The 57,671-nt window shown below is 59.7% G+C and carries 45 protein-coding genes and 3 tRNA genes (2 of these 48 only partly in view); 35 read left to right on the forward strand and 13 right to left on the reverse strand.

Going from position 1 to position 57,671, the window contains the following annotated elements:
* Positions 1 to 641 carry the 3' portion of an N-acetylmuramoyl-L-alanine amidase AmiC gene (amiC, locus tag ACUTSC_RS17305; RefSeq protein WP_197768407.1) on the forward strand. 613 nt of this gene lie to the left of the window's left edge, so 641 of the gene's 1,254 nt are visible here — the last part of the coding sequence; its start codon lies off the left edge, out of view; its stop codon occupies positions 639 to 641.
* Positions 642 to 731: 90 nt separating this feature from the next.
* On the opposite strand, the gene ACUTSC_RS17310 is transcribed toward amiC, so the two are convergent.
* The 3 genes from ACUTSC_RS17310 to ACUTSC_RS17320 all read right to left on the reverse strand — a co-directional run bounded on the left by ACUTSC_RS17310 (position 732) and on the right by ACUTSC_RS17320 (position 1,084).
* Positions 732 to 808: transfer RNA gene (locus ACUTSC_RS17310), tRNA-Met, on the reverse strand.
* A gap of 65 nt (positions 809 to 873) precedes the next feature.
* Positions 874 to 950: transfer RNA gene (locus ACUTSC_RS17315), tRNA-Met, on the reverse strand.
* A 57-nt stretch (positions 951 to 1,007) separates the two neighbouring features.
* Positions 1,008 to 1,084 (reverse strand) — tRNA-Met (locus ACUTSC_RS17320).
* Positions 1,085 to 1,300: 216 nt separating this feature from the next.
* On the opposite strand from ACUTSC_RS17320, the gene mltA reads away from it, so the two are divergent.
* Positions 1,301 to 2,437 carry a murein transglycosylase A gene (mltA, locus tag ACUTSC_RS17325; protein WP_197768406.1) on the forward strand — a complete coding sequence of 379 codons (1,137 nt, stop codon included), beginning with the start codon at positions 1,301 to 1,303 and terminating at the stop codon, positions 2,435 to 2,437.
* 84 nt (positions 2,438 to 2,521) lie between these two features.
* Positions 2,522 to 3,328, forward strand: coding sequence for a tRNA cyclic N6-threonylcarbamoyladenosine(37) synthase TcdA (gene tcdA / locus ACUTSC_RS17330; RefSeq protein ID WP_004931886.1), 807 nt, complete (start codon positions 2,522 to 2,524; stop codon positions 3,326 to 3,328).
* On the opposite strand, the gene csdE is transcribed toward tcdA, so the two are convergent.
* Positions 3,319 to 3,753 (reverse strand): cysteine desulfurase sulfur acceptor subunit CsdE, encoded by a 435-nt coding sequence (gene csdE, locus ACUTSC_RS17335; protein WP_197768405.1) that lies wholly within the window; start codon positions 3,751 to 3,753, stop codon positions 3,319 to 3,321. The genes tcdA and csdE overlap by 10 nt on opposite strands.
* A 19-nt stretch (positions 3,754 to 3,772) precedes the next feature.
* A complete protein-coding gene (csdA, locus tag ACUTSC_RS17340) occupies positions 3,773 to 4,978 on the reverse strand; it encodes a cysteine desulfurase CsdA (RefSeq protein WP_197768404.1) in 1,206 nt (401 codons plus the stop codon).
* Positions 4,979 to 5,173: 195 nt separating this feature from the next.
* On the opposite strand from csdA, the gene ACUTSC_RS17345 reads away from it, so the two are divergent.
* The 4 genes from ACUTSC_RS17345 to rlmM all read left to right on the forward strand — a co-directional run bounded on the left by ACUTSC_RS17345 (position 5,174) and on the right by rlmM (position 8,244).
* The gene (locus ACUTSC_RS17345) at positions 5,174 to 5,398 is read left to right on the forward strand and encodes a YgdI/YgdR family lipoprotein (protein WP_025304050.1); all 225 of its coding nucleotides are present in this window, start codon (positions 5,174 to 5,176) and stop codon (positions 5,396 to 5,398) included.
* Between the two features lie 385 nt (positions 5,399 to 5,783).
* Positions 5,784 to 6,701 (forward strand): transcriptional regulator GcvA, encoded by a 918-nt coding sequence (locus ACUTSC_RS17350; RefSeq protein WP_025304049.1) that lies wholly within the window; start codon positions 5,784 to 5,786, stop codon positions 6,699 to 6,701.
* Positions 6,702 to 6,752: 51 nt separating this feature from the next.
* A complete protein-coding gene (locus ACUTSC_RS17355) occupies positions 6,753 to 7,148 on the forward strand; it encodes a DUF423 domain-containing protein (protein ID WP_004931896.1) in 396 nt (131 codons plus the stop codon).
* Positions 7,141 to 8,244: a 23S rRNA (cytidine(2498)-2'-O)-methyltransferase RlmM gene (rlmM, locus tag ACUTSC_RS17360; protein ID WP_197768403.1), complete on the forward strand. Its 1,104-nt coding sequence runs from the start codon at positions 7,141 to 7,143 to the stop codon at positions 8,242 to 8,244. The genes ACUTSC_RS17355 and rlmM overlap by 8 nt, the downstream gene beginning before the upstream one ends.
* A 39-nt stretch (positions 8,245 to 8,283) precedes the next feature.
* On the opposite strand, the gene xni is transcribed toward rlmM, so the two are convergent.
* The 3 genes from xni to queF all read right to left on the reverse strand — a co-directional run bounded on the left by xni (position 8,284) and on the right by queF (position 11,499).
* Positions 8,284 to 9,042: a flap endonuclease Xni gene (gene xni, locus ACUTSC_RS17365; RefSeq protein WP_197768402.1), complete on the reverse strand. Its 759-nt coding sequence runs from the start codon at positions 9,040 to 9,042 to the stop codon at positions 8,284 to 8,286.
* Positions 9,043 to 9,096: 54 nt separating this feature from the next.
* A complete protein-coding gene (gene ppnN / locus ACUTSC_RS17370; RefSeq protein ID WP_197768401.1) occupies positions 9,097 to 10,461 on the reverse strand; it encodes a nucleotide 5'-monophosphate nucleosidase PpnN in 1,365 nt (454 codons plus the stop codon).
* Between the two features lie 192 nt (positions 10,462 to 10,653).
* Positions 10,654 to 11,499 carry an NADPH-dependent 7-cyano-7-deazaguanine reductase QueF gene (gene queF, locus ACUTSC_RS17375; protein WP_197768400.1) on the reverse strand — a complete coding sequence of 282 codons (846 nt, stop codon included), beginning with the start codon at positions 11,497 to 11,499 and terminating at the stop codon, positions 10,654 to 10,656.
* Positions 11,500 to 11,562: 63 nt separating this feature from the next.
* Here queF and syd point away from each other — a divergent pair, with 63 nt between their 5' ends.
* Complete coding sequence (syd, locus tag ACUTSC_RS17380; RefSeq protein WP_164105745.1) at positions 11,563 to 12,111, forward strand: SecY-interacting protein; 549 nt, start codon at positions 11,563 to 11,565, stop codon at positions 12,109 to 12,111.
* A 609-nt stretch (positions 12,112 to 12,720) separates the two neighbouring features.
* Here the strand turns inward: syd and ACUTSC_RS17385 are convergent.
* Complete coding sequence (locus ACUTSC_RS17385) at positions 12,721 to 13,959, reverse strand: MFS transporter (RefSeq protein WP_072627069.1); 1,239 nt, start codon at positions 13,957 to 13,959, stop codon at positions 12,721 to 12,723.
* A gap of 178 nt (positions 13,960 to 14,137) precedes the next feature.
* Between ACUTSC_RS17385 and ACUTSC_RS17390 the strand changes: the two genes are divergently transcribed.
* The 5 genes from ACUTSC_RS17390 (at position 14,138) to ACUTSC_RS17410 (ending at position 24,301) form a co-directional block, all read left to right on the forward strand.
* A complete protein-coding gene (locus ACUTSC_RS17390; protein ID WP_033638567.1) occupies positions 14,138 to 14,464 on the forward strand; it encodes a YqcC family protein in 327 nt (108 codons plus the stop codon).
* A 146-nt stretch (positions 14,465 to 14,610) separates the two neighbouring features.
* The gene (locus ACUTSC_RS17395; protein ID WP_445653477.1) at positions 14,611 to 20,586 is read left to right on the forward strand and encodes an alpha-2-macroglobulin; all 5,976 of its coding nucleotides are present in this window, start codon (positions 14,611 to 14,613) and stop codon (positions 20,584 to 20,586) included.
* Positions 20,587 to 20,635: 49 nt separating this feature from the next.
* Positions 20,636 to 22,984, forward strand: coding sequence for a penicillin-binding protein 1C (gene pbpC / locus ACUTSC_RS17400; RefSeq protein WP_197768398.1), 2,349 nt, complete (start codon positions 20,636 to 20,638; stop codon positions 22,982 to 22,984).
* A 60-nt stretch (positions 22,985 to 23,044) separates the two neighbouring features.
* Entirely contained in the window at positions 23,045 to 23,815 is a 771-nt protein-coding gene (truC, locus tag ACUTSC_RS17405; protein WP_103830292.1) for a tRNA pseudouridine(65) synthase TruC, read from the forward strand.
* A gap of 33 nt (positions 23,816 to 23,848) precedes the next feature.
* Entirely contained in the window at positions 23,849 to 24,301 is a 453-nt protein-coding gene (locus ACUTSC_RS17410; RefSeq protein WP_033654121.1) for a flavodoxin, read from the forward strand.
* A 57-nt stretch (positions 24,302 to 24,358) separates the two neighbouring features.
* Here the strand turns inward: ACUTSC_RS17410 and ACUTSC_RS17415 are convergent, their stop codons facing one another.
* The 4 genes from ACUTSC_RS17415 to map all read right to left on the reverse strand — a co-directional run bounded on the left by ACUTSC_RS17415 (position 24,359) and on the right by map (position 29,276).
* Positions 24,359 to 24,748 (reverse strand): DUF3461 family protein, encoded by a 390-nt coding sequence (locus tag ACUTSC_RS17415; RefSeq protein WP_006318690.1) that lies wholly within the window; start codon positions 24,746 to 24,748, stop codon positions 24,359 to 24,361.
* 129 nt (positions 24,749 to 24,877) lie between these two features.
* Positions 24,878 to 25,702, reverse strand: coding sequence for a 2,3,4,5-tetrahydropyridine-2,6-dicarboxylate N-succinyltransferase (gene dapD / locus ACUTSC_RS17420; RefSeq protein WP_004931932.1), 825 nt, complete (start codon positions 25,700 to 25,702; stop codon positions 24,878 to 24,880).
* Positions 25,703 to 25,744: 42 nt separating this feature from the next.
* Positions 25,745 to 28,408, reverse strand: coding sequence for a bifunctional uridylyltransferase/uridylyl-removing protein GlnD (gene glnD / locus ACUTSC_RS17425; RefSeq protein ID WP_197768397.1), 2,664 nt, complete (start codon positions 28,406 to 28,408; stop codon positions 25,745 to 25,747).
* A 73-nt stretch (positions 28,409 to 28,481) separates the two neighbouring features.
* Positions 28,482 to 29,276: a type I methionyl aminopeptidase gene (map, locus tag ACUTSC_RS17430; RefSeq protein WP_004931936.1), complete on the reverse strand. Its 795-nt coding sequence runs from the start codon at positions 29,274 to 29,276 to the stop codon at positions 28,482 to 28,484.
* 345 nt (positions 29,277 to 29,621) lie between these two features.
* Between map and rpsB the strand changes: the two genes are divergently transcribed.
* From rpsB to cadA, 22 genes are all read left to right on the forward strand, one after another.
* Positions 29,622 to 30,347 (forward strand): 30S ribosomal protein S2, encoded by a 726-nt coding sequence (gene rpsB / locus ACUTSC_RS17435; RefSeq protein ID WP_016929891.1) that lies wholly within the window; start codon positions 29,622 to 29,624, stop codon positions 30,345 to 30,347.
* A gap of 129 nt (positions 30,348 to 30,476) precedes the next feature.
* Positions 30,477 to 31,328 carry a translation elongation factor Ts gene (tsf, locus tag ACUTSC_RS17440; RefSeq protein WP_197768396.1) on the forward strand — a complete coding sequence of 284 codons (852 nt, stop codon included), beginning with the start codon at positions 30,477 to 30,479 and terminating at the stop codon, positions 31,326 to 31,328.
* Positions 31,329 to 31,476: 148 nt separating this feature from the next.
* Positions 31,477 to 32,202: a UMP kinase gene (gene pyrH / locus ACUTSC_RS17445; protein ID WP_004931940.1), complete on the forward strand. Its 726-nt coding sequence runs from the start codon at positions 31,477 to 31,479 to the stop codon at positions 32,200 to 32,202.
* 119 nt (positions 32,203 to 32,321) lie between these two features.
* Entirely contained in the window at positions 32,322 to 32,879 is a 558-nt protein-coding gene (gene frr, locus ACUTSC_RS17450; protein WP_004931943.1) for a ribosome recycling factor, read from the forward strand.
* Positions 32,880 to 33,036: 157 nt separating this feature from the next.
* Entirely contained in the window at positions 33,037 to 34,233 is a 1,197-nt protein-coding gene (ispC, locus tag ACUTSC_RS17455) for a 1-deoxy-D-xylulose-5-phosphate reductoisomerase (protein ID WP_197773465.1), read from the forward strand.
* Between the two features lie 276 nt (positions 34,234 to 34,509).
* Positions 34,510 to 35,268, forward strand: a complete 759-nt coding sequence (ispU, locus tag ACUTSC_RS17460) for a (2E,6E)-farnesyl-diphosphate-specific ditrans,polycis-undecaprenyl-diphosphate synthase (protein ID WP_063990764.1) — start codon at positions 34,510 to 34,512, stop codon at positions 35,266 to 35,268.
* Positions 35,269 to 35,277: 9 nt separating this feature from the next.
* Positions 35,278 to 36,120, forward strand: a complete 843-nt coding sequence (gene cdsA, locus ACUTSC_RS17465; protein ID WP_063990765.1) for a phosphatidate cytidylyltransferase — start codon at positions 35,278 to 35,280, stop codon at positions 36,118 to 36,120.
* 27 nt (positions 36,121 to 36,147) lie between these two features.
* Positions 36,148 to 37,503: a sigma E protease regulator RseP gene (gene rseP, locus ACUTSC_RS17470; protein WP_004931952.1), complete on the forward strand. Its 1,356-nt coding sequence runs from the start codon at positions 36,148 to 36,150 to the stop codon at positions 37,501 to 37,503.
* Positions 37,504 to 37,538: 35 nt separating this feature from the next.
* Entirely contained in the window at positions 37,539 to 39,965 is a 2,427-nt protein-coding gene (gene bamA / locus ACUTSC_RS17475) for an outer membrane protein assembly factor BamA (protein ID WP_063990766.1), read from the forward strand.
* A 156-nt stretch (positions 39,966 to 40,121) separates the two neighbouring features.
* Positions 40,122 to 40,619 (forward strand): molecular chaperone Skp, encoded by a 498-nt coding sequence (skp, locus tag ACUTSC_RS17480; protein ID WP_025304031.1) that lies wholly within the window; start codon positions 40,122 to 40,124, stop codon positions 40,617 to 40,619.
* A 3-nt stretch (positions 40,620 to 40,622) separates the two neighbouring features.
* Positions 40,623 to 41,645 (forward strand): UDP-3-O-(3-hydroxymyristoyl)glucosamine N-acyltransferase, encoded by a 1,023-nt coding sequence (lpxD, locus tag ACUTSC_RS17485; protein ID WP_445653478.1) that lies wholly within the window; start codon positions 40,623 to 40,625, stop codon positions 41,643 to 41,645.
* 160 nt (positions 41,646 to 41,805) lie between these two features.
* Positions 41,806 to 42,261: a 3-hydroxyacyl-ACP dehydratase FabZ gene (fabZ, locus tag ACUTSC_RS17490; protein ID WP_004931962.1), complete on the forward strand. Its 456-nt coding sequence runs from the start codon at positions 41,806 to 41,808 to the stop codon at positions 42,259 to 42,261.
* 3 nt (positions 42,262 to 42,264) lie between these two features.
* On the forward strand, positions 42,265 to 43,053 hold the full coding sequence (gene lpxA, locus ACUTSC_RS17495) for an acyl-ACP--UDP-N-acetylglucosamine O-acyltransferase (RefSeq protein ID WP_004931964.1): 789 nt from the start codon (positions 42,265 to 42,267) through the stop codon (positions 43,051 to 43,053).
* 3 nt (positions 43,054 to 43,056) lie between these two features.
* Entirely contained in the window at positions 43,057 to 44,205 is a 1,149-nt protein-coding gene (gene lpxB / locus ACUTSC_RS17500) for a lipid-A-disaccharide synthase (RefSeq protein ID WP_060441360.1), read from the forward strand.
* A complete protein-coding gene (rnhB, locus tag ACUTSC_RS17505) occupies positions 44,202 to 44,795 on the forward strand; it encodes a ribonuclease HII (protein ID WP_033654126.1) in 594 nt (197 codons plus the stop codon). Before lpxB ends, rnhB begins: the two co-directional genes overlap by 4 nt.
* Positions 44,796 to 44,877: 82 nt before the next feature.
* The gene (gene dnaE, locus ACUTSC_RS17510) at positions 44,878 to 48,366 is read left to right on the forward strand and encodes a DNA polymerase III subunit alpha (protein ID WP_019455764.1); all 3,489 of its coding nucleotides are present in this window, start codon (positions 44,878 to 44,880) and stop codon (positions 48,364 to 48,366) included.
* A gap of 12 nt (positions 48,367 to 48,378) precedes the next feature.
* A complete protein-coding gene (gene accA, locus ACUTSC_RS17515) occupies positions 48,379 to 49,338 on the forward strand; it encodes an acetyl-CoA carboxylase carboxyl transferase subunit alpha (protein ID WP_019455765.1) in 960 nt (319 codons plus the stop codon).
* A 110-nt stretch (positions 49,339 to 49,448) separates the two neighbouring features.
* Entirely contained in the window at positions 49,449 to 51,593 is a 2,145-nt protein-coding gene (locus tag ACUTSC_RS17520; RefSeq protein WP_197768392.1) for a lysine decarboxylase LdcC, read from the forward strand.
* A 105-nt stretch (positions 51,594 to 51,698) separates the two neighbouring features.
* Complete coding sequence (locus ACUTSC_RS17525) at positions 51,699 to 52,088, forward strand: VOC family protein (protein ID WP_197768391.1); 390 nt, start codon at positions 51,699 to 51,701, stop codon at positions 52,086 to 52,088.
* An 89-nt stretch (positions 52,089 to 52,177) separates the two neighbouring features.
* The gene (gene cadC, locus ACUTSC_RS17530; protein WP_197768390.1) at positions 52,178 to 53,731 is read left to right on the forward strand and encodes a lysine decarboxylation/transport transcriptional activator CadC; all 1,554 of its coding nucleotides are present in this window, start codon (positions 52,178 to 52,180) and stop codon (positions 53,729 to 53,731) included.
* A 369-nt stretch (positions 53,732 to 54,100) separates the two neighbouring features.
* The gene (gene cadB, locus ACUTSC_RS17535) at positions 54,101 to 55,444 is read left to right on the forward strand and encodes a cadaverine/lysine antiporter (protein WP_033649814.1); all 1,344 of its coding nucleotides are present in this window, start codon (positions 54,101 to 54,103) and stop codon (positions 55,442 to 55,444) included.
* A gap of 95 nt (positions 55,445 to 55,539) precedes the next feature.
* Positions 55,540 to 57,671 carry the 5' portion of a lysine decarboxylase CadA gene (gene cadA / locus ACUTSC_RS17540; RefSeq protein WP_033635725.1) on the forward strand. The gene runs 7 nt beyond the window's last position, so 2,132 of the gene's 2,139 nt are visible here — the first part of the coding sequence; the start codon lies at positions 55,540 to 55,542; the stop codon falls past the right edge of the window.

Here is a 57,671-nt window from a genome sequence, read left to right on the forward strand (position 1 = left end):
TCGGCAAATACAAGACGCGTGAAAAAGACATCGTATTGCAGATTGCCCGCAAGCTGAGCGCTATGATCAAGCGCGAGCCGAACATGAAAGTGTTCATGACGCGCAACGAAGACGTGTTTATCCCGCTCAAAGTGCGTGTCGCCAAGGCGCGCAAGCAGCGCGCGGATTTGTTCGTTTCGATTCACGCCGACGCCTTCACCAGCCGTGCCGCGCGCGGTTCATCGGTGTTCGCGTTGTCCACCAAGGGCGCCACCAGCTCGGCGGCCAAGTTCCTGGCGCAGACGCAAAACGCGTCGGACCAAATCGGCGGCGTCAGCAAGAGCGGCGACCGTTATCTAGACCATACCATGTTCGATCTGATCCAGACCGCGACCATCAACGACAGCCTGAAATTCGGCAAGGAAGTGTTGAATCGGATGGGGAAAATCAACCGGTTGCACAAGAATCGCGTCGATCAGGCCGGTTTTGCGGTGTTGAAGGCGCCGGATATCCCGTCGATCCTGGTGGAGACGGCGTTTATCAGCAATATCGAAGAGGAGCGCAAGCTGCGCACCAGCCATTTCCAGCAGCAGGTGGCGGAGTCGATTCTGGCGGGTATCAAGGCTTATTTCGCCAACGGCGGCGCGCTGGCGAGCCGATAAAAGCAGGGCCGGGCGCGAGTCCGGCTATTTTTGCGGATTGCAGATACAAAAAAACACCCGTCAGGGTGCTTGTCTGTTGTCATCAAGAGTTGGTTGCGGAGGCCGGATTTGAACCGACGACCTTCGGGTTATGAGCCCGACGAGCTACCAGGCTGCTCCACCCCGCGTCCGTCTTGATGCTGTATTACTACGAAACCACCGTTCATGTTATGCCGCTGGTACGACATTCGGTTGGTTGCGGGGGCCGGATTTGAACCGACGACCTTCGGGTTATGAGCCCGACGAGCTACCAGGCTGCTCCACCCCGCGTCCGTATAATACTTTGTTATCGAAGCCAAACGCAAATACCGCCAATGCGGCATCGGTTGGTTGCGGGGGCCGGATTTGAACCGACGACCTTCGGGTTATGAGCCCGACGAGCTACCAGGCTGCTCCACCCCGCGTCCGATGGATGCGCACTATACTCTCCGTGCGTTTTGTTGCAAACCCTTTTTGCACTTTATTGGCCTAAACCCGTTTTTCTGCTGGATTTGCCCGCAATTTGTCTTCTTTTTCATCACCATCCTCCGTGCGGCTTTTTTTATTTGCAGCGATTCCTTTATCAATGAGCGTTTGTTATCGTTCAGCCGGTAGATCATATCAGTTTGAGAGTGTGCGCGATGAAAGGACGTTGGGGCAAATACCTGCTGGGCGGGTTGATGGTGGCGGTGTTGGCGGGCTGTTCGTCCAAGCCGACCGATCGGGGTCAGCAATATAAAGACGGCCGTCTGGATCAATCGCTGGAGCTGGTCAATCAGCCCAACGCCAAAGGTTCGCCGGTCAACGCCAAGGATTACTCGGATCAGCTGATGGAGATCAAGTACGCGTCGCCTTCGCTGTTTAACCGCAACAACGGCACTTATCAGGCGGTGCAAAGCTGGATGGCGTCCGGCGCCGACACGCGCATGCTGAGCCAGTACGGCCTCAGCGCTTACCAGATGGAAGGCGTCGACAATTTCGGCAACGTGCAGTTTACCGGCTACTACACGCCGGTGGTGCAGGCGCGCTATACCCAACAGGGCGAGTTCCGCTATCCGCTGTACCGCATGCCGCCGAAGGGCAGAGGCCGCTTGCCGGATCGCGCGGGCATCTATTCCGGCGCGCTCGACGATCGCTATATCATCGCTTACACCAATTCGCTGATGGACAACTTCATGATGGAAGTCCAGGGCAGTGGCTATATCGACTACGGCAACGGCCAGCCGCTGGTGTTCTTCGGCTACGGCGGCAAGAACGGCCACGCCTATCGCAGCATCGGCAAGGTGCTGATCGATCGTGGCGAAGTGGCCAAGGCGGACATGTCGATGCAGGCGATCCGTCAGTGGGCGGATACCCACAGCGCCGCAGAGGTGCGTGAGCTGCTGGAACAGAATCCGTCGTTCGTGTTCTTCCGTCCGGAAGCTTTTGCGCCGGTGAAGGGCGCCAGCGCGGTGCCGCTGATCGCCAAAGCCTCGGTGGCTTCCGACCGCTCACTGATCCCGGCGGGCACCACGCTGCTGGCCGAAGTGCCGCTGCTGGACAACAAGGGCAAATTCACGGGAAAATACGAGATGCGCCTGATGGTCGCGCTCGACGTGGGCGGCGCCATCAAGGGCCAGCATTTTGACATGTATCAGGGCATCGGGCCGGAAGCCGGCCACTCGGCGGGGTACTACAACCACTATGGCCGCGTTTGGGTGCTGAAGAACAACGGCGGTGGCCAGCTGTTCAGCGCCAATCAGTCAAACGGCGGCGGTTCGTTGCTGGCCACCCGCTAAACGCATACGGCGTGAAAAGAGTGACCCGCAAGGGCCGGATTTTCCGGCCCTTATCATTTGCATTACGAAGGTAATTAAAGCGTTATGAGCACAGCTTATTCGGAAGCCTATCTGCAGCGTTTCGGCGGCACGGCGCGGTTGTACGGCCAGCAGGCGCTGGCGGTGTTCGCGCAGGCGCACGTCTGCGTGATCGGCATCGGCGGCGTGGGTTCCTGGGCGGCTGAGGCACTGGCGCGCACTGGCATCGGCGCCATCACCCTGATCGACATGGATGATGTTTGCGTCACCAATACCAACCGCCAGATCCACGCGTTGCGCCAACACGTCGGGCAATCGAAAACCGAGGTGATGGCGGAGCGTATCCTGGCGATCAACCCGGAATGCCGGGTGACCTGCATCGACGATTTCATCACCCCGGACAACGTCGCCGAGCTGCTGGACCATAACTTCAGCTACGTCATCGACGCGATCGACAGCGTGCGGCCGAAGGCGGCGCTGTTGTCATACTGCCGCCGCTTTAAGATCCCGGTGGTGACCACCGGCGGCGCCGGCGGGCAGATTGATCCGACCAAGATCGAAGTGGCCGATCTGGCGAAAACCATCCAGGATCCGCTGGCCGCCAAGCTGCGCGAGCGGCTGAAGCACGATTTCAACGTGGTGAAAAACGGCAAGGGCAAGCTGGGCATCGACTGCGTCTTCTCCAGCGAGCCGCTGGTTTACCCGCAGCCGGACGGTTCGGTGTGCGCTTCGCGCAGCACGGCGGAAGGGCCGAAAAGAATGGATTGCAGCGCGGGATTCGGCGCGGCGACCATGGTCACCGCGACCTTCGGCTTCGTCGCCGTGTCGCACGCGCTGAAAAAGATGGTGGCGAAGGCGGCGCGTCAGGCGTAACGGGCGGCGATCGCCTTTACGGCGGCGGCCAACGCCGCCAGGCCGCCGGCGCGGGTGGCGCTCAGCTGCGCGCGCAGCGCTAACCGATCGAACAGCGCCAGCGGATCCAATGCGGCGATCTGCTGCGGCGTTTTCCCTTCCACTTCGGTCAACAGCACCGCCAGCAGGCCGCGCACGATGCGGCCTTCGCTGTCGCCATAGAAGTGCAGCGTGCCGTCTTCCAGCAACTGGTGCCCCAACCAGACGCGGTTTTCACACCCGCTCAACGCCATTTCTTCACTGCGCAAGGCCTCCGGCAGCGGCGGCAGCCGCTTCGCGAGCATAATCAGCTGGCGGTAGCGGTCTTCCCACTGCTTCAGTGCGCTGAAGGTGGCAATCAACGCTTCGGCGGTGATCTCTCGGCCAAAAGGATGGGGGGCGAGCATAGCGTCTCCGGGAGTCAAGTCAGTCGGCCAGCAGATCGAGGGCGTGAGTCAACGCGCTGACCAGCGTATCGACGTCCTGTTGCGTATTGTAGGGGGCGAACGATGCGCGCAGCGTGCCGCTGACGCCTAACGCCGCCATCAGCGGCTGCGCGCAGTGCTGGCCGGCGCGCAGCGCAATGCCTTGCTCCGCCAGCAGCGTGACGATGTCGCTGTGGTGTACGCCGGCGATATCGAATGCCAGCAGGCTGGAACCGGAGCTGCGGAAGCTGCGAAAGCCCGGCAGCTGCGCCAACCGTTGTTCCGCCTGGTCAGCCAGTTCGCGGCTGTAGCGCTCCGCCGCCGCCATGTCCTGTTCGCTCAGCCAGGTGAGCGCCGCGGCCAACCCCAGCACGCCGGCGATGTTTGGCGTGCCGGCTTCGAAGCAGTGCGGCGGTTTTTGCGGGGTAAAGCCGTCGAACGACGCCTGGGTCAGCATCTTGCCGCCGCCTTGCCACGGCGCCATTTGCGCCAGCAGCTCGGTTTTGCCGTACAGCGCGCCGATGCCGGTCGGGCCATACAGCTTGTGGCCGGAGAAGGCGTAGAAATCGATGTTGAGCCGCTGTACGTTGGCCGGGCCGTGAACCACGCCCTGCGCGCCGTCGATCATCACGCGTGCGCCGGCGGCATGGGCCAGCGCGATCGCCGGCGCCAGATCCGGGCAGCCGCCGGTGACGTTGGACATTTGCCCCAGCGCCAACAGGCGGGTTTTGTCGTTGAGCAGGGCGGGCAGCTGCGTCAAATCCGGCAACCGATCGGCGCCGATGGGCAGTTTCACCACCCGCGCGCCGGTTTGCTCCGCCACCATCAGCCAGGGGATCAGGTTGGCGTGGTGTTCCGCTTCGCTCACCAGAATTTCATCGCCCGGCTGCAGGCGCGGACGCAGGTAGCTCTGCGCCACCAGGTTGATCGCCTCGGTGGTGCCGCGCGTCCAGACGATGTCGTCGGCCGATGGCGCATTGATCAACTGCGCCATCTGGCCGCGCGCCCGTTCAAAACGGGCGGTCAGATCCTGCGCCGCCCGGTGCTGGCTGCGATGCACGGTGGCGGCGTCATCGCGATAAAATTGTTGCGTGGCGTCGATCACCGCCTGCGGTTTCAGCGCGGTGGCGGCGCTGTCCAGATAGATACCGTCCTGCGCGAGCGCGGGAAACTGTTGGCGAAAAAGGCTGGGGTTAAAAGGCGTCATACCCTGATTGTCACTGGCTGAGTCGATGGGTGATCCTGTCCTATTTTGCCGCCGGAGACAAGCGATCCCGCCTATTAGGACTTATCGCCTGGCAAAATTGGGAAAGTTTGTTATGCTATCAAATGTGCGCTTATTAATCGCATCTATACACATAAAAGGTATTTATCAGCATTTAAAACTAAAAAGGAGTCCTCAATGAAGAAAACAGCCGCAGTTCTCTCTGCCCTGATGCTTACGTTCACCCTGGCCGCCTGTTCCAGCAACTACGTGATGCATACCAATGACGGACGCACCATTGTCGCTGACGGCAAGCCTAAAGTGGACAACGATACCGGCATGATCAGCTATAAAGACGCCAACGGCGTCGAGCAGCAGATCAACCGCGCCGATGTGAAAGAGATGGTTGAAAGCAACCAGTAATCGTCAGGCAAAAAAAAGCACCGCAAGTTTTGCGGTGCTGCATAAAATCACTATGGACAGACAGGGTAAATGTACAGGAAGTGAAAAAACAGTAGCCTAGCTACCATGTCCGGAATCGCCGGACAATTTGCAAACACAACATCACAACCACAAGCCAAAAGTTCATCGGCGTCCTCGACACCCACTCCCTTTTCGTTCCGGCCCGGGAAGTGCCGCCACTATAGGTATTTGCTGGCGCATCCTCAACGGACAAATTATAATGGCTCGGATTAAAAAAACTAATGGCAATACGCCATTAGCGTTTACCGATGGCTTGCCACACAAAGCCGCCCGATTTTCGGCGCCGAATCATTCGGATTAATGTTACACAAAAGTAGCTAATTTAATGTCTAAACGCTTACCTCCCCTCAATGCGCTGCGCGTGTTCGATGCGGCCGCTCGTCACCTGAGTTTCACCAAGGCGGCGGAAGAGCTGTTCGTGACCCAGGCCGCGGTGAGCCACCAGATCAAGTCGCTGGAGGACTTCCTCGGGCTGAAGCTGTTTCGCCGGCGCAATCGCTCGCTGCTGCTGACCGAAGAGGGCCAAAGTTATTACCTCGATATCAAGGAGATCTTCTCTTCGATCAACGAGGCGACGCGCAAGCTGCAGGCGCGCAGCGCTAAAGGGGCATTGACCGTCAGCCTGCCGCCGAGCTTTGCCATTCAGTGGCTGGTGCCGCGGCTGTCCGGCTTTAACTCAGCTTATCCGGGCATCGACGTGCGCATCCAGGCGGTGGACCGCGAAGAAGACAAGCTGGCGGACGACGTCGACGTGGCGATTTTCTACGGCCGCGGCAACTGGCCGGGGCTGCGCGCCGAGCGTCTGTATGCGGAATATCTGCTGCCGGTGTGTTCGCCGAGCCTGCTGACCGGCGATCATCCGCTGAAAACCGCCGAGGATCTGGCTTATCATACGCTGCTGCATGACGTTTCACGCCGCGACTGGCTGGCCTATACGCGTCAGCTGGGGTTGCAGCACATCAACGTGCAACAGGGGCCGATCTTCAGCCACAGCGCCATGGTGGTGCAGGCGGCGGTACACGGCCAGGGCGTGGCGCTGGTGAACAACGTGATGGCGCAAACCGAGATTGAAGCCGGTCGCCTGGTGTGCCCGTTCAACGATGTGCTGGTCAGTAAAAACGCTTTTTATCTGGTATGTCATGACAGCCAGGCAGAACTGGGTAAAATAGCCGCCTTCCGGCAGTGGATCCTGGCGCGTGCCGCCAGTGAACAAGAGAAGTTCCGCTTCCGCTACGAACAATAAGGCCGGCCGCCGCCTTGCCGCGGCCGGTGATTTTTAATGGGATAGATCACGATGAGCAGCCGTTCCATGCTGGTTTTCGCCGCTATCAGCGGCTTTGTGTTTGTCGCGTTGGGCGCATTCGGCGCGCATGTGTTAAGCGGTACGCTCGGCGCCAACGAAATGGCCTGGATCCGCACCGGGCTGGAGTATCAGGGGTTCCACACCCTGGCCATCCTGGCGCTGGCGGTCGCGATGCAGCGCCGCGTGAGCCTGTGGTTTTACTGGAGCGGAGCGCTGTTGGCGTTCGGCACCGTGTTGTTCAGCGGCAGCCTCTATTGCCTGGCGCTGTCGCACCTGAAGGTCTGGGTATACATCACGCCGGTTGGCGGCGTGTGCTTCCTGATCGGCTGGATATTGATGTTGATTGGCGCTTTGCGTCTGAGGAAAAAGGCCGAGCGCCATGAATAAGATTGCGTTGTACTGCCGTCCCGGCTTCGAAAAAGAGTGCGCGGCGGAGATCACCGACAAAGCCGCCCAGCGGGAGATTTTCGGCTTTGCGCGGGTAAAAGAGCACAGCGGTTACGTGCTGTTCGAATGCTATCAGCCGGATGATGCCGACCGCCTGGCGCGGGAAATTCCGTTCCGCGAACTGATTTTCGCCCGCCAGATGATCGTGGTGGGCGAGCTGCTGCGCGATCTGCCGCCGGAAGATCGGGTATCGCCGATCGTCGGCATGTTGATCGGCGTGGTTGATCGCGGCGGTGAGCTGCGGGTGGAAGTGCCGGACACCAACGAAAGCAAAGAGCTGATGAAGTTCTGCCGCAAGCTGACGGTGCCGCTGCGCGCCGCGATGCGCGAGCAGAAGGTGCTGATGGCGCGCGAGAACCCGACTCGCCCGGTGGTGCACGTGTTCTTCATCGCGCCGGGCTGCTGCTATGTCGGTTACTCCTACAGCAACAACAACTCGCCGTTCTACATGGGCATTCCGCGTCTGCGCTTCCCGGCCGATGCGCCGAGCCGTTCGACGCTGAAGCTGGAAGAAGCGTTCCACGTGTTCATCCCCGCCGACGAGTGGGACGAACGTCTGGCCAGCGGCATGCACGCGGTCGATCTGGGCGCTTGCCCCGGCGGCTGGACCTATCAGCTGGTGAAACGCAGCATGATGGTGCATTCGGTGGATAACGGCCCGATGGCGCCGAGCCTGATGGAAACCGGCCAGGTGACGCACCACCGCGCCGACGGCTTCAAGTTCGAGCCGAACAGCAGCAAGATCTACTGGCTGGTGTGCGACATGGTGGAGAAACCGGCGAAGGTGACCAGCCTGATGATTCAGTGGCTGGTGAAAGGCTGGTGCCGCGAAGCGATCTTTAACCTCAAGCTGCCGATGAAAAAGCGCTATGAGGAAGTGTCGCAAAACCTGACGAGCATCCGCGAAGCGCTGAGCGCCGCCGGCATCAGCGTCGAAGTGCACGCCAAGCAGTTGTATCACGACCGCGAAGAGATCACCGTACACGTGCGCCGCATGTGGTCGGCGGTGCCGGGCCGGCGCGACGAGCGCGATTAATCGCGTTAAGCCTGATGAAGGGCGCTGCTTGCAGCGCCCTTATTGTATCGGCAGGCGCAGCTGCTGCAGGTTGCCGTCCAGCGACAGATCGGTGCGCAGCGTGGCGACTTGTTTGCTGACGTAGGCCAGCTCGCGGTGTTGCTCCAGCTTGCCGCGCCATTTCTCCGGCACCTGCTCCAGGTGCTGATAGAGCCCGTCCAGGCTGCCCGACTGCTGCAACAGCAGCACAGCGGTTTTCGGCCCGATACCGGCCACGCCGGGGATCTTGCTGCTGCCGATCCCCGCCAACCCCCAATAGTCGGGCAGCTGCTGCGGCTGTACGCCGAATTCCTGTTGCACGAAAGGCATATCCAGCCAGCGTTTCTGGAAGTAATCGCGGATCTGTACGTTCGGCGCCAAAAGCTGGCAGTAGCCTTTGTCGGTGGAGACGATGGTCACCTGATGGCCGCCGCCGGCGACCTTGGCCGCCAGCGTGGCCGCCAGATCGTCCGCTTCGTTGCCGGGAGAATGCCAGCTGGCGACGCCCAATTCGGTGAAGGCCTCGCGCAGCTGCGGCATCTCCTGCTGCAGGTTTTCCGGCATCGGCGAACGCCCGGCCTTGTAGTCAGGCAGAATTTGGTGGCGCCAGCTGTCGCTGCGATCGTCCTCGTCGAAGACCGCCACCGCGTGGGTCGGGCGGCTGTGTTGGATCAGCTGCTGCAGCGCGTGGCGGCAGGCGTTGACGCAAGGGGAGCCCTGCACGGCGTGAATGCGGCGGATGAGGTTCAGGGCGTCGACAATCAGTAGGTGTATCATCATGGGCGGTAAGGTCAGAAAAAACAGGGCGGCTGTTACGCCGCCCGGGATTGAGGGTCAGGCTACGATTTCGTAGCAGGGCACATAGGCGCTGCCCGGTAGCTTCATGCGGTGCTGGGCAACAAAGCCCTGCAGCAGGCTGTCCATCTGCTTCATCACCTGCGGTTCGCCGTGCAGCTTGTACGGGCCGAACTGCTCGATGGCGTGGATGCCGTTTTCCTTCACGTTGCCAGCCACAATGCCGGAGAACGCGCGGCGCAGCGCGGCGGCCAATTGCTCCGGCGGCTGGTTCGGATACAGGTTGAGGTTCGCCATGTTCTCATGGGTCGGCTCGAACGGCAGCTGCAGATCCGGCGCGATGCGGATCGACCAGTTGAAGCTGTAGGCGTCGCCGGTGTTGCGGCGGTTTTCCTTCACCAGCGGCATGGCTTGCTTCATCTGCCGCGCCACTTCCGCCGGATCGTCGATGATGATGGTGTAATGGCGGCGCGCTTCGTCGCCCAGCGTGTTCATGATGAACTCGTCCAGCACGCGGAAGTAGTCGGCGCTCTCTTTCGGCCCGGTCAGGATCAGCGGCAGCACCTGTTCGCTGTTCTCCGGGTTCATCAGGATACCCAGCAGGTACAGCAGCTCTTCGGCGGTGCCGACGCCGCCCGGGAAGATGATGATGCCGTGTGCGATGCGCACGAAGGCTTCCAGGCGTTTTTCGATGTCCGGCATGATCACCAGCTCGTTGACCAGCGGGTTAGGCGGCTCGGCGGCGATGATCGACGGCTCGGTCATGCCGATGAAGCGGCTGTTGCGGTAACGCTGCTGCGCGTGACCGACCGCCGCGCCTTTCATCGGCGCTTCCATGGCGCCCGGCCCGCAGCCGGTGCAGATGTTCAGCTCGCGCAGGCCCAGCTGGCTGCCGACCTTGCGTGCGTACAGGTACTCGTTCTCGTTGATCGAGTGCCCGCCCCAGCACACCACCATGTTGGGATCTTCATCCAGATGCAGCGTGCGTGCATTGCGCAGGATCGAGAATACCAGGTTGGTGATGTGGGCCGAGTTTTCCAGGTTAAGGTGCTGGAAACGGCCGGCGCTGGCGATTTGGCCGTGCACGAACAGAATGTCGCGCAGCACGGCGAACAGGTTGGCCTGCAGAGAACGGATGATGCGGCCGTCGACGAACGCCTCTTCCGGCGGGTTGACCAGCTCCAGCTTCACCCCGCGCTCGCGGCGCAGCACGTTGATGTCGAAGGTTTCATAGCGCGACAGCAGCTGCTTGCTGTTGTCGGTCTGGCTGCCGGAGTTCAACACGGCCAGCGAACAGTTGCGGAACAGGCGGTACAGGTCGCTGCTGGCGGTGCGCTTCAGCATGTCTACTTCCAGTTGCGACAATAAATCCATAGAGCCAAGCGGGCTGATGTGTGTAATCAAGGTAACTCCTTTGCCCCCGGTGCGGGGCGGTAGTAATCCATACGCAGCAAAACAGCATCTCGTTATGGTTGGCGTGCTGCGGCACAGCGGTCGCTCTGCCCGGCCGCAGCCTCATTTTAACCTTACCGCCGTCCCTGCGCTTTTACCAACACAAACCGCTCGTTAGCTCAGTTGTTGAGCAATGTTTCGCACTTATTGGCGCGCCAGGCGGCCGTGCCCGGGGGCGAATTCGACGTTGCTGCGCCACGGGTTGATGTCCAGCCCGCCGCGGCGGGTGTAGCGAGCGTAAACGGTCAGGCTTTGCGGCCGGCAATAGCGCATCAGATCGCTGAAGATGCGCTCGACGCACTGCTCGTGGAATTCGTTGTGGTGGCGGAAGGAGACCAGGTAGCGCAGCAGCGCTTCGCGATCGATCTTGCCGCCGCGATAGCTTATCTGCACCGAGCCCCAGTCCGGTTGATGGGTGATCAGACAGTTGGACTTCAGCAGGTGGCTGACCAAGCGCTCTTCCACCACCTCTTCACCGGCGGCGTTCAGCAGGTAGCCGGCGTTGAACTCATAATCGTCGATGCGGATATCCTGCTGATCGATGCAGTCGCCGGCCAGGCGGGCGACCGGCGTGCCTTCCAACTGCTCGACGCTGAACAGGGTGATGCTGACCTCGCCCTGGGCGCAGGCGGACAGATCGCGCTGCAGGGTGCTGCGCACCGTTTCCCAATCGGCGAACGGGGTTTGGTTGAAGCTGTTGAGGTACAGCTTGAAGCTTTTCGATTCGATCAGGTTCTGGCTGTCGGCGTTGAGGCTGATTTCACCGACCGCCACCTGCGGCAAGCCGTTGGCGTTCAGCCAGGAGAGCTCGTACAGCGTCCAGATGTCCGCACCGTGGAAGGGCAGGCTATCGGGATACAGGCCCAGCGGCTCGCGGTTCATGCTGCGCGGCACCGCCTGCAGCAGCGTGGCGTCGTAGCGATCGCGGTAGGCGGTGGGTTTGCCCAGCGTCAGCCCCGACAGGGCCTGGTGGTCTTGATATGAGGACATCTGCTGTCACCTCGGTCAGAGATAGGTACAATGGCCGTCAGTTTAACGTATGCGAGAAAGAATATGGACCATGATGTATCGCACGCTCTGCGTGAATTCACTCAACGTTATGTCGAGTTGTGGCAGCAAGAGCGCGGCCACGCGCCGGCCAGCCAGGCGCTGTACGGCGTGCCGTCGCCCTGCATCGTGGAGAACCGCGAGGACGAAGTGCTGTGGTTGCCGCAGCCTTTCGAGCCGGCGGCGACGCTGGAGAAGGTAGAAGCCGCGCTGGAGCTGCGTTTGCAGCCGGACGCGCACCGTTTCTACACGCAGCAATATGCCGGCGACATGAGCGCGCAGTTCGGCGAGCATCGCCTGAGCCTGCTGCAGGTCTGGAGCGAAGAGGATTTTATCCGCCTGCAGGAAAACCTGATCGGTCATCTGGTGACGCAAAAACGCCTCAAGCTGTCGCCGACCCTCTTCCTGGCGACCACGGAATCTGAAATGACGATGGTGTCGTTGTGTAACGTCAGCGGCAACGTGGTGCTGGAACAGTTCGGCAGCGATAAGCGCACCCTGCTGGCGGCGACGCTGGGGAATTTCCTCGATGCGCTGCGCCCGGTGTTGGACTGAATCGCGACGGATTCGCCGTCGCCCGTGTGAGAGATCTCTCACACGGCCTGTGAGAGATCGCTCTTAATTTTTCCCACCTTTCCCCAGGCTATGAGATTATTGTTATCCAGATCAATTGGTTAGAATTTCTTTAGGATAACTCTTAGTCTTAATTTAGTGTGAGACACCTCCCAAACCCTTGTGATTCCGGGGAATTTAAGCGATCTTATCGTTACCGGAACGGAACCGGCGGAGCAGGAAAGCATCAGGATGATGCAGCTTCAGGAAGAAGAAAGGGATGCGCTCAGGCAAGAGCGAAGGATGGCGTCAGGAGATGCCCAGGATGTTTCAGGATAGAAACCAGGGACACCTCCAGGACGGAGATTGAGAGCCGGCACGGGACTGTCGGCGGGTCAGGAAGGCTGAGGAACCGCGTCAGGACGATGCTGCAGGATGATGCAAGGATCACTTGGTCAGGATGGCCGCAGGAAAAGTTTTCAAGGATTGAGCAGGGAGCACACTGTGTAGCGGGATAGCTATAAAACGAACCGGGGGCACTGTTAACGCAGTGCCCCCAACTTTTTGTTTTATCCCGCCGCGCGGGCGCCCCGCCTTAATCCCTCTTCAGTATTAACCAATCGCGCCCAGCGTATCGCCTGCGCCCTGTTTTTTCGGCAGCAGGAACAGCGTGGCGTAGATATCCAGCAGGTAAATTGCCGCCAGCAGGCTGATGGCCGCGGTAAACGACACCTGCGTCACCAGCGCACCGATCACCAATGGCCCCAGGCCGCCGACGCCGCGCCCGAGATTGAACAGGATGTTCTGCGCGGTGGCGCGCGCCTGCACCGGATAGGTATCGGAAATCAACGCGCCGTAGCCGCCGATCATGCCGTTGACGAACATGCCCATCACGGCGCCGGCGAACAGCATCAGCATCGGATCGCTCAACTGGGCGTAGCCGATCACCATCACCACGGCGCCGATCTGATAAAGCACGAAGATCTTCCAGCGGGCGAAGCGATCGGCCAGCACGCCAAACAGCCAGATGCCGAACGTCATGCCGACCACCGTCACCGCCGTCCACAGGCCGGATTTGGTGAGCGAGAAGCCGAAGTTTTTCGCCAGGTAAGTCGGCATCCAGATCATCAGCCCGTAGTAGCCGAAGTTCTGCACCGAACAGAGAATGAAGATGCCGATGCTGGCCTTGCTGGTGGCGCGATCCTTAAACAGCAGGCGCAAACGCTGCAGGAAGGAGAGCGGTTGCCCGGCGTCTTTCTGCCGTACGAATTCCTCCGGTTCGCCCAGAGTGCGGCGGATCAGGAATGACGCCAGCGCCGGCAGCAGGCCGACCAAAAACATGCCGCGCCAGCCGATGTGTTCCAGCAGCAGCGGCGTCAGGAAGGCGGCTGCCAGTACACCCAACTGCCAGCCCATGCCGACGTAAGCCGAAGCGCGGTTGCGCTTCTCTGCCGGCCAGGCTTCGGCGATCAGCGCCATGCCGATGCCGAATTCGCCGCCCAGCCCGATGCCCGCCAGGGTGCGATAGGCCAGCAGATCCCAATACCCTTGCGCCACGGCGCACAGGCCGGTGAACAGTGAAAACATCAGGATGGTGATCGTGAGTACCCGGATACGGCCGAAGCGATCGCTGAGGTGGCCGAAGATCACGCCGCCCAGCACCGCGCCGATCAGCGTCCAGGTGACCAGTGAACCGGCGGCCGATGAGGTTAATCCCAATTCGATGCTGATGGCCGGCAGCATAAAGCCGAGGATCAGCAGGTCAAACCCGTCCATGGCATAACCGGTGACCGAAGCCAGCATGGCCTTACCGGGCGTCGCGTGGTTTTTTTTCTCTGTTATTACGGACATGAATCTTTATCTGTGTGGTGAACTCGGTGGCCCTATTGTGCCGCGCAGCGGCGAACGCCACCAGATAAAAACGGCGGGCTGTCTCAGGCGCGCCGAATTTGGGCTATAAAAATGCTATGCTTTGCCGCCTTTCAGCCAGCGCGCTGGATACCATGATGAAAAGAGATCGGGAATGCAGATGAGTATACATAACCAGGTGCGCCGCAGTTTGCAGGCGATTGAACAATCCATGCGCGATCTGGCGCTGTGGCAGGCCGCGCCGCCTGATCATGAGGCTTTCTCCAGCACCGAGCCGTTCTGCATCGACAGCATGTCGGCCGAAGCCTGGCTGCAGTGGGTGTTCTTGCCGCGCATGTATGCGTTGCTGGACGCCGAAGCGCCGCTGCCGACGCGCTTCGCCATCACGCCTTATTTCGAAGAGGCGTTGAAAGATCGTGAACCGAGCAGCCTGCCGCTGCTGGTGCTGCTGCAACAGCTGGATTTGATGTTGAATAAAGAGCCGTAATTCGCCGGCGGCGCGCAGATTTTTGCCGCCCGGCAGTGTAGAGTACTCGCGCGGATGCCGGGCAGGAGAGCCAATGGCGTCTTTCGGCTCGGTTGAACCGCGGCGGTTGACCGGGGGCTGCATTAGGATGATGAGGTGCTGCAATAATGGATTTATTAAGGTTTATCCTGCGTTTGCCTTTTACCCTGGTTAAGGGCGTTTGTCGCCTGCTGGGTGGGGCGTTGTCGCTGTTGGGGCGGTTGTTGAGACCGCTGGTCGGCAACTTCAGCTGGCGTGCGCCGGCCTGGTGGGCTGCGCTGCCGCGCGGTTTCTTGCGGCTCGAAAGCGGCGTGGATAAACACCCGAAAGCGATCGGTTTAGGCCTGTTGCTGTTGGCTGGTGCCGCAGGCGGCGCGTTTTACGGCTGGCACTGGTGGCAAAACCGGCCTCAGCCTATCGAACCTGCGCCGAGGGTAGTCCAAGAGGTCAGCGCCGCGCTGGCCAACCCCGAGCCGATAGATTACGCCGCCGCCCGGCAGGTGCCGCAAACGGTGAGCCTGATCTTCAGCGGGTCGGTCGCGCCGATAACAGCAGTGGGTAAAACCGTGAGCGCCGGCATTACTCTGAAGCCGACGGTGGAAGGGCAGTGGGCGTGGAGCAATGAGTCGACGCTGCTGTTCACGCCGAAAAAGCCGCTGCCGATGGGCGCGAAGTATGACGTGACCCTTGAGCCCGCCACCTTGCTGGCACCGCAGATCAAACTGGCCAAAACCCGCTATGCCTTCACCGTGCCCGCGTTCGATTACCGCCTGGGGCAGGCTGAGTATTACCGCGATCCGCAAGATGCGCAGAAACGCAGCGCGATTTTCAATCTGCAGTTCAACGCGCCGGTCGACGTCGCCAGCTTTGAAAAACAGATTTCGCTGGGGTTGAAAGAAGGCAGCACTTCCTCCGAGAAAAAGCTGAACTTCTCTCTGGTCTATGACGAGAAAAAACTGAACGCCTGGGTGCATTCCGAGCCGCTGAAGGCGCTGGATCAGGGCGGCGCAGTGCATCTGACCGTCGGCAAGGGTGTTAAATCGACGGCGGCCGGCAATGCGGTCGAAGAGGCGAAAAGCAACTGGGTCAAAGTCCCGACGCTGTACAGCCTGGCGTTGAGCGACGCCAGCGCTCAGGTGGTGGACACCGACGGCGGCCAAGGGCAGCGTGCGCTGGTGGTCGGTTTCAGCGATGCGGTGAAGGATAAAGAGCTGGCGCGGGCCACCAAGGCCTGGCTGCTGCCGCAGCACGATCCGAGCGATGCCGAAGCCGCCAAAGATGCTGAAGATTTCTATCAATGGACGGTCGACAGCGTCGGTAAAAACGTGTTGGCGCAGGCGACGGCATTGCCATTGACGCTTAACGAGGCTGAAGAGGCCTACCAGCCGCAGTTCAGCTTCCGCTTTGAAGCCCCGGCGCATCGCTTCGTGCTGATCGAGATAGACAACCAGCTGGTTTCCGTCGGCGGTTACAAAATGCCGAAGAAGGTTTATCGGGTGGTCGAAGTGCCGGAGTTCCCGAAATCGCTGCAGTTCATGTCCGCAGGCTCGCTGCTGTCGGTCAACGGTGACAAACAGATCAGCGTGGCGGCGCGCAACGTGGCGGGCCTGCGGCTGGACATCAAGCGGGTGATCCCGAGCCAGCTGCAGCACATTGTCTCCTTCAAAAGCCGGGAATATTCGTCCACGGAATTCAACCGGCTCAACGACGAATATTTCACCGAGCATTTCAAATACCAGACGGCGCTCAACAACGAACGGCCGGGGGAAGTGAACTATCAGGGCATCGATCTCTCCCGTTATCTCTCCACCAACGCCAGTTCCCATCGCGGGGTGTTCCTGCTGACCCTGTCTGAATGGCAGCCGAACCGAAAACCGGCGGCGGAAGAGGCGGGCGCCGAGCCAGAACAGGAACCGGACGAGAGCACCGGGGATGATCAGCCCGACGTCGGCGATTCGCGTTTTGTGGTGGTGACCGATCTGGGCATCGTCGCCAAGAGCTCGCAGGATAAGACACGTGACGTCTTCGTGCAGTCGATTCAAAGCGGCGCGCCGGTCAGCGGCGCCAACGTGTCGGTGGTGGCCAAAAATGGCGTGACGCTGCTCAGCCAAACCACCGGGGCCGACGGCCACGTGCGCTTCCCGGCGCTCGACGTGTACACCAACGAGCGCCAGCCGGTGATGTTCCTGGTGGAAAAGGAAGGGGATGTCTCCTTCCTGCCGACCGGCAGCTATAACGATCGCGGGCTGGACTTCTCGCGCTTCGACGTCGCCGGTGAACAAACGCCGACCGATCCGCGCACGCTCGGCAGCTACCTGTTCTCCGATCGCGGCGTTTATCGACCGGGGGATACTTTCAATATTGGCCTGATCACCCGCGCCGCCGACTGGCGCGTTGGCCTGGCCGGCGTGCCGGTGCGCGCCGAAGTCCGCGATCCGCGCGACAAGCTGATGACCACCGTGCCGCTGACGCTGGGCGCCAGCGGTTTCAACGAGCTGAGCTATACCACCGATGAAAACTCGCCCACCGGCGAGTGGAACGTCTATCTGTATCTGATCGGCAAAAACAACGATACCTCCACGCTGCTCGGCCATACCGCGGTCAATGTGAAGGAGTTCGAGCCGGATCAGCTGAAAGTGAAGCTGGCGCTGACGCCGAATCGTCAGCAAGGCTGGGTCAAACCGTCCGAGCTGAAGGCCAGCATCGATGTGCAGAACCTGTTCGGTACCCCGGCGCAGGATCGCCGCGTGACCACCAGGCTGACGCTGCGGCCGATGTATCCGAGCTTCGATCGCTTCCCGGATTATGCGTTCTATGAAAACCGGCAAAACAGCGACGGGTTCGAAACCGAGCTGGAAGATCGCACCACCGATGAGCACGGCGCGGCCGAAATCCCGCTCGATCTGAAATCCTACGCCGACGCGACCTATCAGCTGCAGCTGCTGTCGGAGGCGTTCGTCGCCGGCGGCGGGCGCTCGGTGGCGGCTACCGCCCGTACGTTGGTTTCCCCTTACGATTACCTGATTGGGGTGAAGGCGGACGGCGATCTGGGCTACATCAACCGCGACGCGGAGCGGCATCTGAACGTGATCGCCATCGATCCGGACCTGAAACAGATCGCCATGCCGAACCTGAAGCAGGTGTTGATCGAGCAGAAATACATTTCGGTGCTGACCAAACAGGATTCGGGCGTTTACAAATACCAGTCGAAGATGAAGGAAGTGCAGCTGTCGGAACAGCCGCTGGCGCTGAGCGAGCAGGGCGCGGATCTGCGGCTGGCGACCGATAAGCCGGGCGACTTCGTGCTGGTGATTGAAGATGCGCAGGGCAAGACGCTCAACCGCGTCGCCTACAGCGTGGCCGGCAACGCCAACCTGAGCCGTTCGCTGGATCGCAACGCCGAACTGAAGCTGAAACTGAACCAGGCGGAATATCAGCCGGGTGAGGAGATCGAGGTGGCGATCAACGCGCCTTATACCGGCAGCGGCTTGATCACCATCGAGAAGGACAAGGTTTACGCCTGGCAGTGGTTCCACAGCGACACCACCAGCTCGGTGCAGAAGATCCGCGTGCCGGCCGGCATGGAGGGCAACGGCTACATCAACGTGCAGTTCGTGCGCGACATCAACTCCAGCGAGATCTTTATGAGCCCGCTGAGCTATGGCGTGATGCCGTTCAAGATCAGCACCCAGGCGCGGCAAAACAGCCTCGAGGTGACGGCGCCGGAGGTCATCAAGCCGGGCCAAAATCTGACGATGACGGTCAAGACCGACGCGCCGCAGCAGGTGGCGCTGTTTGCCGTCGATGAGGGCATTCTGCAGGTGGCGCGCTACCGCCTGAAGGATCCGCTGGAGTTCTTCTTCAGCAAGCGCGAACTGAACGTGAGCAGCTCCCAGATCCTCGACCTGATCCTGCCGGAGTTCAGCAAGCTGATGGCGCTGACCGCGGCGCCGGGCGGCGACGCGGGCGAAGGGCTGGATCTCAACCTCAATCCGTTCAAGCGCAAGCGCGACAAGCCGGTGGCCTATTGGTCCGGCATTACCGAGGTCAGCGGCGAGAAGCAGTTCGTCTACCCCGTGCCGGACTACTTTAACGGCAAGATCCGCGTGATGGCGATTTCGGTGACGCCGGAGAAAATCGGCAAGGCGCAAACCGCCGCCACGGTGCGCGACAACTTCATCATGACGCCGAACGTGCCGGCGATGGTGGCACCGGGCGACGAGTTCGACGTCAGCGTGGGCGTCAGCAACAACCTCGAAGGGCTGAACGGCCAGTCGGTGGCCATCAACGTTCTGTTGACGCCGCCGCCGCAGTTGGAGGTGGTGGGCAGCGCGACGCAAAGCCTGACGCTGGCGGAAAAACGCGAAGGCGTGATCGCTTTCCGTCTGCGCGCCAAATCCGCGTTGGGCGATGCGCCGCTGGTGTTCGACGCCCGTTACGGCGATCAGGCCAGCCGCCGCACCGTCAGCACCTCGGTGCGGCCGGCGGCGCCGTACCGCACCCAGTCGGTGATGGGGCGTATGAGCGGCAGCAGCCAGAACGTCGATGGCCTGCGCCAGATGTTCGACGCTTTCGCGCAGCGCCGGGCGGCGGTGTCGAATTCGCCGCTGGTGCTGACCAGCGGGCTGGCGCAATACCTGGCGGATTACCCGTATTACTGTTCCGAGCAGATCGTCAGCCGCTCCATTCCGCTGATGCTGCAGAGCCGCCACCCAGAGATGAAAAGCAGCCTGAGCCAGGCGGAAGTCAGCAAGCAGCTGCGCAACCTGCTTGGCGTGCTGCGCGCGCGCCAGAACGACAGCGGGGCGATCGGCGCCTGGCGTTCGTCGCCGGATGCCGATCCTTTCGTCACGCCTTACGTAGTGCAGTATCTGCTCGAAGCCAAAGCGGCGGGCTACGCCCTGCCGGAAGGCATGCTGGACGAGGCCAACGGCGCGTTGCGCGAGCTGGCGGCCAGCGGATTCGACGATCTGTATCTGCTGCGCCTGCGCAGCTGGGCGGTTTACCTGCTGACGCTGCAGGGCGAAGTGACCACCAACTCGCTGGCGGCGGTGCAGGATACGCTGCAAAAACGCTATGGCGAAGGGTGGAAAACCGATCTGAGCGCGCTGTATCTGGCTTCTTCCTACCGCCTGTTGAAGATGGACGACGAAGCCGCCGCGTTGCTGCAACCGAGCTGGCAGCAACTGAGCAAGGCGTATGACAGCGCCTGGTGGACGCAGAATTATTTCGATCCGCTGGTGCAGGATGCGACGCGGCTGTATCTGATTACCCGTCACTTCCCGGAGAAGGTGGCGTCGATCCCGCCGCAGGTGCTGGAGAATATGGTCAAGGCGCTGAAAGAAGAGCGTTACACCACCTACTCTTCCGCGATGAGCATTCTGGCACTGGAAAGCTATTCCGCCCAGGTGGCGGCGCAATCCGCCAACGCGGATGCCTTGGGCATTGTGCAGGTAGGCAAAAGCGGCGGTGAGCCGCAGCGTATCAGTGAGCTGCAGGGGTTGTTCGTGCAGGGGCAGTTCAACGCCGATGCTACCGCGGTGCGCTTCACCAACGGCGGCAATGCGCCGGCCTGGTATGTGGTGACGCAGGCCGGTTACGATCTGAATGCGCCGCAAAAAGCGCTGTCGCGTGGGATTGAGATCGTTCGCGATTACACCGACGAACAGGGCAAACCGGTGACGCAGGTGACGTTGGGGCAGAAGATCAACGTCCATCTGAAGGTGCGCGCCAACTCGAAAGAGGGGCAAAGCAACCTGGCGATCGTCGATCTGCTCCCGGGCGGGTTCGAAGTGGTGCAGCAGACGCCGCCGGAACCGGCCGAAGCCGGTGAGGAGAGCGAAGACCGCGGCGGTTGGCAGTCGCCGCTGGCCGCTACCGGCTCCACCTGGGCGCCGGATTACAGCGATATCCGTGAAGATCGGGTGATTATCTACGGCAGCGCCGGCACCGAGGTGCAGGAGTTCGTCTATCAGATCAAGGCCACCAATACCGGCAGCTTTATTGTCCCACCGGCCTACGGCGAAGCCATGTATGACCGAGAAGTACAGGCCATGTCGGCCGGCGGCGGCAAGCTGGTGGTAGTGCCGGCGGGCAACGACTAGGCCGGATCCGGCACCAGACCAGCGTCTGGCGCCGGGGCGGTGATAACGTATGAAGATCCTGACCGGGCGCGTGCTGCAAAACGGCTTGATGGCGGCGTTTTTACTGGCGCTGCTGCTGGCCGCGATTCGGCTGTGGCCGCATCCGCCCCTGTGGCAGGGGCTGCCGCAGTCTTCCGTCTATTACGACAGGCATGGCGCGCTGCTGCGCATCACGTTGGCCAACGACGATCGCTACCGGCTGTGGACCCCGCTGGAGCAGATGTCACCGCTGGCGGTACGCGGGCTGCTGCTGCACGAAGACCGCTGGTTCTACTACAACCCCGGCTTTAACCCCGTCAGCCTGATGCGCGGCTTCTGGCGCAGCTATGTCGCCGGCGGCAAAATGCAGGGCGGGTCGACCATCAGCATGCAGTTGGCGCGCATGCGCTGGCATCTCAACACCCGCACACCGGGCGGCAAGCTGCTGCAGGTGCTGCGCGCGGTGCAGCTGGAGCTCAGCTACTCCAAGCACGATATCCTGGAAGCCTACCTGAATTACGCCCCTTACGGCCGCAACATCGAAAGCATCGGCGCCGCCAGCCTGATCTATTTCGCCAAGTCGCCGAAGGATTTGACCCTGCCGGAGGCGCTGACGCTGGCGGTGCTGCCGCAGTCGCCCAGCTACCGTCTGGAGCCGAAAACCGGCGTGCTCGGCGCTGCATTGACGCAGGCGCGCAACCGTCTGTTCCAGCGCTGGCAGCGGGTTTACCCCACCGACGCCAGCCAGCAAACGCTGTTCCGCCTGCCGCTGGCGCTGCGGCAGCCTGAGCAAGTGCCCTATATCGCGCCGCACTTTATCGAACAGCTGCGCCAGCAGACGCAGCAACTGGTACAGCACGATACGCGCGTCGACACCACGCTGGACGCCGGGTTGCAGCGGCTGGTCGAGCGGCAGGTCAACGCGTTTATCGCCCGCAACCGCAGCCGCGGCATTCAAAACGCCGCGGTGCTGCTGGTGGACAGCCGCGATATGGGGGTGCGTGCGCTGGTGGGATCGGCGGACTATTACAATCGGCCGATCCAGGGGCAGGTAAACGGTACCAACGCCAAGCGCTCGCCGGGTTCGACGCTGAAGCCGTTTATCTACGCGCTGGGCATGGAGCAGGGCGTGCTGCATCCGATGACCATCCTGAAAGACGTGCCTTCGTCGTTCGGCGCCTATGCGCCGGAAAACTTCGACCGGCGCTTTCTCGGCCCGGTGACCGCCACCGATGCGCTGAATTTCAGCCGTAACATCCCGGCGGTGTATGTCGCCTCGCAGCTACGCCAGCCGACCTTTTATCAGTTTTTGCGTCTGACCGGCGTGGCCAATATGGCCAGCGAGAGCCACTACGGGCTGTCGTTGGTGCTGGGCGGTGGCGAGGTGACGGCGCAGGAATTGGCGAAGCTGTATGCGCTGCTGGCGAACCGCGGCGAGCTGCGGCCGCTTCGCATGCAGCTGAACGAGGCCGAATCGACGCCGGTGCGGCTGCTGAGCGAGGAGGCCAGTTTCATCACGCTGGATATGCTGCGCCAGCACCGGCGGCCGGGTGATACGCTGGCACAGCGTTCTTCATCGCTGCCGGTCTACTGGAAGACCGGGACCTCCTGGGGCTTTCGCGACGCCTGGAGCGTCGGGATTTTCGGCCCTTACGTGCTGGTGGTGTGGGAGGGCAATTTCGACGGGCGCGGCAACAATGCGTTGGTCGGCGCCGAGGCGGCCGCACCGCTGTTCTTCAACATCATCGACAGCGTCAACGCCAGCTACCCCGGCCTGCGGGAACCGAAGCACCCGTTCCCCCAACGACTGCGGCGGGTGGAGATTTGTCTCGCCAGCGGCGATCTTCCAACGCCGTGGTGCCAGCAGAAGGGCAAGACCTGGTTCATTCCCGGCAAGTCGCCGATCAAGGTCGACAGCGTCTATCGGCCGGTGGTGCTGGATATTCACAGCGGCGAGGTCGTCTGCCCGCCGTATGACGCGGCGCAGACCCGCACCGAAATTTTTGAATTCTGGCCTTCCGATTTGGCCAACGTGTTCGCCCAGGCCGGGCTGCCGAAGCGGGCGCCGCCGGTCAACCGCTGCAAGGACCACGGCATCGCCGTCGGCGGCAACGCGCCGCGCATCACCTCGCCGTTGAAAAATACTACCTACACCCTGCGCCAGTCGCAGCAGGGGCGGGACAAAATCGCCTTCAATGCGGTAACGGACGCCGACAGCAAGACGGTGTACTGGTTCGTTGACGATATCTATCTCGGCAGCAGCGCCAGCAAAAAGCCGATCGACTGGCGGCCGATCGACAACGGGCGCTACCGCATTCGGGCGGTGGACGATCGCGGCCGCGCCGATACGCGCCTGGTGACCATCGAATGGGTGAACTAGCGCTGAGCCGTACGCCTGTTATACTCGCGCCCGAAACGGCTATTTACCTGGGAAAGCGATGTGATTGAGATTTTGTATCAGGATGAACACCTGGTGGCGGTGAACAAGCCGTCGGGCTGGTTGGTACACCGCAGTTGGCTGGATCGTCATGAAACACGCTTTATGATGCAAACGGTGCGCGATCAGCTCGGGCAGCACGTCTTTACCGTGCACCGTCTCGATCGCCCGACCTCCGGCGTGCTGCTGATGGCGCTCTCCAGCGAGGTGGCGCGCCTGCTGTCGCAGCAGTTCGAGCAGCATCAGGTGCAGAAAACCTACCATGCGGTGGTGCGCGGTTACGTGCAGGAGGGGGCGACCCTCGATTACCCGCTGACGGCGGAGCTGGACAAAATCGCCGATAAACATGCCGATGCTGATAAGGGGCCGCAGCCGGCGGTGACGCACTACCGGCCGCTGGCGCAGGTAGAGATGCCGGTAGCCGTCGGCCGCTACGACAGCGCGCGGTACAGCCTAGTGGAGCTGCAGCCGGAAACCGGCCGCAAGCACCAGCTGCGGCGCCACATGGCGCATCTTCGCCATCCGATCATCGGCGACAGCAAGCACGGCGATCTGCGGCAGAACCGCGGTATGGCGCAGCATTTCGGCTGCCCGCGCCTGATGCTGCACGCCAGCCATCTGCAACTGACGCACCCGGTGACCGGCGAGCCGCTGCAGGTGACGGCGCGCTGGGACGAAGACTGGCAAGGGGTGATGGCGCAGTTCGGCTGGGCAGGGGTATTCCCTGAACTTGCCGGGGTTGAGTTTAGCGCGGCTAACGGTCAGGATAGCTGACAATTTTTAAAGGTAATGAAGGGAGTAGGAGCCATGGCTCAGGTTGGTATCTTCGTGGGAACGGTCTACGGCAATTCGCTGCTGGTGGCGGAAGAGGCGCAAAACATCCTCAGCGAGCAGGGCCATGAGGTCAAACTGTTCGAAGAGGGCACGCTGGAGGCCTGGCAGTTTTATCGTCAGCACTACGCGCTGGTGATCACCTCCACCACCGGGCAGGGCGATCTGCCGGACAGCATCGCGCCGCTGTTCCACGCCATTCGCGATCAGGTCGGCTACCAGCCGGAGCTGCGCTATGGGCTGATCGCCCTCGGCGACAGCAGCTATGACAACTTCTGCGGCGCCGGGCGCGCGTTCGACGCGCTGCTGCAAGAGCAGGGCGCCACCCGCGTGAGCGAAGTGCTGGAGATCGATGCGATGGAACAGCCGGAGCCGGAAGTGGCCGCCTGCCCGTGGGTCGAGCAGTGGGGCACGCTGCTGCAATCGTAAAGTAAAAAGGCGCCGCGAAAGGGCGCCTTGGCGATGATGCGGGTCAACCGATCCGCATTACTTGCCGCGGGTGAGTTTTTCCAGATCGGATTCGATCTCGGCAATCTTGTGCGACACCACGCCTTCGAGATGGCGCAGGTCGTCGAGGATTTTACGCTTCAGATCCACTTCCACCTGATCGCGCTGGCAAAGCTGATCCAGTTCGTCGATCACGTAACGCAGGTTCGGGTTGATCTCGTGAATTTCCTTGTAGCCCTGGCCGGCGTTGTCCGCCACCACGGTTTTACGCTGACGCGGGTACTTGAACTTCACGCTCTTGGCGAAGAACTCGCCCTTGTCCTTACGGAAATAGATCTTGAGGATGTCGTTGTTGGCCTCTTGACGCAGGCTATAGCGATCGACGTCTTCCGGTTGATTGATGCCCAAACTCTTCAAGTTATCGTACATACTGCGCCCTCTTTAGATGTGATCGTTATATTCCACGACTGCAATTATGGCGGAAAGCGAGATTTGCGACTGTGACTGCCAGCGAAACGCAGACAAAAAAATAGCGGGTGAATCACCCGCTATTTCAATTTAGTCGATAGTACGCAATAACTCATTAATGCCGACTTTACCGCGCGTTTTGGCGTCGACTTTCTTGACGATCACCGCGCAGTACAGGCTGTAAGAACCGTCTTTCGAAGGCAGGTTGCCGGAAACCACCACCGAACCCGCCGGCACGCGGCCGTAATGGATTTCGCCGGTCTCGCGGTCATAGATGCGGGTGCTCTGGCCGAGGTATACGCCCATCGAAATCACCGAGCCTTCTTCCACGATCACGCCTTCCACCACTTCGGAGCGCGCGCCGATGAAACAGTTGTCTTCGATGATGGTCGGGTTGGCCTGCAGCGGCTCCAGCACGCCGCCGATGCCGACGCCGCCGGACAGGTGAACGTTTTTGCCGATCTGCGCGCAAGAACCGACGGTGGCCCAGGTGTCTACCATAGTGCCTTCGTCGACGTAGGCGCCAATGTTAACGTAAGACGGCATCAGCACGGTGTTGCGAGCGATGAACGCGCCCTGGCGCACGGTGGCCGGCGGCACGACGCGGAAACCTTCCTTCTGGAAGCGCGCTTCGTCGTAGTCGGCGAACTTCATCGGCACCTTGTCGTAATAGCGGGTTTCCGCGCCGTCCATCACCTTGTTGTCGTTGATGCGGAAAGAGAGCAGCACGGCTTTCTTCAGCCACTGATGGGTGACCCATTGACCGTCGATCTTCTCGGCGACGCGCAGGGCGCCGCTGTCCAGCAGGCCGATCACCTGGTTTACCGCTTCGCGCGTTACGGTGTCTACGTTCGCCGGGGTGATGTCCGCACGGCGCTCGAAGGCGCTTTCAATAACGTTCTGTAATTGCTGCATGCTGTTCTCTTTCCTGATGTTGTCGGTAAAAAGTTACTTGTATCACATTTTATCGTTTGGGGTGAGGGCCTCTGTCAACCGTTGCTCCAACTTTCTGCGCGTTTCCTGGTCGAGTGCGCGCCGCTCGCCGTCGGCCAGGATAAACAAATCCTCGACCCGCTCGCCGATGGTGGAAATGCGCGCGCCGTGCAGCGACAGCCCCAGGTCGGCGAACACTTCGCCCACCCGCGCCAGCAGGCCGGGCTGGTCGAGCGCGGTCAGCTCCAGGTAGCTGCGGCGATCGGTATGGGTCGGCAGGAAAGTGACCTCGGTCGGCACGCTGAAGTGGCGCAGCTTGGAAGAGGGCCGGCGCACGCGCGGCGGCTGATACTCCCGCTGGGTGATGGCCTGCAGCAGCGCCTGGCGGATCGCCGCGTGGCGATCCTGCGCCAGCGGGCTGCCGTCCGGCTCCAGCACGATAAAGGTGTCCATCGCCATACCGTCGCGGTTGGTGAAAATCTGGGCGTCGTGCACGCTCAGATTGCGGCGATCCATCTCCCCGGCGACGGCGGCGAACAGATAAGGACGGTCCGGGCTCCAGATGAAGATCTCGGTGCCGCCGCGCGTCGCCTGGCGGCTGACCAGCACCAGCGGCTGGGTGGAATCGTGGGCCAGCAGGTGGCGGGCGTGCCACGCCAGCTGATTCGGTGAGTGGCGCAGGAAATAGTCGGCGCGGCAGCGGCTCCAGATGCGGTGCAGCGCCTCTTCGTCGATGTTGTCCATGCGCAGCAGCGCCAGCGCCTGCAGGCGATGGTGGCGCACGCGTTCGCGCAGATCGGGGCTGTTCTGCATGCCGCGGCGCAGCTGTTTCTCGGTGGCGAAATACAGCTCGCGCAACAGGCTCTGCTTCCAGCTGTTCCACAGGGTTTCGTTGGTGGCGCAGATATCCGCCACCGTCAGGCACACCAGATAGCGCAGGCGGGTTTCGCTCTGCACTTCGCTGCTGAACTGCTGGATCACCGTCGGATCCTGGATATCGCGGCGCTGCGCGGTGACCGACATCAGCAGGTGGCAGCGCACCAGCCAGGCCACCAGTTGGGTTTCTCGCGAGTTGAGGCCGTGCAGTTCGGCGAACTCCACCACGTCTTCCGCGCCGAGGATCGAGTGATCGCCGCCGCGCCCTTTGGCGATATCGTGGAACAGTGCTGCCAACAGTAATAATTCCGGGTGCGGCAGGCGTGGGTACAGCTCCACGCACAGCGGATGGCGCGGCCGGGTTTGCGCATCGGCGAAGCTCTCCAGCTTCTGCAGCACGCGGATGGTGTGTTCATCGACGGTATAGGCGTGGAACAGGTCGAACTGCATCTGCCCGACGATCTTGCCCCACTGCGGCATATAGGCCCACAGCACGCTGTGACGGTGCATCGGCACCAGTGCGCGCGACACCGCGCCGGGGTGGCGCAGGATGGCCATAAACAGATCGCGCGCTTCCGGAATGGTGCACAGCGGCTGTTTCAGATGGCGGCGCGCGTGGCGCAGCTGGCGCACCGTGGTGGAGTAAATGCCCTTGATCTCGCGGTTGCGCACCATCAGGTAGAACATGCGCATGATGGCTTGCGGCTCGCGGATAAACAGCGTTTCGTCGCGCAGATCGATCAGATCGCCACGCAGCTGGAAATCGTCGTTCAGCGGGCGCGGCTTCTCGGTAGCGTCCAGCGCCAGGATGGCCTCGTCGAACAGCTGCAGCAGCATGTGGTTCAGCTCGCTGACGCGCCGCGTCATGCGGTAGAAGTCTTTCATCATGCGCTCGACCGGCTCGTTGCCTTCGCCTTCATAGCGCAGCAGCTGCGCGACGCTGAGCTGGCGATCGAACAGCAGGCGGTTGTCGTAACGCGGCAGCACCAGGTGCAGCGCGAAGCGGATGCGCCACAGGAAGCTCTGGCACTCGTTCAGCTCGTTGCGCTCGGCCTGGGTGAGGAAACCGAAGCCGACCATTTCGTCCAGCGAGGTGGCGCCGAAGTGGCGGCGCGCCACCCACAGCAGCGTGTGGATGTCACGCAGGCCGCCGGGGCTGCTTTTGATATCCGGCTCCAGGTTATAGCTGGTGCCGTGGTAGCGCTGGTGGCGCTCCTGCTGCTCGTTGATCTTGGCGTGGAAAAACTGCGGTGAAGGCCAGAAGCCGTCGCTGAAGATATGTTTTTGCATCTGCAGAAACAGCGCGACGTCGCCGCAGATCATGCGCGATTCGATCAGGTTGGTGGCTACGGTCAGATCCGCCAGCCCTTCCAACAGGCATTCTTCCAGGGTGCGCACGCTGTGGCCTACCTCCAGCTTGAGATCCCACAGCAGGGTGATGAATTCGCCTACCCGCTGCGACTGCTGCTCCGTCAGCCGGCGCTGGCTGAGCACCAGCACGTCGATGTCCGACAGCGGGTGCAGTTCGCCGCGGCCATAGCCGCCGACCGCCACCAGCGCAGTTTCCGGGATATCTTCGAAGCCGTAGAAGGTCCACAGCCGGCGCAATAGGCGATCGATGAAGTCGCTGCGCGCCGCCACCAGGCTTTCAGCGCTGGCGCCGGCGTCGAACGCTGCCGCCAGCCACAGCTGGAACTGTTCCAGCCGCTGTTTCAGCACCGGGCAGGTGAGCTCGTCATTGCCGTAGGTGCTGGGGGAGGCGGGCGGCATCGGCACGGCCGGGGCCGCCTGTTGAAGGAGATTGTCAGACATAGTGCGCAGCCCATAAAAAAGGCCGGCAAAAGCCGGCCTGGTGATATTCTGCACGCGGCGTTCGCCGCGGTGCTTACATCTCGTGCGTAATGATGTTGGGGATGGTGTCATCCTTGCGCAACGTCATTATCTCGCAGCCGTTATCAGTGACCACAATAGTATGCTCATACTGCGCCGACAAGCTGCGATCTTTGGTTTTTACCGTCCAGCCGTCTTTCATGGTGCGAATGCGGTAGTCACCGGCGTTGACCATCGGTTCGATGGTGAAGGCCATGCCCGCCTGCAGCACCACGCCGCCGTCATCGGCATCATAGTGCAGCACCTGCGGCTCTTCGTGGAACACTTCGCCGATGCCGTGGCCGCAGTACTCGCGCACCACGGAGAACTTCTCGGCCTCGACGAATTGCTGGATAGCCTTGCCCAGGGTGCGCAGGCGGATGCCCGGCTTAACCATCTTCAGCGCCAGATACAGGCTTTCCTGAGTGACGCGGCACAGGCGCTCGCCCAAAATGGTCGGTTTGCCGACGATGAACATCTTCGAGGTATCGCCGTGGAAGCCGTCTTTAATTACGGTCACGTCGATATTGACGATGTCGCCGTCTTTCAGCGTTTTGTCGTCGCTCGGGATGCCGTGGCACACCACTTCATTCACCGAGATGCACACGGATTTCGGGAAGCCGTGATAGCCGAGGCAGGCGGAAATAGCCTGCTGCTCGTTGGTGATGTACTCGTGACAGATACGGTCCAGTTCGCCGGTGGTCACGCCAGGTTTGACGTGCGGCTCGATGATTTCCAGCACTTCGGCGGCCAGGCGGCCGGCCACGCGCATTTTTTGGATGTCATCAGGTGTTTTAATTGAGATTGCCATGAAATTCGTCCGCAGGTGTCGTTATCGTCGACAATAAGAAGCAGTGACTTATGGTATCAGCCCGGCCGGAGGCTGCCAAATTTCATTTCCCGATGCCCGGCGCAAAGCAACAAAAGTTGGTGTCGGCAGCGGGTTTATGGTATAAAGCGCGCCGGCGATCCGCGACTTGGTTCTTGTGACCTGGCAGGAATTGGCCGAAAATACTTTAACTGCACTCATTTTGTGTAAATAACACACACGTATCGGCACATCCGCCGGGGTGCCCTGAGGTGACTTGTCGCCGCCAGGGTCGGCGTTATGGGATACGTGGAGGCATAACCCCAATTAATCTATAGAGGTTTAATCATGGCAACTGTTTCCATGCGCGACATGCTCAAGGCTGGTGTTCACTTCGGTCACCAGACCCGTTACTGGAACCCGAAAATGAAGCCTTTCATCTTCGGCGCTCGTAACAAGGTTCACATCATCAACCTGGAGCAGACCGTACCAATGTTCAACGCCGCTCTGGCTGAACTGAGCAAGATCTCTTCCCGTAAAGGCAAGATCCTGTTCGTTGGTACCAAACGCGCAGCAAGCGAAGCGGTAAAAGACGCTGCGAACAGCTGTGACCAGTTCTTCGTGAACCACCGCTGGTTGGGTGGCATGCTGACTAACTGGAAAACCGTTCGTCAGTCCATCAAGCGTTTGAAAGATCTGGAAATCCAGTCTCAAGACGGCACCCTGGACAAGCTGACCAAGAAAGAAGCGCTGATGCGCACTCGTGAACTGGCCAAGCTGGAAAACTCCCTGGGCGGTATCAAAGATATGGGCGGTCTGCCAGACGCACTGTTCGTTATCGATGCCGATCACGAGCACATCGCGATCAAAGAAGCCAACAACCTGGGTATCCCGGTATTCTCTATCGTTGATACCAACTCCAACCCAGACGGCGTTGACTTCATCATCCCTGGTAACGACGACGCAATCCGTGCAGTAAACCTGTACCTGACTGCCGTTGCTGCCGCTGTGCGTGAAGGTCGTTCTCAAGATCTGGCCGTTCAGGCGGAAGAAGGCTTCGTAGAAGCTGAATAATAAGGCAAGCTCGTCACTGAGCCCTTATTAACCAGGTATTGACATATGTTGGTTAGGGGGGCCTGTAAAGGCCCCCTTTGCTTATCTGAATGAGAACTGTCTCCACGCGAGATAACCGAGGAAAAATAAATGGCTGATATTACCGCTGCCCTGGTAAAAGAACTGCGCGAGCGTACCGGCGCTGGCATGATGGATTGCAAGAAGGCGCTGGTTGAATCCAACGGCGACATCGAACTGGCAATCGAAAACATGCGTAAGTCCGGTGCGATCAAAGCCGCTAAAAAAGCAGGCAACGTAGCTGCTGACGGCGTGATCAAAACCAAGATCGAAGGCAACTACGGCATCATTCTGGAAGTTAACTGCCAGACTGACTTCGTAGCGAAAGACGCCGGTTTCCAGGCGTTCGCCGACAAAGTGCTGGATGCCGCTATGACCGGCAAAATCACTGACGTTGACGTGCTGAAAGCACAGTTCGAAGAAGAGCGCGTAGCGCTGGTGGCAAAAATCGGCGAAAACATCAACATTCGTCGCGTTGCTTCCCTGGAAGGCGAAGTGCTGGGCAGCTACCTGCACGGCGCGCGTATCGGCGTACTGGTTGCGGCTAAAGGCGCTGACGAAGAGCTGGTTAAGCAAATCGCAATGCACATTGCGGCGAGCAAGCCAGAGTTCGTGAAGCCAGAAGACGTGTCTGCTGAAGTGGTAGAAAAAGAGTACCAGGTTCAGCTGGACATCGCCATGCAGTCCGGCAAGCCGAAAGAAATCGCAGAGAAAATGGTTGAAGGCCGCATGAAGAAATTCACCGGCGAAGTGTCTCTGACCGGTCAGCCTTTCGTTATGGATCCGAGCAAATCCGTTGCTCAGGTGCTGAAAGAGCACAACGCTGACGTGACCAACTTCATTCGCTTCGAAGTGGGCGAAGGCATCGAGAAAGTCGAAACCGACTTCGCTGCTGAAGTTGCCGCGATGAGCAAACAGTCTTAATGACTGTCGATGGAACCGCCGTCTGGCGGTTCCATACTATCCAGCCAGAATTACACCGGTGGCAGGCCCTGCAGCGTGATTCTCACCTCAGGCGCGTTTCATCGGCTGAAATCCCCAATACTAATACTGCTTCTTAGGACAGAACACCATGGCAACCAATGCAAAACCCGTATATCAGCGTATTCTGCTTAAACTGAGTGGCGAAGCCCTGCAAGGTGCAGAAGGTTTTGGTATCGACGCCAGCGTTTTGGATCGCATGGCTCAGGAAGTGAAAGAGCTGGTCGAACTGGGAATTCAGGTCGGTGTAGTTATTGGCGGCGGGAACCTGTTCCGCGGCGCGGGCCTGGCGCAAGCCGGCATGAACCGCGTAGTGGGCGACCACATGGGAATGCTGGCTACCGTGATGAACGGCCTGGCTATGCGTGATGCACTGCACCGTGCCTATGTGAACGCCCGCCTGATGTCGGCGATCCCGCTGAACGGCGTATGTGACAATTACAGTTGGGCAGAGGCTATCAGCCTGCTTCGCAACAACCGCGTGGTGATCTTCTCCGCCGGTACCGGCAACCCGTTCTTCACCACCGATTCCGCCGCTTGCCTGCGCGGTATCGAGATCGAAGCGGACGTGGTGCTGAAAGCCACCAAAGTGGATGGCGTATACTCCGCCGATCCGGTGAAAAACCCGGATGCGACGCTGTATGAACAATTAACCTATCAGGACGTGCTGGAGCGCGAGCTGAAAGTGATGGATCTGGCTGCGTTTACGCTGGCCCGCGATCACGGCTTGCCGATCCGCGTGTTCAACATGAACAAGCCTGGCGCGCTGCGCCGTGTGGTGATGGGTGAGAACGAAGGTACGCTGATCAGCAAATAAGGCTGTTCACACCCCTTTTTCGGCGCGCGTGACGCCAGGCGCCGCGCGCTCTCCGAGTACGATTACGGGCTATACTTGAGTATCGCCTGCCAAGTAACCAGCTTCCAAGGGTTTGCAACGTGACTAATGAAATCAGAAAAGATGCTGATTCACGCATGGAAAAAAGCGTAGAAGCATTCAAAAACCAAATCAGCAAGATCCGCACCGGCCGCGCTTCTCCAAGCATTCTGGACGGCATCATGGTGGAATACTACGGTGCCGCTACGCCGCTGCGTCAGCTGGCCAACGTGACCGTGGAAGACTCCCGCACGCTGAAAATCAACGTGTTCGACCGCAGCCTGAGCCAGGCCGTTGAGAAAGCGATCATGAGCTCCGATCTGGGCCTCAACCCGTCTTCCGCCGGTTCTGATATTCGCGTTCCGCTGCCTCCGCTGACCGAAGAACGTCGTAAGGATCTGATCAAGATCGTGCGCGGCGAAGCCGAGCAGGGCCGCGTAGCGGTGCGTAACGTGCGTCGCGACGCCAACGACAAGGTCAAGGCGCTGCTGAAAGACAAAGAGATCAGCGAAGACGAAGAACGTCGTTCACAAGACGAGATTCAGAAAATGACCGACGCTTACATCAAGCTGGTCGACGCCGCGCTGGCGGAGAAAGAAAAAGAGCTGATGGATTTCTAATCAGCATCGCGCAGAAAAAAAGCGTCGCCTGGGCGGCGCTTTGTTTTTTGTGGCGCAGATCCCGTTTCATCGTACTGAAAGATCATGGACAAGCGGTGTCCAAGGTTCCACACTGGAACACCTCCGATCTCATCAGACAGTTATTCAGAGTGAACTCATGAAGCAACTGACCATTCTTGGCTCGACCGGCTCGGTAGGGACCAGCACCCTGGCCGTGGTCAGGGCGAATCCCGACCGTTTTGCGATCAAAGCGCTGGTGGCCGGCCGTAACGTCGCGGTCATGGCGCAGCAATGCATGGAATTCCGGCCCGCCTTCGCCGCGATGGCGGATGAAAGCGCCGCGCGTGAGCTGCGCGCTTTTCTGGCGGAAAACGGCGTCGCTACCGAAGTCTTGGCCGGAGAACAAGCGGCCTGCGAGCTGGCCGCTTTGGACGATGTCGATCAGGTGACGGCGGCGATCGTCGGCGCTGCGGGGCTGTTGCCGACGCTGGCGGCGATCCGCGCAGGCAAGCAGGTACTGCTGGCCAACAAAGAGTCGCTGGTCACCTGCGGCCGTCTGTTTATGGATGCGGTGCGGCATAGCCAGGCGCAGTTGCTGCCGCTCGACAGCGAGCACAACGCGATTTTTCAGAGTTTGCCTGAGAGTATTCAGCGTCAGTTGGGATACTCTTCCCTGGACAGTCATGGTGTTTCGCGCATCGTGCTTACCGGCTCCGGCGGCCCGTTCCGCACCACGCCGCTGGAGCAGTTCGCCGCGATGACCCCGGATCAAGCCTGCGCCCACCCGAACTGGTCGATGGGCCGCAAGATCTCGGTGGACTCCGCCACCATGATGAACAAAGGTCTGGAATACATTGAGGCCCGCTGGCTGTTTAACGCCTCGGCCGAGCAAATGGAAGTGATCCTGCATCCGCAGTCGGTGATTCACTCGATGGTGCGTTACGCCGACGGCAGCGTGCTGGCGCAACTGGGTACGCCGGATATGCGCACGCCGATCGCTCACGCGATGGCGTATCCGCAGCGCGTGAACTCCGGCGTCGAAGCGCTGGACTTCTGCCGCATCGGTTCGTTGACCTTCGCCGAACCGGAGCGCGAGCGTTATCCTTGCCTGTATCTGGCGATCGAAGCGTTCGATGCCGGCCAGGCTGCGACCACTGCGCTGAACGCGGCCAACGAAATCGCCGTGGCGGCATTTTTGCAGCAGCAGATTCGCTTCACCGACATCGCGGCGGTCAACCGCCAGGTGGTGGAGTGTCTAGCGCTGCAGGAACCGACCTGCATCGAAGCGGTCTTAGACATTGACCGCCAGGCGCGCGCCGCCGCCGAGGAGCGCGTTCGCGCGCTGCGCGGTTGAGCACGGCGATTATCCGATTTTGCTCGTAATTCACGCGTGCCGCAGCGGGGCCGTTTGTTCATGCCCCGCTGAGGTGGTATAGTCTGCGCCACCTGTCAGCGGTTATACCGTTGAATTATGGCCCGATTGGCGCCTTGTGCGTCAATGGCGACCCGGCTGCGCCGGTATCGTGAGGGCAGGCTGAAAGCCGTGTCGGGCACACGGCTTTTTTTGCGCGTAAGGGCCTGATGTTCCGGAAAGGCAGTTATATTTCTATTGAGGAAATAAGTACGAGTTATGTCGTCCGCAAACCAACAAGAGGCTAATCCATCTTCCCCGGGGCCGCGTCATGTCGCCATCATCATGGATGGTAATGGACGCTGGGCCAAACGTCAGGGCAAGTTACGTGTCTTCGGTCATAAAGCAGGGGTGAAATCGGTTCGCCGCGCGGTCAGTTTTGCCGCCAGCCACCATTTAGATGCGCTCACGCTTTATGCCTTCAGCAGCGAAAACTGGAACCGTCCGGTGCAGGAAGTCTCCGCCCTGATGGAGCTTTTTGTCCGTGCTCTGGATAGTGAAGTAAAAAGCCTGCATAAACATAACGTCAGGCTGCGAGTGATCGGCGATATCAGCCGCTTCAGCGCGCGTTTGCAGGAGCGGATCCGCCGCTCTGAAGCACTGACGGAAAATAACGATGGCCTGACGCTCAATATCGCTGCCAACTACGGTGGCCGTTGGGATATCATTCAGGGAGTAAAGGAACTGGCCGAACAGGTACGGGTAGGGGAGTTGCACCCGGATCAGATCAGCGAGGAATTATTGAGCGAGCGGGTTTGCATGAGCGACCTGGCGCCGGTGGATCTGGTTATCCGCACCGGTGGTGAGCATCGCATCAGTAACTTCCTGCTGTGGCAAATCGCCTATGCTGAACTTTACTTTACTGATGTGCTCTGGCCTGATTTCGATGAACTTGTCTTTGAAGGTGCGCTGAATGCATTTGCACAACGTGAGCGCCGCTTCGGGGGAACAACACCTATCGGCGCCGATGCGTCCTAGGGAGAACTTTTGCTGAAGTATCGCCTCATAACTGCTCTGATTCTAATCCCGATCGTTATCGCGGCGCTGTTCCTGTTGCCGCCGCTGGCCTTTGCTCTGGTAACGCTCGTCGTGTGCATGTTAGCAGCCTGGGAGTGGGGCCAACTGGCCGGTTTTACCTCCCGTTCGCAGCGCATCTGGCTGGCGATACTGTGCGGTTTTCTGCTGGCGCTGATGATGCTCAGCGTCCCCGCTTACCATCAATCCGTGCCGCAGATAAGCGGCTCGCTGTGGCTGTCGCTGGCCTGGTGGCTGGCGGCGCTGCTGCTGGTGTTGTTCTATCCCGGCTCGGCCGCCATCTGGCGCAATTCGCGCCCGCTGCGCCTGCTGTTCGGCCTGCTGACCATCGTGCCGTTCTTCTGGGGCATGCTGGCGCTGCGCCAGTTCGGCTACGAGCAAAACCCGTTTACCGGCGCCTGGTGGCTGCTGTACGTGATGCTGCTGGTGTGGGGCGCGGATTCCGGCGCCTACATGTTCGGCAAACTGTTCGGCAAGCATAAGCTGGCACCGAAGGTCTCGCCGGGTAAAACCTGGGAAGGGCTGATTGGCGGGCTGCTGACGTCGGCGGTCATTTCCTGGCTGTTCGGCCGCTACGCGCCACTTAACGTGGTGCCGACCACGCTGTTGGCCTGTTCTGTGCTCGCCGCGCTGGCTTCGGTGCTGGGCGATTTGACCGAAAGCATGTTCAAACGCGAAGCGGGCATCAAGGACAGCGGTCATTTGATCCCCGGTCACGGCGGCATATTGGATCGTATCGACAGCCTGACTGCGGCGGTGCCGGTGTTTGCCTGCCTGATGCTGTTGGTGTTTTAATCCGTCGATGACGGAAAGTGAGGGATGATGGTCAGCGTGCTTTGGAACCTGGTGGCGTTTCTGATTGCGCTCGGTATTTTGATTACCGTGCACGAGTTCGGACACTTTTGGGTTGCCCGTCGTTGCGGCGTGCGCGTTGAACGCTTCTCCATCGGCTTTGGCCGGGCGCTGTGGCGCCGTACCGATCGCCAGGGCACCGAGTACGTCATCGCTTTGATTCCGCTCGGCGGCTACGTGAAGATGCTGGACGAGCGCGTGGAGTCGGTGGCGCCGGAAATGCGCCATCAGGCCTTCAACAACAAAACCGTCTGGCAGCGCGCGGCCATCATCAGCGCCGGCCCCATCGCCAACTTCCTGTTTGCTATCCTTGCCTATTGGCTGGTGTTCATCATCGGCGTGCCGAGTTTCCGCCCGGTTATCGGCGAAATCGCGCCGCAATCCATCGCCGCCAAGGCCGAAATTTCGTCTGGCATGGAACTAAAGTCGGTTGACGGCATCGAAACGCCTGATTGGGAATCAGTTCGTCTGGCGCTGGTGGCGAAGATTGGCGATGCGCAAACCGAAGTCGGCGTCGCGCCGTTCGGTTCTTCGCAGGTGGTGACAAAAACCCTGGATTTGCGCCAGTGGAACTTTGAACCGGACAAGCAGGATCCCGTTGTCGCGCTGGGCATTATGCCGCGCGGCCCGCAGATAGAATCCGTGTTGGCGGAAGTGCAGCCTAACTCGGCGGCGCAAAAGGCGGGTTTACAAGCGGGGGACAGGATCGTTAAAGTCGATGGTCAGCCGTTGGGTCGTTGGCAGACGCTGGTGAAGCGTATCCACGATGGCCCGGGGCAGCCGCTGGCTTTGGAGATTGAAAGAAACGGCGCCCCCTTGTCTTTGACGCTGATACCGGATACAAAGCCGGTGGGAAAAGACAAATCGGTGGGTTTTGCAGGCATCATTCCAAAAGTGCTGCCGCTGCCGGACGAGTATAAGACGATTCGCCAGTATGGACCGTTCCCGGCGCTGTATCAGGCCGGCGACAAGACCTGGCAGCTGATGCGGCTGACGGTCAACATGCTGGGCAAATTAATAACCGGTGATGTTAAGCTGAACAACCTGAGTGGCCCGATATCGATTGCACAGGGAGCTGGGGCGTCAGCCGGAGTCGGGTTCGTGTATTATCTGATGTTCCTGGCGTTGATTAGCGTCAACCTGGGTATCATCAACCTGTTCCCATTACCGGTGTTAGATGGTGGGCATCTCCTCTTCCTGGCGATAGAAAAGCTGAAGGGTGGGCCGGTTTCCGAGCGAGTACAGGACTACAGCTACCGCATAGGTTCTATCGTGCTGGTGTTGTTGATGGGTCTTGCACTTTTCAATGATTTTTCCCGCCTCTAGGGGCGGGGATAGGTTAGGAAGAACGCATAACAACGATGGCGATGAAAAAGTTGCTCATAGCGTCGCTGCTGTTTGGCAGCGCCACCGTATACGGTGCAGACGGGTTCGTAGTGAAAGATATTCATTTCGAAGGCCTGCAGCGAGTCGCCGTCGGTGCGGCGTTACTCAACATGCCGGTTCGCGTCGGCGATACCGTCACTGACGATGACATCAGTAATACCATTCGTGCCTTGTTTGCCACCGGCAACTTCGAGGACGTGCGCGTACTGCGTGATGGTAATACCTTGATCGTGCAGGTGAAGGAACGTCCTACCATCGCCAGCATCACTTTCTCCGGCAACAAGTCGGTGAAAGATGACATGCTCAAGCAGAACCTGGAAGCCTCCGGCGTCCGGGTGGGCGAGGCGCTCGACCGCACCACGATCTCCAGCATTGAAAAAGGGCTGGAAGACTTCTACTACAGCGTCGGTAAATACAGCGCGTCGGTGAAAGCCGTAGTCACGCCGTTGCCGCGCAACCGTGTCGACCTGAAACTGGTGTTCACGGAAGGGGTCTCCGCCAAGATTCAACAAATCAACATCGTCGGCAACCATGCCTTCACCAACGACGAACTGATCTCACGCTTCCAACTGCGTGACGAAGTGCCGTGGTGGAACCTGGTCGGCGATCGCAAATACCAGAAGCAGAAACTGGCGGGCGATCTCGAAACCCTGCGCAGCTTCTATCTGGATCGCGGCTATGCCCGCTTCAATATCGATTCTACCCAGGTGAGCCTGACGCCGGATAAAAAAGGCATCTACATCACCATCAACATCACCGAAGGCGATCAGTATAAGCTTTCCGATGTTGTCGTGAACGGCAACCTGGCCGGCCACTCGGCGGAAGTCGCTCAGATCACCAAAATCGAACCGGGCGAGCTGTACAACGGCAGCAAGGTGACCAAAATGGAAGACAACATCAAAACGATGTTGGGCCGTTATGGTTACGCCTACCCGCGCGTCGGCACTCAGCCTGAGATCAACGACGCGGATAAAACCGTCAAGCTGCACGTCAACGTTGACGCGGGCAACCGCTTCTACGTGCGTCGCATCAAGTTCGAAGGCAACGACACCAGCAAGGATTCCGTACTGCGTCGCGAAATGCGCCAGATGGAAGGCGCCTGGCTCGGTAACGAGCAGGTCGAGCAGGGCAAAGAGCGTCTGAACCGTCTGGGCTACTTCGAAACGGTTGACGTGGAAACCCAGCGTGTGCCGGGCACCGCCGATCAGGTCGATGTGACCTACAAGGTGAAAGAGCGCAACACCGGTACCTTCAACTTCGGCGTCGGTTACGGCACCGAGAGCGGCGTCAGCTTCCAGGCGGGCGTGCAGCAGGATAACTGGTTGGGTACCGGCTACTCGGTCGGCATCAGCGGCACCAAGAACGACTACCAGACCTATACCGAACTGTCTGTCACCAACCCGTACTTCACCGTTGACGGTGTGAGTCTGGGCGGCCGCATCTTCTACAACGACTTTAAGGCGGATGACGCGGATCTGTCGGACTATACCAACAAGAGTTACGGTATTGACGGCACGCTGGGCTTCCCGATCAACGAAAACAACTCGTTGCGTACCGGCCTGGGCTACGTCCACAACGGCCTGTCGAACATGCAACCGCAGATCGCGATGTGGCGTTACCTCGACTCGATGGGCGTGGATGCGAACAAGACCGACCGCGCCAGCTACTCGACGGACGACTTTACGTTGAACCTGGGTTGGACCTACAACAACCTGGACCGCGGCTACTTCCCGACGTCGGGTAACCGTACCACGTTGAACGGCAAGGTCACCATTCCGGGCTCGGACAACGAATACTACAAGGTGACGCTGGACAGCGTACAATATGTGCCGATCAACGACGATCGCACCTGGGTGCTGTTGGGCCGTGGCCGTCTGGGTTACGCGGATGGATTGGGCGGCAAGGAAATGCCGTTCTACGAGAACTTCTACGCCGGTGGTTCGAGCACCGTGCGCGGCTTCCAGTCCAACACCATTGGTCCGAAGGCGGTGTACTACAACTCCAACTCGTACCAGTGTCAGTTCAACGCCGGCAGCACGACCGATCGTCAGAGCATCTGTAGCTCGGATGATGCGGTGGGCGGTAACGCCATGGCGGTCGCCAGCCTGGAGCTGATCACCCCGACGCCGTTTATCAGCGAGAAATACGCCAACTCGGTGCGGACGTCGCTGTTCATCGATGCCGGTACCGTGTGGGATACCAAGTGGAAGAATACCAACGAAACGCTGATGTACGGTGTGCCGGACTACAGCAAGGCCAGTAATATTCGTTCTTCCGCCGGTATCGCGCTGCAGTGGATGTCGCCGCTGGGTCCGTTGGTGTTCTCTTACGCCAACCCGATCAAGAAATACGAAGGCGACAAGTCCGAACAGTTCCAGTTTAACATCGGTAAGACCTGGTAACGGGTCTCGCCTCTGGGCATAAAAGTTATTAAGAATCGCAATGGCCAGGCGACCGCCGGCAGAGGGAGATGATTCTCATTGTTTGGTGGGATAAGTCTGGCAAATTGTGTACTTCAGTGTCATATGACACAAATGGGTGATGGTAAGGAGTTTATAGTGAAAAAGTGGTTGTGTGCCGCAGGCCTCGGTTTAGCAATGGCTGCTTCAGCAGGTGTTCAGGCAGCAGATAAGATCGCTGTCGTTAACGTCTCCAGCATTTTCCAACAGCTGCCGGCCCGCGAAACGGTCGCTAAACAGCTGGAAAACGAGTTTAAAGGCCGTGCAAGCGAACTCCAGAACATGGAACGTAGCCTGCAGACCAAAATGCAACGTCTGCAGCGTGACGGCGCTACCATGAAAGCCAGCGATCGCAGCAAGTTGGAAAAAGACGTGATGGCGCAGCGCGAGCAGTTCTCTCAGAAAGCCCAGGCTTTCGAGCAGGACAACCGTCGTCGCCAGATGGAAGAGCGTAACAAGATCCTGAGCCGCATTCAGGACGCGGTGAAATCTGTCGCCAGCAAAGGCGGTTATGACGTGGTGATCGACGCCAACGCCGTTGCCTATGCAGACTCTTCCAAAGATATCACTGCTGACGTGCTGAAACAGGTTAAATAACACATGCTTTCAATTCGACTGGCTGATTTAGCGCAGCAGTTGGATGCACAATTGCACGGTGATGGCGATCTCGTCATCACCGGCATTGCTTCTATGCATTCGGCACAGCCTGGCCAAATCACGTTTTTGTCAAACAGCCGCTATCAAGAGCAGCTGTCTTCCTGCCGGGCAAGCGCCGTGGTGCTTACCGAAGCGGATTTACCACACTGCCGTGCTGCGGCGCTGGTGGTTAAAAACCCTTACCTGACCTATGCGCGCATGGCGCAGTTGATGGACACCACGCCGTCGCCGGCCCAGGATATCGCGCCAAGCGCGGTGATCTCGCCTGAAGCGCAGCTGGGGCAGTGCGTCGCCATTGGGGCGAACGCGGTGATCGAGTCGGGTGCGGTGCTGGGCGATAACGTGGTTATCGGCCCGGGTTGCTTCATCGGCAAACACGCACGCATCGGCGCGGGAACGCGTCTGTGGGCGAACGTCACGATTTATCATGCGGTTGAAATCGGCCAGCGCTGCCTGATCCAGTCCGGCACCGTGATCGGCGCGGACGGTTTCGGCTATGCCAATGAGCGCGGCGAGTGGATCAAAATCCCTCAATTGGGCACGGTGATTATCGGCGATCGCGTCGAAATCGGCGCCTGCACCACCATTGACCGCGGCGCTTTGGATAACACCCAAATCGGGAATGGTGTTATCATCGACAACCAATGCCAGATTGCGCATAACGTCGTGATTGGCGACAATACCGCCGTCGCCGGCGGCGTGATCATGGCCGGCAGCCTGAAAATCGGCCGCTACTGCCAGATTGGCGGTGCCAGCGTGATCAACGGTCACATGGAAATTGCCGACAAGGTTGTTGTTACCGGAATGGGAATGGTTATGCGACCAATCACCGAACCTGGGGTATACTCTTCGGGCATTCCGTTGCAGCCTAACAAGGTTTGGCGTAAAACCGCTGCGTTGGTGATGAATATCGATGAGATCAGCAAACGCTTGAAAGCTGTCGAACGTAAAGTCGGAAAAGACTAATCATTGCCGCCCGCCCTGGCGGGTACAAAACGAAACGCGTTGGTCGTGAGACCAAAAGCGCAAAGAGATGTTAATTTGCGGCCTGCATGATGATCTCCTTTTGGGGTCAGCGCAGGCCGTGTTGTTGATGCCATCAGTTTTTAGAGACAGGAAGAGTATTTTGACTACTGACACTCATACTCTGGATATTGCAGAAATTTTGGATCTGCTTCCTCACCGTTACCCGTTCTTGCTGGTCGACCGCGTCCTCGAGTTTGAAGAGCACAAATATCTGCGTGCGGTGAAGAACGTATCGGTGAACGAACCGTTTTTCCAGGGCCACTTCCCTGGCAAACCGATTTTCCCAGGCGTATTGATCCTGGAAGCCATGGCGCAGGCCACCGGTATCCTGGCGTTTAAAAGCGTCGGCAAACTGGAGCCGGGCGAGCTGTATTACTTCGCCGGTATCGACGAAGCACGCTTCAAGCGCCCTGTGGTGCCAGGCGATCAGATGGTCATGGAAGTCACCTTCGAGAAAACTCGCCGCGGCCTGACTCGCTTCAAAGGCGTGGCGACCGTTGACGGTAAAATTGTCTGCGAAGCAACCATGATGTGTGCCCGCAGCCGGGAGGCTTAATCCGTGATTGACCAAACCGCCTTTATCCATCCTAGCGCGATAGTCGAAGAAGGCGCCGTGATCGGCGCCAACGTGCATATCGGCCCTTTCTGCTACGTCGGTTCCCAGGTGGAAATCGGCGCCGGCACGGTGCTGAAATCCCACGTGGTGGTGAACGGCATTACCAAGATTGGCTGCGATAACCAGATTTATCAGTTCGCCTCCATCGGTGAAGTGAACCAGGATCTGAAATACGCGGGCGAACCGACGCGCGTTGAAGTGGGCGATCGCAATCGCATCCGCGAGAGCGTCACCATCCACCGCGGTACCGCGCAGGGCACCGGCCTGACCAAAGTGGGCAACGACAACCTGCTGATGGTTAACGTGCACGTCGCCCACGACTGCGTGGTCGGCAACGCTTGCGTGCTGGCCAACAACGCCACGCTGGCGGGGCATGTGGAAATCGACGATCACGCCATCATCGGCGGCATGACGGCGATCCACCAGTTCTGCATTATCGGTGCGCATGTGATGGTAGGCGGTTGTTCCGGTGTCGCTCAGGACGTGCCTCCATTCGTCATCGCTCAGGGCAACCACGCGACGCCGTTTGGCGTCAATGCGGTCGGCCTGAAGCGACGCGGTTTCGACAAGGATGAAATGCAGGCGATCCGCAACGCCTACAAAATCCTGTATCGCAGTGAAAAAACGCTGGATGAAGCGAAGGCGGAAATCGAAGCCCTGGCCAAAGAGCAGCCGGTGGTGCAGCAGTACCTCGATTTCTTCACCCGTTCCACCCGCGGCATCATTCGCTGAGTTATGTCGAATCGTCCATTGACTATCGGATTGGTCGCCGGAGAAACCTCCGGTGACATTCTCGGCGCCGGTTTGATCCGCGCGCTCAAGGCGCAGATCCCCGACGCGCGTTTCGTTGGCGTCGCCGGCCCGCTGATGCAGGCCGAAGGCTGCGAAGCCTGGTACGAAATGGAAGAGCTGGCGGTCATGGGCGTGGTGGAAGTGCTCGAGCGTTTGCCACGCCTGCTGAAGATCCGTAAGGATCTCACTCGCCGCTTCGGCGAGCTGCGGCCGGACGTGTTTGTCGGCATCGATGCCCCGGACTTCAACATCACGCTGGAAGGCCGCCTCAAGCAGCGCGGCATCCGCACCATTCACTACGTCAGCCCTTCCGTGTGGGCCTGGCGGCAAAAGCGCGTTTTCAAAATTGGCAAAGCCACCGATCTGGTGCTGGCCTTTCTCCCTTTCGAAAAAGCGTTTTACGATCGCTTCAACGTGCCTTGCCGGTTTATCGGCCACACCATGGCGGACGCCATGCCGTTACAGCCCGATCGGCTGGCGGCGCGCGCCCAGCTTGGCATCGATCCGCAGGCGCGCTGTCTGGCCTTGCTGCCGGGCAGCCGCGGCGCCGAAGTCGAGATGCTTAGCGCCGACTTCCTCAAAACAGCGCAGCTGCTGCGCACGCGTTATCCTGAGCTTGAAGTGGTGGTGCCGCTGGTTAACGCCAAACGGCGCGAGCAGTTTGAGCGCATCAAGGCGGAAGTGGCGCCGGACCTGACCGTACACCTGCTGAACGGCCAGGGGCGCGAGGCGATGATTGCCAGCGACGCGGCGCTGCTGGCGTCCGGCACGGCGGCGCTGGAGTGCATGTTGGCCAAGTGCCCGATGGTGGTGGGCTATCGCATGAAACCGTTCACTTTCTGGCTGGCGCAGAGGCTGGTGAAAACGCCTTACGTTTCGCTGCCGAATCTGCTGGCGGGGCGCGAGATCGTCACCGAGCTGCTGCAGCATGACTGCGTGCCGGACAAACTGGCCGCCGCCGTGATGCCGCTGCTGGAAGAGAGCCCGCAAACTGAAGCGCTGAAACAGACTTTCCTTACCTTGCACCAAAGCATCCGTTGCGGTGCGGACGAACAGGCCGCTCAGGCTGTGTTGGAGCTGGCGAAAGCATGATTGAACCCTTTATCTATCCCGCTGCCACGCTGATTGCCGGTGTGGACGAAGTGGGCCGCGGCCCGTTGGTTGGCGCGGTGGTTACCGCCGCCGTGATCCTCGATCCGGCGCAGCCGATCGTCGGGCTGGCGGACTCCAAGAAACTCAGTGAAAAACGCCGCCTGGCGTTGTATGACGAAATCGTCGCCAAGGCTCTCTCCTGGAGCCTGGGGCGCGCCGAGCCGGCGGAAATCGACCAGCTGAACATTTTGCACGCCACCATGCTGGCGATGCAGCGCGCGGTGGCCGGGTTGCATATCGCGCCGGACATGGTTTTAATCGACGGTAACCGTTGCCCGAAGCTGCCGATGCGTTCGCAGGCGGTGGTGAAGGGCGACAGCCGCGTGGCGGAGATCAGCGCGGCCTCCATTCTGGCAAAGGTCACGCGCGATCGTGAAATGGCCGAGCTGGACAGCGAGTTCCCGGACTACGGTTTCGCGCAGCATAAAGGCTACCCGACCGCCCTCCACCTGGAGCGGCTGGCCGCGCTGGGTGCCACCGAGCATCACCGCCGCAGCTTCGCGCCGGTGAAAAGGGCGCTGGCGCTGTAGTCTGCGGGCCTGGTTGACCAGGCTCGACGATAGCATTAACCCGGGCTCAGCCTGCTGAGCCCCTTCAATCAGGTATCTGGAGATGGCCGAACCTCGTTTTATTCACCTGCGCGTCCACAGTGACTACTCCATGATTGATGGATTGGCCAAGACGGCGCCGCTGGTGAAAAGAGCCGCCGCGTTAGCCATGCCTGCTCTGGCAATCACCGATTTCACCAACCTGTGCGGGCTGGTGAAGTTCTACGGCAGCGCGCACGGCGCTGGGATCAAACCGATCATCGGCGCGGATTTTCATGTGCAAAGCGAAGAGCTGGGCGACGAGCTGGCTCAGCTGACGGTGCTGGCCAGCAACAACGAAGGCTACCAGAACCTGACGCTGCTGATTTCCCGCGCCTATCAGCGTGGCTACGGGGCCGCCGGCCCGACCATCGATCGCGACTGGCTGATTGAACATCGTGAAGGGCTGATTCTGCTCTCCGGCGCGCGTCAGGGCGACGTCGGCAAGTTTCTGCTGCGCGGCAACCAGGCGCAGGTGGATCAGTGTCTGGACTTCTACCAGCAGCACTTCCCGGACTGTTACTACCTGGAACTGATCCGCACCGGCCGCCCGGACGAAGAGAACTACCTGCATGCGGCGGTGGCGCTGGCCACCGAGCGCGGTTTGCCGGTGGTAGCCACCAACGACGTACGTTTCCTGGTGGAAGACGACTTCGACGCCCATGAGATTCGCGTCGCCATCCACGACGGCTTTACGCTGGACGATCCCAAGCGGCCGCGCAACTACAGCCCGCAGCAATACATGCGCAGCGAAGACGAGATGTGCGAGCTGTTCGCCGACATCCCCGAAGCGCTGCTGAACAGCGTCGAGATCGCCAAGCGCTGCAACGTCACCATTCGCCTCGGCGAATACTTCCTGCCGCAGTTCCCGACCGGCGACATGAGCACCGAGGACTTCCTGGTACTCAAATCGAAAGAGGGGCTGGAAGAGCGTCTCGAGTTCCTGTTCCCCGATCCTGAAGTGCGCGCGCAGCGCCGCCCGGAATACGACGAGCGTCTGGACGTCGAGCTGAAGGTGATCAACCAGATGGGGTTCCCCGGCTACTTCCTGATCGTGATGGAGTTTATTCAGTGGTCGAAGGACAACAACGTGCCGGTGGGCCCGGGACGCGGCTCCGGTGCCGGTTCGCTGGTGGCCTATGCGTTGAAAATCACCGACCTCGATCCGTTGGAATTCGACCTGCTGTTCGAACGCTTCCTGAACCCGGAACGTGTCTCGATGCCCGACTTCGACGTCGACTTCTGCATGGAGAAGCGCGACCAGGTAATTGAGCACGTGGCGGAGATGTACGGCCGCGAAGCGGTATCGCAGATCATCACCTTCGGTACCATGGCGGCGAAAGCGGTTATCCGCGACGTGGGCCGCGTGCTGGGGCATCCGTACGGCTTCGTTGATCGCATCTCCAAGCTGGTGCCGCCGGATCCGGGCATGACGCTGGAAAAAGCCTTCGCCGCCGAACCGCAGCTGCCGGAAATTTACGAGGCCGACGAAGAGGTCAAGGCGCTGATCGACATGGCGCGCAAGCTGGAAGGGGTGACGCGTAACGCCGGTAAACACGCCGGGGGCGTGGTGATCGCGCCGACCAAAATCACCGACTTCGCACCGCTGTACTGCGACGCCGAAGGGCACCATCCGGTGACCCAGTTCGACAAGAACGATGTGGAATACGCCGGGCTGGTGAAGTTCGACTTCCTCGGTCTGCGTACCCTGACTATCATCGACTGGGCGCTGGAGATGATCAACGCCCGGCGCGCCAAGACCGGGCTGGAACCGATCGATATCGCCGCCATTCCGCTCGACGACAAGAAAAGCTTCGACATGCTGCAGCGCTCGGAAACCACGGCGGTGTTCCAGCTTGAATCGCGCGGCATGAAAGACCTGATCAAACGTCTGAAGCCCGACTGCTTCGAAGACATGATCGCACTGGTGGCGCTGTTCCGCCCGGGGCCGCTGCAGTCGGGCATGGTGGATAACTTCATCGACCGCAAGCACGGCCGCGAAGAGATCTCCTACCCGGATATCCAGTGGCAGCACGAGTCGCTCAAGCCGGTGCTGGAACCGACCTACGGCATCATCCTGTATCAGGAACAGGTGATGCAGATTGCCCAGGTGTTGGCCGGCTATACCCTGGGCGGCGCGGACATGCTGCGCCGTGCGATGGGTAAAAAGAACCCGGTCGAAATGGCCAAGCAGCGCGGCGGCTTTGAAGACGGCGCAAAATCACGCGGCATCGACGGCGAACTGTCGGTGAAAATCTTCGACCTGGTAGAGAAGTTCGCCGGTTACGGCTTTAACAAATCGCACTCCGCCGCCTATGCGCTGGTGTCGTATCAGACGCTGTGGCTGAAGGCGCACTATCCGGCCGAGTTTATGGCGGCGGTGATGACCGCCGATATGGACAACACCGACAAAGTGGTGGGGCTGGTGGACGAATGCTGGCGCATGGGGCTGAAGATCCTGCCGCCGGACATCAACAGCGGTCTGTATCACTTCCACGTCAACGACGACGGCGAGATCGTTTACGGCATCGGCGCCATCAAGGGCGTGGGCGAAGGGCCGATCGAAGCCATTATCGAGGCGCGCAACAGCGGCGAACAGGGGTACTTCAAAGACCTGTTCGATCTCTGCGCGCGCTCCGACATCAAGAAACTGAACCGCCGCATTCTGGAAAAACTGATCATGTCCGGCGCGTTCGATCGCCTCGGGCCGCACCGCGCCGCGCTGATGAATTCGCTCGGCGACGCGTTGAAAGCGGCGGATCAGCATGCGAAAGCCGAAGCTATCGGCCAGGTAGATATGTTCGGCGTGCTGGCGGAGGCGCCGGAGCAGGTGGAGCAGTCCTACGCCAATATCGCCCCCTGGCCGGAGCAGGTGGTGCTGGACGGTGAACGGGAGACGCTGGGGCTGTACCTGACCGGCCACCCGATCACCCAGTACCTGAAGGAAATCGAACGTTACGCCGGTGGCCAGCGTTTGAAAGACATGCACCCGACGGATCGGGGCAAAATGACCACCGCCGTCGGGCTGGTGGTCGCCGCGCGGGTGATGGTGACCAAGCGCGGCAACCGCATCGGTATCTGTACATTGGATGACCGTTCGGGCCGCCTGGAAGTGATGTTATTCACCGAAGCGTTAGAAAAATACCAGCATTTGTTGGAAAAAGACCGTATCCTTATCGCCAGTGGACAGGTCAGCTTTGATGACTTTAGCGGCGGGCTTAAAATGATGGCCCGCGAGGTAATGGACATCAGTGAAGCCCGGGAAAAATACGCTCGCGGGCTTGCTATCTCGCTGACTGACAGGCAAATTGATGACCAGCTTTTGAACCGTCTCCGTCAGTCGTTGGAACCCCATCGATCGGGGACGATTCCAGTGCATCTCTACTATCAACGGGAAGATGCACGAGCCAAGCTGCGTTTTGGCGCAACCTGGCGCGTGACGCCCACCGACCGCTTGTTGATCGACTTGCGGACGTTGGTAGGCAATGAGCAGGTGGACTTGGAATTTGACTAAAATAGGAATGCTATGAGTCTGAATTTTCTTGATTTTGAACAGCCGATTGCAGAGCTGGAAGCGAAAATTGACTCGCTGACTGCAGTCAGCCGTCAAGACGAAAAATTAGATATTAATCTGGACGAAGAGGTTCAGCGCCTGCGTGAAAAGAGCGTTGAGCTGACGCGCAAGATTTTTGCCGATCTTGGGGCTTGGCAGATTGCCCAATTGGCACGCCACCCGCGCCGTCCTTATACCCTGGATTATATCAAACACATCTTTACCGACTTCGAAGAGTTGGCGGGCGATCGCGCTTACGCCGACGACAAAGCGATCGTCGGCGGTATTGCTCGCCTGGATGGCCGCCCGGTGATGATCATCGGGCACCAGAAAGGCCGTGAAACCAAAGAGAAGATCCGCCGCAACTTCGGCATGCCGGCGCCGGAAGGTTACCGTAAGGCGCTGCGCCTGATGGAAATGGCCGCCCGCTTCAAGATGCCGCTCATCACCTTTATCGACACCCCGGGCGCGTATCCGGGCGTGGGTGCGGAAGAGCGCGGCCAGTCCGAAGCCATCGCGCGCAACCTGCGTGAGATGTCGCGTCTGAATATCCCGGTCATCTGCACCGTCATCGGCGAAGGCGGCTCCGGCGGCGCGCTGGCGATCGGCGTAGGCGATAAGGTGAACATGCTGCAGTACAGCACCTACTCGGTGATTTCGCCGGAAGGCTGTGCCTCCATCCTGTGGAAGAGCGCCGACAAGGCACCGCTGGCCGCAGAAGCGATGGGCATCACCGCGCCACGCCTGAAAGAGCTGAAGCTGATCGACTCGGTGATCCCGGAGCCGCTCGGTTCCGCGCACCGCGACGTGCCGGCGATGGCCGCCGCGCTGAAAGCGCAGCTGCTGGCCGATCTGAAAGATCTGGACGGTCTGAACGACGAAGAGTTGCTCAACCGTCGCTACCAGCGTCTGATGAACTACGGCTACTGCTGAGTTCTGCGCTCGCAGCAAGAAACCGCCTCCGGGCGGTTTTTTTTTGGCTACACACCGCCGGATTTTCGTGGTGTTATAGAGACTTGGCCGTTAACTGACAGGAGCTGCCGATGAATATCATCGCCATCATGGGCCCGACGGGCGTCTACTACAAAGATGAGCCGATCCGCGAGCTCCACGCTGCGCTGGCCACCATGGGATTCCAGCTGGTGTACCCCAAAAACAGCGGTGATCTGCTGAAGCTGGTCGAAGCCAATGCCCGCATCTGCGGAGTGATCTTCGACTGGGACGACTACAGCCTGGAGCTGTGCAGCGAGATCAACGAGCTGAACGAATACCTGCCGCTGTACGCCTTTATCAATACCCACTCCACCTTCGACGTCAGCCTGCATGAAATGCGCATGGTGCTCTATTTCTTCGAGTATGGCCTGAATGCGGCGGACGATATCGCGCAGCGCATCCAGCAATACACTGCGGAATACATCGACACCATTACGCCGCCGCTGACCAAGGCGCTGTTCAACTATGTGCGTGAAGGGAAGTACACCTTCTGCACGCCGGGCCACATGGCCGGCACCGCGTTTCAAAAAAGCCCGGTGGGCTGTCTGTTTTACGATTTCTTCGGCGCCAATACCCTGAAGGCCGACATCTCGATCTCGGTTACCGAGCTCGGTTCGCTGCTGGATCACACCGGGCCGCACCTGGAGGCCGAAGAGTATATCGCGCGCACCTTCAACGCCGAGCAGAGCTATCTGGTCACCAACGGCACCTCCACCGCCAACAAGATCGTCGGCATGTATTCGGCGCCGGCCGGCAGCACGGTGCTGATAGACCGCAACTGCCACAAATCGCTGTGTCACCTGCTGATGATGAGCGATATCGTGCCGATCTATCTGCGCCCGCTGCGCAACGCCTACGGCATCCTCGGCGGCATTCCGCAGCGCGAGTTTACCCGCGAAAGCATCGCCGCCCGGGTGCAGGAGACTGAGAACGCCACCTGGCCGGTGCACGCGGTGATCACCAATTCCACCTATGACGGCCTGCTGTACAACACCGACTACATCAAGCATACGCTGGAGGTGCCATCGATCCACTTCGACTCCGCCTGGGTGCCTTACACCAACTTCCATCCGATTTATGACGGCAAAAGCGGCATGAGCGGCGAGCGGGTGCCCGGTAAGGTTTTCTACGAAACCCAGTCGACGCACAAGCTGCTGGCGGCCTTCTCGCAGGCTTCGATGATTCATATCAAAGGCGATTACGACGAGAGCACCTTCAACGAAGCCTACATGATGCACACCACCACCTCGCCGCACTATGGCATCGTGGCATCGATGGAGACCGCCGCAGCCATGCTGCGCGGCAACCCGGGGCGCCGCTTGATCAACCGTTCGGTGGAGCGTGCGCTGCATTTTCGCCGTGAAGTGCAGCGGCTGCGCGAGGAGAGCGACAGTTGGTTCTTCGACATTTGGCAGCCGGAAGAGATCGATGAGGCGCAATGCTGGCCATTGGATCCGGACGACAACTGGCACGGTTTCGGCCAGACCGATCGCGATCACATGTACCTCGATCCGATCAAGGTAACGATCCTGACGCCGGGCATGAACGAGCTGGGCACGCTGGAGGAGGAGGGGATCCCGGCGGCGCTGGTGGCGAAGTACCTCGACGAGCGCGGCATCGTGGTGGAGAAGACCGGGCCGTACAATCTGCTGTTCCTGTTCAGCATCGGCATCGACAAAACCAAGGCGATGAGCCTGCTGCGCGGCCTGACCGACTTCAAGCGCGCCTACGATCTCAACCTGCGGGTGAAGAACATGCTGCCGGATCTGTACGCCGAGGATCCGGATTTCTATCGCAACATGCGCATTCAGGATCTGGCCGCCGGCATTCATCGCCTGATCTGCCAACACGATCTGCCGCGCCTGATGCAGCGGGCGTTCGACGTGCTGCCGGAAATGAAGCTGACGCCGCACCAGATGTTCCAGGAGCAGGTGCGTGGCAACGTGGAAACCTGCGAGCTGGATCAGCTGGTGGGCAAGGTGGCGGCCAATATGATCCTGCCGTATCCGCCGGGCGTACCGCTGGTGATGCCGGGGGAAATGATCACCGAAGAGAGCCGTGCGGTGCTCGATTTTCTGCTGATGCTGTGTTCGATCGGCGAGCGCTATCCCGGTTTTGAAACCGACATCCACGGCGCCAAGCTGACGGAAGAGGGGTGCTATCTGGTGAAGGTGTTGAAAGCCCCACTGCCATAATGCATAACACGCCCGGCGGTTTGGAAAGATATGCCGGGCGTTCTCATTGACGTCATCGCCGCCGCCGGATACCTTGCCTCATCAGACCGAACAGGAGCGGCCGCCATGCTGGCGTTACGTCAGGTACACCATATCGCGATCATTGGCGCGGACTACGCCGCCAGTAAGCATTTTTACTGCGATATTCTCGGATTTACCCTGCTGAGCGAAGTCTACCGCGAGGAGTGCGGCTCCTGGAAAGCGGATCTGGCGCTCAACGGGCAATACACTATCGAGCTATTTTCTTTCCCTTCGCCGCCGGCCCGCGTCAGCCGCCCGGAGGCCTGCGGCCTGCGCCATCTGGCGTTCAGCGTCGACGACATCGAACAGGCCATCGCCCATCTGCAGGCGGCTGGCGTCGCCTGCGAACCGGTACGCGTCGATCCTTACACCCAATCCCGTTTTACCTTTTTCAGCGATCCCGATGATTTACCGTTAGAATTATACGAGAGTTAACGGCTTAATCGCCTCCCGGCGGCCACAGCCGGGGGCGGTTATGCTATGATCGCGCCCTTGCCCTACATGCCTACAGAGTTATTTCCGCCATGCAAGAGCCTGCTTTTCGCGTCGGGGAGTGGCTGGTTACCCCTGCCGACAACACCATCAGCCGCGACGGACGCCAAAAAACGCTGGAACCGCGCCTGATCGACATGCTGTGCTATTTCGCCCGCCATCCCGACGTGGTGCTGAGCCGCGACGAGCTGATCGACAACGTCTGGAAGCGCAATATCGTCACCAACCACGTAGTGACCCAATGCATTTCAGAGCTGCGCAAATACCTGAAAGACGGCGACAGCGACAGCCCTGAATACATTATCACCGTGCCCAAGCGCGGGTATAAGCTGGCGACGTCGGTGATCTGGTGTGAAGAGGGGGAGACGCAACCCGCTCCTGCACAGGCGCCGCAGATCGCGGTGATCATGCATGAGCCGGAAGACGGTAGCGAGGAAGACGAGACGCCGTATGTGCCGCCGCGCCGGGCAAGCGCACTGCCTGCCGCGCCCGGCGAAAAGAAGCCGCGTTTTTATCGTCGCTCGACCTTCTGGGTGTGGCTGGCGTTTCTGGCGGCGCTCAGCGTCTGCGTGGCGTTTGTCGGCATCGCCACGCTGTCGCAGCGCGTGCCGGTATCCACCATGCCGGTGCTGCTCAACCCGCGCGATATCGATATTCGCATCCAGGGCGGCGAGAGCTGCAGCAACTGGATGCCGCAGCTCTCTTATGTGGTGGGCGTCAGCGAGCTGATCACCGATTCGCTGAACACCTACTCGACCTTCCTGGTGCACGACCAGACCAACTACAACTATTCCGGCCCCAGCAACTCGGGCAAGTCACTGTATATCGAGTTCGTCAATCAGCGCCACTACCGCGCCCAGCAGTGTTTCCTATCCGTGCGGCTGGTGGATAACGCCGACAGCTCAGTCATGCTCGACAAGCGTTACTTTATTACCGCCGATAACCAGCTGAAGATCCAGACCGACTTCCTCTCCAGCCTGTCCGCTGCGCTGAAGCAGCCTTGGCCGCCACAGCTGGAACAGCGTCTGGCTCAGCTGCTGCCCGACAACGGGCCGTTGCTGCAGCGTTTCTACCAGGCGCATCAGTTGCTGATCCACGGCGACGCCGATTCGTTGACCCGCGCCAGCGCCCAGCTGAGCGAGCTGATTAAAAGCGCGCCGAATTTCCACTACCTGCTGGCGGAAAAGGCGCTGGTGGACCTGCTGCGTAATTCTTATCAACCGTTCGACAGCCAGGCCCTGGCGCAATTGCGCGCCGATATCAGCCATCTGGCGACGATCCCCGAATTGAAAAATACGCCAATCATGCAGCAAGTTCTGGCGGTAGATGCATTGACGCAGGGGCGCATTGACGAGGCGCACCGGGCGATCGATCTGGGGATTGAATTGCAAATGTCGTGGCTGAATTATGTGCTGCTGGGCAAGGTGTATGAAATGCAGGGGCAGAACCATTTGGCGGCGGATTCTTATATTACCGCATTCAATCTTCGCCCCGGCGAAGACACATTGCATTGGATCACCAACGGCGTATTCCAGACGTCATTGACCAACGTGGTGCCTTATTTAAATAACTATCAGCGCCAATAATTAACCGATATCACGCCGCCATTATTCTCCGGGAATCATGGCGGCGTTATTTATTGGTGAAGGCATGTTGCGTGAATGTATTATTTTGCTGCGCGATATTATTTATTTTCTGCCGTTTGTTATGCGTCATTAACCTTGTCATATTGTTGTTTTTAAATGATGTTTATCTTTTCTTTAGCTTGCCTTTTTATCTTGATGTGTTAATGAAAAACCTCAGGTTATCATTTGTATGATCATGAGCGTAATCTCACTTTATCTTTAGGACTTTATTCCCTCCGATGGTTAGCATCCTGACTATCAAGCCGGCTCATTAAAATCTTTTATTTATGGGTGTGGCTTATAAGAAACGTAAATCAGGAGAAACTGACCATGGCTTCACCCAAGAAAATAGGGCTTATTGCCTGCACCGGCGTCGTCGCCGGTAATATGATGGGGAGCGGGATTGCCTTATTGCCCGCCAACCTGGCGAGTCTCGGATCTATCGCCATCTGGGGATGGGTGATCTCGATTATCGGGGCGATGTCGCTGGCCTATGTGTATGCCCGCCTCGCCACCAAAAACCCGCAGCAGGGCGGCCCTATCGCCTACGCGGGTGAAATTTCCCCGGCCTTCGGTTTCCAGACCGGCGTGCTTTATTACCATGCCAACTGGATCGGTAACCTGGCCATCGGCATTACCGCCGTTTCTTATCTTTCCACCTTCTTCCCGGCGCTGAACAACCCGGTACCTGCCGGCATCGCCTGTATCGCCATCGTGTGGATCTTCACCTTCGTGAACATGCTGGGCGGAACCTGGGTCAGCCGTTTGACCACCCTGGGCCTGGTGCTGGTGCTGATCCCGGTGATCGTGACTGCCACCGTCGGCTGGCACTGGTTTGACGCCGCCACCTATCAGGCTAACTGGAATACCTCCGGCACCACCGACAGCCATGCGGTCATCAAAAGTATCCTGCTGTGCCTGTGGGCGTTTATCGGCGTGGAATCCGCGGCGGTCAGCACCGGCATGGTGAAAAACCCGAAACGCACCGTGCCGCTGGCAACCATGCTCGGTACCGGCCTGGCTGGCATTATCTACATCGCCGCCACTCAGGTGATCAGCGGTATGTTCCCGGCGTCTGAAATGGCCGCCAGCGGCGCGCCGTTCGCCATCAGCGCCTCGGCGATTATGGGCAACTGGGCCGCACCGATGGTTTCCGCCTTCACCGCCTTCGCCTGCCTGACATCACTGGGTTCGTGGATGATGCTGGTTGGCCAGGCCGGGGTACGTGCCGCCAACGACGGCAACTTCCCGAAAGTGTACGGCGAGCTGGATAAAAACGGTATTCCGAAGAAAGGCCTGCTGCTGGCCGGTTGCAAAATGACCGCGCTGATGGTGCTGATCACCCTGATGAGCTCCGCCGGCGGCAAAGCGTCCGACCTGTTCGGCGAGCTGACCGGCATCGCGGTGCTGCTGACCATGCTGCCTTACTTCTACTCCTGCGTAGACCTGATCCGCTTCGAAGGGGTCAACGTGCGCAACCTGCTGAGCCTGATCGCTTCGGTGTGCGGCTGCGGCTTCTGCTTCATCGCGCTGATGGGCGCCAACTCATTCGAACTGTCCGGCACCTTTATCATCAGCCTGATTATCCTGATGTTCTACGCCCGGAAAATGAATACCCGCCAGGCTGCCAACGCAGCGGCGGTCGATGAAAACACCACGGCCAAAGCGCACTGATTCGCGTCCGCTGACCGACTGAATTTACCCAGCCCCTTTCTTTCCGACCTGTCAGCCGCGACGGGAAGGGGCTTGCTTTGCCAGGAGAAATGCATATGAACGTTATCGCCATCATGAATCACATGGGTGTCTACTTCAAAGAAGAGCCTATCCGTGAACTGCATCAGGCGCTGGAAAGTCTGGATTTCCGCATCGTTTACCCTAACGATCGCGAAGACCTGCTGAAACTGATCGAGAACAACGCCCGTCTGTGCGGGGTGATCTTCGACTGGGACAAATACAACCTGGAGCTGTGCGAAGAGATCAGCCAGCTGAACGAGTACATGCCGCTGTATGCGTTCGCCAACACCTATTCGACGCTGGACGTCAGCCTGAACGATCTGCGCATGCAGGTGCGCTTCTTCGAATATGCGCTCGGCGCGGCAACTGACATCGCCGCCAAGATCAAACAGAATACCGACGAGTATATCGACACTATCCTGCCGCCGTTGACCAAGGCGCTGTTCAAATACGTGCGCGAAGGCAAATACACCTTCTGTACGCCTGGGCACATGGGCGGCACCGCGTTCCAGAAAAGCCCGGTGGGCAGCCTGTTCTACGATTTCTTCGGCCCGAACACCATGAAGTCGGATATCTCGATTTCGGTGTCCGAACTGGGATCGTTGCTGGATCACTCCGGCCCGCACAAAGAGGCGGAAGAGTACATTTCCCGCGTGTTCAACGCCGAACGCAGCTACATGGTCACCAACGGCACCTCCACCGCCAACAAGATCGTCGGCATGTACTCGGCGCCGGCGGGCAGCACGGTGCTGATTGACCGTAACTGCCACAAGTCGCTGACTCACCTGATGATGATGAGCGACATCACGCCGATCTACTTCCGCCCGACCCGCAACGCCTATGGCATCCTCGGCGGCATTCCGCAGAGCGAGTTCCAGCGCGCCACCATCGCCAAACGCGTGAAGGAGACCCCGAACGCCACCTGGCCGGTACACGCGGTGATCACCAACTCCACCTATGACGGCCTGCTGTACAACACCGACTTTATCAAGAACACCCTGGACGTGAAGTCTATCCACTTCGATTCCGCCTGGGTGCCTTACACCAACTTCCACCCGATCTATAAAGGCAAGTGCGGCATGAGCGGCGGCCGCGTGGAGGGCAAGGTAATCTATGAAACCCAGTCCACCCACAAACTGCTGGCGGCCTTCTCGCAGGCTTCGATGATTCACGTGAAGGGCGACATCAACGAAGAAACCTTCAACGAAGCCTACATGATGCACACCACCACCTCGCCGCACTACGGCATCGTGGCGTCGACCGAAACCGCCGCGGCGATGATGAAAGGCAACGCCGGCAAGCGCCTGATCAACGGCTCTATCGAGCGCGCGATCAAGTTCCGCAAAGAGATCAAACGCCTGAAAGTTGAATCCGACGGCTGGTTCTTCGACGTCTGGCAGCCGGAGCATATCGATGAGCCGGAATGCTGGCCGCTGCGCTCCGACAGCGCCTGGCACGGCTTCAAGAACATCGATAACGAACACATGTATCTCGACCCGATCAAGGTCACCATTCTGACGCCGGGGATGAGCAAGGAAGGCGAGATGCAGCCGTTCGGCATCCCGGCCAGCATCGTGGCGAAATACCTCGACGAACGCGGCATCATCGTCGAGAAAACCGGGCCGTACAACCTGCTGTTCCTGTTCAGCATCGGCATCGACAAAACCAAGGCGCTCAGCCTGCTGCGCGCGATGACCGACTTCAAACGTTCGTTCGATCTGAACCTGCGGGTGAAAAACATGCTGCCTTCGCTGTATCAGGAAGCGCCTGATTTCTATGAAAACATGCGCATTCAGGATCTGGCGCAGAACATTCACCGCCTGGTGGAGCAACACAACCTGCCGGACCTGATGTACCGCGCGTTCGAAGTGCTGCCAACCATGGTGATGAACCCGTACCAGGCGTTCCAGAAAGAGCTGCACGGCGAAGTGGAAGAAGTCTATCTGGAAGAGATGGTCGGCAAGGTCAACGCCAATATGATCCTCCCATACCCACCGGGCGTGCCGCTGGTGATGCCGGGCGAAATGCTGACCGAGGAGAGCCGGCCGGTGCTGGAGTTCCTGCAGATGCTGTGCGAAATCGGCGCGCATTATCCGGGCTTTGAAACCGACATTCACGGCGCCTATCGTCAGGCGGACGGACGTTATCGGGTGAAAGTGCTGAAGGC

The sequence above is a fragment of the Serratia sp. TSA_105.2 genome (assembly GCF_052692115.1).

Coding starts and splice junctions, on each gene's coding strand:
- ispU (WP_063990764.1), top strand. CDS start 34,510: ATGTCGTCCGCAAACCAACAAGAGGCTAATCCATCTTCCCCGGGGCCG.
- csdE (WP_197768405.1), bottom strand. CDS start 3,753: ATGCTCGCCCCCCATCCTTTTGGCCGAGAGATCACCGCCGAAGCGTTG.
- ACUTSC_RS17385 (WP_072627069.1), bottom strand. CDS start 13,959: ATGTCCGTAATAACAGAGAAAAAAAACCACGCGACGCCCGGTAAGGCC.
- ACUTSC_RS17520 (WP_197768392.1), top strand. CDS start 49,449: ATGAATATCATCGCCATCATGGGCCCGACGGGCGTCTACTACAAAGAT.
- accA (WP_019455765.1), top strand. CDS start 48,379: ATGAGTCTGAATTTTCTTGATTTTGAACAGCCGATTGCAGAGCTGGAA.
- ACUTSC_RS17410 (WP_033654121.1), top strand. CDS start 23,849: ATGGCTCAGGTTGGTATCTTCGTGGGAACGGTCTACGGCAATTCGCTG.
- ACUTSC_RS17345 (WP_025304050.1), top strand. CDS start 5,174: ATGAAGAAAACAGCCGCAGTTCTCTCTGCCCTGATGCTTACGTTCACC.
- xni (WP_197768402.1), bottom strand. CDS start 9,042: ATGATGATACACCTACTGATTGTCGACGCCCTGAACCTCATCCGCCGC.
- tcdA (WP_004931886.1), top strand. CDS start 2,522: ATGAGCACAGCTTATTCGGAAGCCTATCTGCAGCGTTTCGGCGGCACG.
- pbpC (WP_197768398.1), top strand. CDS start 20,636: ATGAAGATCCTGACCGGGCGCGTGCTGCAAAACGGCTTGATGGCGGCG.
- syd (WP_164105745.1), top strand. CDS start 11,563: ATGGACCATGATGTATCGCACGCTCTGCGTGAATTCACTCAACGTTAT.
- lpxB (WP_060441360.1), top strand. CDS start 43,057: ATGTCGAATCGTCCATTGACTATCGGATTGGTCGCCGGAGAAACCTCC.
- queF (WP_197768400.1), bottom strand. CDS start 11,499: ATGTCCTCATATCAAGACCACCAGGCCCTGTCGGGGCTGACGCTGGGC.
- bamA (WP_063990766.1), top strand. CDS start 37,539: ATGGCGATGAAAAAGTTGCTCATAGCGTCGCTGCTGTTTGGCAGCGCC.
- rpsB (WP_016929891.1), top strand. CDS start 29,622: ATGGCAACTGTTTCCATGCGCGACATGCTCAAGGCTGGTGTTCACTTC.
- dapD (WP_004931932.1), bottom strand. CDS start 25,702: ATGCAGCAATTACAGAACGTTATTGAAAGCGCCTTCGAGCGCCGTGCG.
- cadC (WP_197768390.1), top strand. CDS start 52,178: ATGCAAGAGCCTGCTTTTCGCGTCGGGGAGTGGCTGGTTACCCCTGCC.
- csdA (WP_197768404.1), bottom strand. CDS start 4,978: ATGACGCCTTTTAACCCCAGCCTTTTTCGCCAACAGTTTCCCGCGCTC.
- mltA (WP_197768406.1), top strand. CDS start 1,301: ATGAAAGGACGTTGGGGCAAATACCTGCTGGGCGGGTTGATGGTGGCG.
- glnD (WP_197768397.1), bottom strand. CDS start 28,408: ATGTCTGACAATCTCCTTCAACAGGCGGCCCCGGCCGTGCCGATGCCG.
- rseP (WP_004931952.1), top strand. CDS start 36,148: ATGGTCAGCGTGCTTTGGAACCTGGTGGCGTTTCTGATTGCGCTCGGT.
- dnaE (WP_019455764.1), top strand. CDS start 44,878: ATGGCCGAACCTCGTTTTATTCACCTGCGCGTCCACAGTGACTACTCC.
- ACUTSC_RS17525 (WP_197768391.1), top strand. CDS start 51,699: ATGCTGGCGTTACGTCAGGTACACCATATCGCGATCATTGGCGCGGAC.
- tsf (WP_197768396.1), top strand. CDS start 30,477: ATGGCTGATATTACCGCTGCCCTGGTAAAAGAACTGCGCGAGCGTACC.
- ACUTSC_RS17355 (WP_004931896.1), top strand. CDS start 6,753: ATGAGCAGCCGTTCCATGCTGGTTTTCGCCGCTATCAGCGGCTTTGTG.
- map (WP_004931936.1), bottom strand. CDS start 29,276: ATGGCAATCTCAATTAAAACACCTGATGACATCCAAAAAATGCGCGTG.
- ACUTSC_RS17350 (WP_025304049.1), top strand. CDS start 5,784: ATGTCTAAACGCTTACCTCCCCTCAATGCGCTGCGCGTGTTCGATGCG.
- pyrH (WP_004931940.1), top strand. CDS start 31,477: ATGGCAACCAATGCAAAACCCGTATATCAGCGTATTCTGCTTAAACTG.
- ispC (WP_197773465.1), top strand. CDS start 33,037: ATGAAGCAACTGACCATTCTTGGCTCGACCGGCTCGGTAGGGACCAGC.
- rnhB (WP_033654126.1), top strand. CDS start 44,202: ATGATTGAACCCTTTATCTATCCCGCTGCCACGCTGATTGCCGGTGTG.
- ACUTSC_RS17390 (WP_033638567.1), top strand. CDS start 14,138: ATGAGTATACATAACCAGGTGCGCCGCAGTTTGCAGGCGATTGAACAA.
- rlmM (WP_197768403.1), top strand. CDS start 7,141: ATGAATAAGATTGCGTTGTACTGCCGTCCCGGCTTCGAAAAAGAGTGC.
- cadB (WP_033649814.1), top strand. CDS start 54,101: ATGGCTTCACCCAAGAAAATAGGGCTTATTGCCTGCACCGGCGTCGTC.
- lpxD (WP_445653478.1), top strand. CDS start 40,623: ATGCTTTCAATTCGACTGGCTGATTTAGCGCAGCAGTTGGATGCACAA.
- ACUTSC_RS17395 (WP_445653477.1), top strand. CDS start 14,611: ATGGATTTATTAAGGTTTATCCTGCGTTTGCCTTTTACCCTGGTTAAG.
- ACUTSC_RS17415 (WP_006318690.1), bottom strand. CDS start 24,748: ATGTACGATAACTTGAAGAGTTTGGGCATCAATCAACCGGAAGACGTC.